Annotated in this window: 52 protein-coding genes (2 of these 52 cut by a window edge); 18 read left to right on the top strand and 34 right to left on the bottom strand. The window is 67.7% G+C overall.

All coding sequences use genetic code 11. The features are described 5' to 3' along the window. The 5 genes from ACWF4Z_RS23290 to ACWF4Z_RS23270 form a co-directional block, all read right to left on the bottom strand. A protein-coding gene (locus tag ACWF4Z_RS23290) for a hypothetical protein (RefSeq protein ID WP_452245223.1) crosses the window boundary here: on the bottom strand, nt 1–364 show its start. Its footprint begins 413 nt before the window's first position; 364 of the gene's 777 nt are visible here — the first part of the coding sequence; it begins with the start codon at nt 362–364; the stop codon falls past the left edge of the window. Continuing rightward, the gene (locus tag ACWF4Z_RS23285) at nt 361–873 is read right to left on the bottom strand and encodes a SigE family RNA polymerase sigma factor (RefSeq protein ID WP_452245222.1); all 513 of its coding nucleotides are present in this window, start codon (nt 871–873) and stop codon (nt 361–363) included. The genes ACWF4Z_RS23290 and ACWF4Z_RS23285 overlap by 4 nt, the downstream gene beginning before the upstream one ends. 335 nt (nt 874–1,208) lie before the next feature. Beyond that, the gene (locus tag ACWF4Z_RS23280) at nt 1,209–2,396 is read right to left on the bottom strand and encodes a mannosyltransferase family protein (RefSeq protein WP_452245221.1); all 1,188 of its coding nucleotides are present in this window, start codon (nt 2,394–2,396) and stop codon (nt 1,209–1,211) included. A gap of 109 nt (nt 2,397–2,505) precedes the next feature. After that, nucleotides 2,506–4,773, bottom strand: coding sequence for a transglycosylase domain-containing protein (locus ACWF4Z_RS23275; protein ID WP_452245220.1), 2,268 nt, complete (start codon nt 4,771–4,773; stop codon nt 2,506–2,508). Between the two features lie 172 nt (nt 4,774–4,945). Then, on the bottom strand, nt 4,946–6,448 hold the full coding sequence (locus ACWF4Z_RS23270; protein ID WP_452245219.1) for a short-chain fatty acid transporter: 1,503 nt from the start codon (nt 6,446–6,448) through the stop codon (nt 4,946–4,948). A gap of 248 nt (nt 6,449–6,696) precedes the next feature. Here ACWF4Z_RS23270 and ACWF4Z_RS23265 point away from each other — a divergent pair, with 248 nt between their 5' ends. From ACWF4Z_RS23265 to ACWF4Z_RS23250, 4 genes are all read left to right on the top strand, one after another. Beyond that, nucleotides 6,697–7,281, top strand: coding sequence for a helix-turn-helix transcriptional regulator (locus ACWF4Z_RS23265; RefSeq protein WP_452245218.1), 585 nt, complete (start codon nt 6,697–6,699; stop codon nt 7,279–7,281). Beyond that, entirely contained in the window at nt 7,278–8,357 is a 1,080-nt protein-coding gene (locus ACWF4Z_RS23260) for an inositol-3-phosphate synthase (protein ID WP_452245217.1), read from the top strand. The genes ACWF4Z_RS23265 and ACWF4Z_RS23260 overlap by 4 nt, the downstream gene beginning before the upstream one ends. Nucleotides 8,358–8,431: 74 nt before the next feature. Further along, on the top strand, nt 8,432–8,980 hold the full coding sequence (locus tag ACWF4Z_RS23255; RefSeq protein ID WP_452245216.1) for a GNAT family N-acetyltransferase: 549 nt from the start codon (nt 8,432–8,434) through the stop codon (nt 8,978–8,980). After that, a complete protein-coding gene (locus ACWF4Z_RS23250; RefSeq protein WP_452245215.1) occupies nt 8,977–9,807 on the top strand; it encodes a DUF72 domain-containing protein in 831 nt (276 codons plus the stop codon). The genes ACWF4Z_RS23255 and ACWF4Z_RS23250 overlap by 4 nt, the downstream gene beginning before the upstream one ends. A gap of 473 nt (nt 9,808–10,280) precedes the next feature. On the opposite strand, the gene ACWF4Z_RS23245 is transcribed toward ACWF4Z_RS23250, so the two are convergent. From ACWF4Z_RS23245 to ACWF4Z_RS23235, 3 genes are all read right to left on the bottom strand, one after another. Beyond that, entirely contained in the window at nt 10,281–10,586 is a 306-nt protein-coding gene (locus tag ACWF4Z_RS23245; protein ID WP_452245214.1) for a putative quinol monooxygenase, read from the bottom strand. A 91-nt stretch (nt 10,587–10,677) separates the two neighbouring features. After that, complete coding sequence (locus tag ACWF4Z_RS23240; RefSeq protein WP_452245213.1) at nt 10,678–11,745, bottom strand: hypothetical protein; 1,068 nt, start codon at nt 11,743–11,745, stop codon at nt 10,678–10,680. Continuing rightward, nucleotides 11,742–11,972 carry a hypothetical protein gene (locus tag ACWF4Z_RS23235; RefSeq protein ID WP_452245212.1) on the bottom strand — a complete coding sequence of 77 codons (231 nt, stop codon included), beginning with the start codon at nt 11,970–11,972 and terminating at the stop codon, nt 11,742–11,744. Before ACWF4Z_RS23235 ends, ACWF4Z_RS23240 begins: the two co-directional genes overlap by 4 nt. A 137-nt stretch (nt 11,973–12,109) precedes the next feature. Between ACWF4Z_RS23235 and ACWF4Z_RS23230 the strand changes: the two genes are divergently transcribed. Next, complete coding sequence (locus ACWF4Z_RS23230) at nt 12,110–13,324, top strand: M20 metallopeptidase family protein (RefSeq protein WP_452245211.1); 1,215 nt, start codon at nt 12,110–12,112, stop codon at nt 13,322–13,324. Nucleotides 13,325–13,362: 38 nt separating this feature from the next. On the opposite strand, the gene ACWF4Z_RS23225 is transcribed toward ACWF4Z_RS23230, so the two are convergent. Next, nucleotides 13,363–14,793 carry a pre-peptidase C-terminal domain-containing protein gene (locus tag ACWF4Z_RS23225; RefSeq protein WP_452245210.1) on the bottom strand — a complete coding sequence of 477 codons (1,431 nt, stop codon included), beginning with the start codon at nt 14,791–14,793 and terminating at the stop codon, nt 13,363–13,365. 114 nt (nt 14,794–14,907) lie between these two features. After that, the gene (locus ACWF4Z_RS23220) at nt 14,908–16,344 is read right to left on the bottom strand and encodes a M12 family metallo-peptidase (protein WP_452245209.1); all 1,437 of its coding nucleotides are present in this window, start codon (nt 16,342–16,344) and stop codon (nt 14,908–14,910) included. A gap of 155 nt (nt 16,345–16,499) precedes the next feature. On the opposite strand from ACWF4Z_RS23220, the gene ACWF4Z_RS23215 reads away from it, so the two are divergent. Beyond that, nucleotides 16,500–16,934 (top strand): YciI family protein, encoded by a 435-nt coding sequence (locus ACWF4Z_RS23215; protein ID WP_452245358.1) that lies wholly within the window; start codon nt 16,500–16,502, stop codon nt 16,932–16,934. On the opposite strand, the gene ACWF4Z_RS23210 is transcribed toward ACWF4Z_RS23215, so the two are convergent. Genes ACWF4Z_RS23210 through ACWF4Z_RS23200 form a run of 3 tightly spaced genes read right to left on the bottom strand, consistent with a single transcriptional unit; the run spans nt 16,916 to nt 19,265 of the window. After that, the gene (locus tag ACWF4Z_RS23210) at nt 16,916–18,010 is read right to left on the bottom strand and encodes a zinc-dependent alcohol dehydrogenase family protein (protein ID WP_452245208.1); all 1,095 of its coding nucleotides are present in this window, start codon (nt 18,008–18,010) and stop codon (nt 16,916–16,918) included. The two genes, ACWF4Z_RS23215 and ACWF4Z_RS23210, sit on opposite strands and share 19 nt — an antisense overlap. Beyond that, nucleotides 18,007–18,423 carry an acyl-CoA thioesterase gene (locus tag ACWF4Z_RS23205; RefSeq protein ID WP_452245207.1) on the bottom strand — a complete coding sequence of 139 codons (417 nt, stop codon included), beginning with the start codon at nt 18,421–18,423 and terminating at the stop codon, nt 18,007–18,009. The genes ACWF4Z_RS23210 and ACWF4Z_RS23205 overlap by 4 nt, the downstream gene beginning before the upstream one ends. Continuing rightward, nucleotides 18,420–19,265: an SAM-dependent methyltransferase gene (locus tag ACWF4Z_RS23200; RefSeq protein WP_452245206.1), complete on the bottom strand. Its 846-nt coding sequence runs from the start codon at nt 19,263–19,265 to the stop codon at nt 18,420–18,422. The genes ACWF4Z_RS23205 and ACWF4Z_RS23200 overlap by 4 nt, the downstream gene beginning before the upstream one ends. Nucleotides 19,266–19,496: 231 nt before the next feature. Between ACWF4Z_RS23200 and ACWF4Z_RS23195 the strand changes: the two genes are divergently transcribed. Further along, complete coding sequence (locus ACWF4Z_RS23195) at nt 19,497–20,855, top strand: MFS transporter (protein WP_452245205.1); 1,359 nt, start codon at nt 19,497–19,499, stop codon at nt 20,853–20,855. Here ACWF4Z_RS23195 and ACWF4Z_RS23190 read toward each other — a convergent pair. The 4 genes from ACWF4Z_RS23190 to ACWF4Z_RS23175 are packed head-to-tail and all read right to left on the bottom strand — an operon-like array spanning nt 20,757 to nt 25,121. Beyond that, the gene (locus tag ACWF4Z_RS23190; RefSeq protein WP_452245204.1) at nt 20,757–22,085 is read right to left on the bottom strand and encodes an ABC transporter permease; all 1,329 of its coding nucleotides are present in this window, start codon (nt 22,083–22,085) and stop codon (nt 20,757–20,759) included. The two genes, ACWF4Z_RS23195 and ACWF4Z_RS23190, sit on opposite strands and share 99 nt — an antisense overlap. Then, a complete protein-coding gene (locus ACWF4Z_RS23185; protein ID WP_452245203.1) occupies nt 22,079–22,771 on the bottom strand; it encodes an ABC transporter ATP-binding protein in 693 nt (230 codons plus the stop codon). The genes ACWF4Z_RS23190 and ACWF4Z_RS23185 overlap by 7 nt, the downstream gene beginning before the upstream one ends. Next, nucleotides 22,768–24,063 (bottom strand): peptidoglycan-binding protein, encoded by a 1,296-nt coding sequence (locus tag ACWF4Z_RS23180; RefSeq protein WP_452245202.1) that lies wholly within the window; start codon nt 24,061–24,063, stop codon nt 22,768–22,770. The genes ACWF4Z_RS23185 and ACWF4Z_RS23180 overlap by 4 nt, the downstream gene beginning before the upstream one ends. After that, complete coding sequence (locus ACWF4Z_RS23175) at nt 24,060–25,121, bottom strand: hypothetical protein (protein ID WP_452245201.1); 1,062 nt, start codon at nt 25,119–25,121, stop codon at nt 24,060–24,062. Before ACWF4Z_RS23175 ends, ACWF4Z_RS23180 begins: the two co-directional genes overlap by 4 nt. A 112-nt stretch (nt 25,122–25,233) precedes the next feature. Between ACWF4Z_RS23175 and ACWF4Z_RS23170 the strand changes: the two genes are divergently transcribed. From ACWF4Z_RS23170 to ACWF4Z_RS23150, 5 genes are read left to right on the top strand one after another with little or no spacing between them, the layout of a single operon-like run. Then, complete coding sequence (locus tag ACWF4Z_RS23170) at nt 25,234–25,932, top strand: response regulator transcription factor (RefSeq protein WP_452245200.1); 699 nt, start codon at nt 25,234–25,236, stop codon at nt 25,930–25,932. Beyond that, nucleotides 25,922–27,796: a sensor histidine kinase gene (locus tag ACWF4Z_RS23165; protein WP_452245199.1), complete on the top strand. Its 1,875-nt coding sequence runs from the start codon at nt 25,922–25,924 to the stop codon at nt 27,794–27,796. Before ACWF4Z_RS23170 ends, ACWF4Z_RS23165 begins: the two co-directional genes overlap by 11 nt. Continuing rightward, entirely contained in the window at nt 27,793–28,545 is a 753-nt protein-coding gene (locus ACWF4Z_RS23160) for a hypothetical protein (RefSeq protein WP_452245198.1), read from the top strand. The genes ACWF4Z_RS23165 and ACWF4Z_RS23160 overlap by 4 nt, the downstream gene beginning before the upstream one ends. A gap of 19 nt (nt 28,546–28,564) precedes the next feature. Continuing rightward, on the top strand, nt 28,565–28,987 hold the full coding sequence (locus ACWF4Z_RS23155) for an MmcQ/YjbR family DNA-binding protein (RefSeq protein WP_452245197.1): 423 nt from the start codon (nt 28,565–28,567) through the stop codon (nt 28,985–28,987). A gap of 27 nt (nt 28,988–29,014) precedes the next feature. Continuing rightward, the gene (locus ACWF4Z_RS23150) at nt 29,015–29,614 is read left to right on the top strand and encodes a hypothetical protein (RefSeq protein ID WP_452245196.1); all 600 of its coding nucleotides are present in this window, start codon (nt 29,015–29,017) and stop codon (nt 29,612–29,614) included. Between the two features lie 40 nt (nt 29,615–29,654). Here ACWF4Z_RS23150 and ACWF4Z_RS23145 read toward each other — a convergent pair whose 3' ends face one another. From ACWF4Z_RS23145 to ACWF4Z_RS23135, 3 genes are read right to left on the bottom strand one after another with little or no spacing between them, the layout of a single operon-like run. After that, nucleotides 29,655–31,619 carry a PEP/pyruvate-binding domain-containing protein gene (locus tag ACWF4Z_RS23145; RefSeq protein ID WP_452245195.1) on the bottom strand — a complete coding sequence of 655 codons (1,965 nt, stop codon included), beginning with the start codon at nt 31,617–31,619 and terminating at the stop codon, nt 29,655–29,657. Nucleotides 31,620–31,663: 44 nt separating this feature from the next. Then, on the bottom strand, nt 31,664–32,239 hold the full coding sequence (locus tag ACWF4Z_RS23140) for an AAA family ATPase (protein WP_452245194.1): 576 nt from the start codon (nt 32,237–32,239) through the stop codon (nt 31,664–31,666). Between the two features lie 24 nt (nt 32,240–32,263). Then, nucleotides 32,264–33,391, bottom strand: coding sequence for a hypothetical protein (locus ACWF4Z_RS23135; protein ID WP_452245193.1), 1,128 nt, complete (start codon nt 33,389–33,391; stop codon nt 32,264–32,266). A 488-nt stretch (nt 33,392–33,879) separates the two neighbouring features. Here ACWF4Z_RS23135 and ACWF4Z_RS23130 point away from each other — a divergent pair, with 488 nt between their 5' ends. Together ACWF4Z_RS23130 and ACWF4Z_RS23125 are read left to right on the top strand one after the other, a co-directional pair. Then, a complete protein-coding gene (locus tag ACWF4Z_RS23130) occupies nt 33,880–35,217 on the top strand; it encodes a helix-turn-helix domain-containing protein (RefSeq protein ID WP_452245192.1) in 1,338 nt (445 codons plus the stop codon). A 212-nt stretch (nt 35,218–35,429) separates the two neighbouring features. After that, nucleotides 35,430–35,918: a hypothetical protein gene (locus tag ACWF4Z_RS23125; RefSeq protein ID WP_452245191.1), complete on the top strand. Its 489-nt coding sequence runs from the start codon at nt 35,430–35,432 to the stop codon at nt 35,916–35,918. A 14-nt stretch (nt 35,919–35,932) separates the two neighbouring features. On the opposite strand, the gene ACWF4Z_RS23120 is transcribed toward ACWF4Z_RS23125, so the two are convergent. The 7 genes from ACWF4Z_RS23120 to ACWF4Z_RS23090 form a co-directional block, all read right to left on the bottom strand. Continuing rightward, nucleotides 35,933–36,364 carry a hypothetical protein gene (locus ACWF4Z_RS23120; protein WP_452245190.1) on the bottom strand — a complete coding sequence of 144 codons (432 nt, stop codon included), beginning with the start codon at nt 36,362–36,364 and terminating at the stop codon, nt 35,933–35,935. Nucleotides 36,365–36,372: 8 nt separating this feature from the next. Beyond that, nucleotides 36,373–36,783, bottom strand: a complete 411-nt coding sequence (locus ACWF4Z_RS23115; protein WP_452245189.1) for a hypothetical protein — start codon at nt 36,781–36,783, stop codon at nt 36,373–36,375. 123 nt (nt 36,784–36,906) lie between these two features. Next, nucleotides 36,907–37,851 carry an LLM class F420-dependent oxidoreductase gene (locus ACWF4Z_RS23110; protein WP_452245188.1) on the bottom strand — a complete coding sequence of 315 codons (945 nt, stop codon included), beginning with the start codon at nt 37,849–37,851 and terminating at the stop codon, nt 36,907–36,909. 11 nt (nt 37,852–37,862) lie between these two features. Further along, a complete protein-coding gene (locus ACWF4Z_RS23105) occupies nt 37,863–38,525 on the bottom strand; it encodes a histidine phosphatase family protein (protein ID WP_452245187.1) in 663 nt (220 codons plus the stop codon). 2 nt (nt 38,526–38,527) lie between these two features. Next, nucleotides 38,528–39,577, bottom strand: a complete 1,050-nt coding sequence (locus tag ACWF4Z_RS23100) for a phosphotransferase family protein (RefSeq protein ID WP_452245186.1) — start codon at nt 39,575–39,577, stop codon at nt 38,528–38,530. Continuing rightward, the gene (locus ACWF4Z_RS23095) at nt 39,574–40,377 is read right to left on the bottom strand and encodes an SDR family oxidoreductase (protein WP_452245185.1); all 804 of its coding nucleotides are present in this window, start codon (nt 40,375–40,377) and stop codon (nt 39,574–39,576) included. Before ACWF4Z_RS23095 ends, ACWF4Z_RS23100 begins: the two co-directional genes overlap by 4 nt. After that, nucleotides 40,374–41,621: an acyl-CoA dehydrogenase family protein gene (locus ACWF4Z_RS23090; RefSeq protein WP_452245184.1), complete on the bottom strand. Its 1,248-nt coding sequence runs from the start codon at nt 41,619–41,621 to the stop codon at nt 40,374–40,376. Before ACWF4Z_RS23090 ends, ACWF4Z_RS23095 begins: the two co-directional genes overlap by 4 nt. A 57-nt stretch (nt 41,622–41,678) precedes the next feature. Between ACWF4Z_RS23090 and ACWF4Z_RS23085 the strand changes: the two genes are divergently transcribed. Then, nucleotides 41,679–42,266, top strand: a complete 588-nt coding sequence (locus ACWF4Z_RS23085) for a TetR/AcrR family transcriptional regulator (protein WP_452245183.1) — start codon at nt 41,679–41,681, stop codon at nt 42,264–42,266. A gap of 479 nt (nt 42,267–42,745) precedes the next feature. Here the strand turns inward: ACWF4Z_RS23085 and ACWF4Z_RS23080 are convergent, their stop codons facing one another. The 3 genes from ACWF4Z_RS23080 to ACWF4Z_RS23070 all read right to left on the bottom strand — a co-directional run bounded on the left by ACWF4Z_RS23080 (nt 42,746) and on the right by ACWF4Z_RS23070 (nt 46,039). Next, on the bottom strand, nt 42,746–43,573 hold the full coding sequence (locus ACWF4Z_RS23080) for an SCO6745 family protein (protein ID WP_452245182.1): 828 nt from the start codon (nt 43,571–43,573) through the stop codon (nt 42,746–42,748). A gap of 91 nt (nt 43,574–43,664) precedes the next feature. Next, nucleotides 43,665–45,128, bottom strand: a complete 1,464-nt coding sequence (locus tag ACWF4Z_RS23075; RefSeq protein WP_452245181.1) for a M81 family metallopeptidase — start codon at nt 45,126–45,128, stop codon at nt 43,665–43,667. Nucleotides 45,129–45,172: 44 nt separating this feature from the next. Then, nucleotides 45,173–46,039, bottom strand: coding sequence for a LysR family transcriptional regulator (locus ACWF4Z_RS23070; RefSeq protein WP_452245180.1), 867 nt, complete (start codon nt 46,037–46,039; stop codon nt 45,173–45,175). A 175-nt stretch (nt 46,040–46,214) separates the two neighbouring features. Between ACWF4Z_RS23070 and ACWF4Z_RS23065 the strand changes: the two genes are divergently transcribed. Continuing rightward, the gene (locus tag ACWF4Z_RS23065) at nt 46,215–46,634 is read left to right on the top strand and encodes an SRPBCC domain-containing protein (RefSeq protein ID WP_452245179.1); all 420 of its coding nucleotides are present in this window, start codon (nt 46,215–46,217) and stop codon (nt 46,632–46,634) included. Between the two features lie 84 nt (nt 46,635–46,718). On the opposite strand, the gene ACWF4Z_RS23060 is transcribed toward ACWF4Z_RS23065, so the two are convergent. Continuing rightward, nucleotides 46,719–47,729, bottom strand: coding sequence for a LacI family DNA-binding transcriptional regulator (locus tag ACWF4Z_RS23060; RefSeq protein WP_452245178.1), 1,011 nt, complete (start codon nt 47,727–47,729; stop codon nt 46,719–46,721). 110 nt (nt 47,730–47,839) lie between these two features. Between ACWF4Z_RS23060 and ACWF4Z_RS23055 the strand changes: the two genes are divergently transcribed. Beyond that, nucleotides 47,840–49,747 (top strand): discoidin domain-containing protein, encoded by a 1,908-nt coding sequence (locus ACWF4Z_RS23055; RefSeq protein ID WP_452245177.1) that lies wholly within the window; start codon nt 47,840–47,842, stop codon nt 49,745–49,747. Here the strand turns inward: ACWF4Z_RS23055 and ACWF4Z_RS23050 are convergent. The 3 genes from ACWF4Z_RS23050 to ACWF4Z_RS23040 all read right to left on the bottom strand — a co-directional run bounded on the left by ACWF4Z_RS23050 (nt 49,738) and on the right by ACWF4Z_RS23040 (nt 54,634). Then, the gene (locus ACWF4Z_RS23050; protein WP_452245176.1) at nt 49,738–51,000 is read right to left on the bottom strand and encodes an amidase; all 1,263 of its coding nucleotides are present in this window, start codon (nt 50,998–51,000) and stop codon (nt 49,738–49,740) included. The genes ACWF4Z_RS23055 and ACWF4Z_RS23050 overlap by 10 nt on opposite strands. A gap of 1,515 nt (nt 51,001–52,515) precedes the next feature. Further along, nucleotides 52,516–53,139: a hypothetical protein gene (locus tag ACWF4Z_RS23045; protein ID WP_452245175.1), complete on the bottom strand. Its 624-nt coding sequence runs from the start codon at nt 53,137–53,139 to the stop codon at nt 52,516–52,518. A 76-nt stretch (nt 53,140–53,215) separates the two neighbouring features. Next, entirely contained in the window at nt 53,216–54,634 is a 1,419-nt protein-coding gene (locus tag ACWF4Z_RS23040) for a CCA tRNA nucleotidyltransferase (RefSeq protein ID WP_452245357.1), read from the bottom strand. Between the two features lie 63 nt (nt 54,635–54,697). Between ACWF4Z_RS23040 and ACWF4Z_RS23035 the strand changes: the two genes are divergently transcribed. Then, on the top strand, nt 54,698–56,834 hold the 5' portion of the coding sequence (locus ACWF4Z_RS23035; protein ID WP_452245174.1) for a hypothetical protein. It continues 137 nt past the right edge of the window; the window shows 2,137 of its 2,274 coding nt (coding positions 1–2,137); the start codon lies at nt 54,698–54,700; its stop codon lies off the right edge, out of view.

Below are 56,834 nucleotides of genomic sequence, written 5' to 3'. Positions count from 1 at the left end.
TGTTCGCGACCAGAGCGACCGGCGTGACCGGGATGGGCGGTGCCGGGCGGCGGTCGCCCGGAAGGCCACCCGGGATGAACTTCGGGGCCGGTCGGGTCGACGCTGTGGTCGGGGCGGGCGCTGTCGGGGTCGGCGTGGTTCGGGCGGCTGGGGCCGGCGTGCCGTCGTTCGTCGTACCCGAGGGGAGCAGGGACCAGCCGACGCCGACGACCACGGCAGTGGCGACAGCTGCGGTGGCGACTCCGGTGGCGCGACGGCGTCGGACGGCACGGTGGCCGCGGTCGAGGTCTGCGGAGAGGTCGGCGTCGGTGACGGCCGGCTCCGGGCCGGCGGCCTGGTCGAGCAGTTCTTTCATGTCGGTCATGAGAGGGTCTCCAGGGTTTCCAGCGGGTCGTGGAGGAGATCGCGCATCGTCGCGAGAGCGCGCGAGGTCTGCGACTTGACGGTCCCGGTCGAGCAGCCCATCAGCTCGGCGGTCGTCTGTACGTCGAAATCGCGGAAGTACCGCAGGACCACGACCGCGTGCTGCCGGCGGGGAAGCTTCGCGAGTGCCTCGAGCACGCTGAGCCGGTCGGCCGGATCCGGGCCGCGCTCGGGGATCGCGTCGTACATGTGCTCGGTGGTCGCCTCCCGGCGGCGCCACATCCGGCGGCGTTCGTCGAGGAACGCGTTGACGAGGATCCGGTCGGCGTACGGCGCCGCGCCGTCCTCCCGCCGTACCTTCGCCCAGTGCACGTACAGCCTGGTCAGCGCGACCTGGACCAGGTCTTCGGCCCAGTGTGCGTCCCCGGCTGTGAACAGCCGGGCCGTTCGCAGCATCCGGCCGCGGTGTGCTGTCACGTAGTCGAGGAACTCGGTGTCCCTGTCGCTCACGTCCAGCCCTCCCTCCGTCGGTGATCTCCACCCTGGACGTACTGGGTGACCACCTGAAGAGGTTGCATTCGGGCCCGAGACTGGCTGCTGCGGTTCGGATGGCTGCGGACATGGCGAGGGCGGCAACTCGAGGTCGCCGCCCGTCACGCACGTTTACCGACGGAGCCTGCCCCTGAAAGGTTCCGCCGGAAGTCTCACCCGCGGAGTCGATGAGGGGTGGCGGTCCCCGCCCGGACTGCCACCCCTTCACCCTTATCGACGCTCGAACCCTGTCGAGGGTTGCCTTCCCCGTGAAGAGTCCACATGCCGGACAGCGCCCGCGGCAGCCGGCTTGCTCAGCCGGTCCAGCGGCCGGTGAAGAAGCCGGCCGCCCAGATCGCGGCCAGGGGGATCGCGACCGCCAGATAGAGGCGTCCGAGCCAGGGTTTTCGGTGGGCCATGACGGCGAGGCCGATCCACAGCGGCCACCACAGCAGAGTCGCCCGGGTGAGCGAGTAGATCCAGAACGACGTACAGAATGCACCGACCGTGGCCGCGACCCAGGCCGCTTCACCCCAGGACCGGCGCCAGAGCAGCCAGGCGAGGAGGAACAGGCCGACGAACAGGGCGACCAGCTCACCCCGGAACATCCACGTCCAGTCGCTGCGATCGGCCGGGAAGTGGCCCTTGGTCGCGGCCTCGACGGTGTGGATCAGCGAGGTCCACGGCCAGGTGAATTCGCGCGCCCAGCCCTTCTCCTGCGCCTCCTGCCAGGCGAACCACGAACCGTAGATCTGCTTCAGGTAGGCCATGAAGCCGAGCACGGGTACCAGCGGCAGGGCCAGCCACGGGATCGACAGCCAGTCCCGCTTCCTGGAGGTGAGGAACTCGACCACGAGCGCGAAGATGAGGAAGATCCCGGACACCCGGACGGTGCACGCGAGCGCGACGAAGATTGCCGCGCGACCCCACCTGCCCTGCCGTGCCGCGAGCCAGCCGGGGAACGCGAACGCGCAGAACAGCGCTTCGGTGTAGCCGGCGGCGAGGAAGACTCCGACGGGAGCGCCGTACCAGATCATCGCCGCGTTCGGGCCGATGCCCTTGAGCTCGGGGAACTCGTACTGCGCGAGCCGCGCCAGGAACACGCCCGCGACCGCGCTGGCGACCGCCGACACAACGATGCCGGCGGCAACGTATCCGATACCGGTCCAGCTGACGACCCGCATCAGCAGCGGGAAGCCGGGGAAGAACGCCGCCAGCGGAGCGCCGGACGGCTCACCGTGGTTGTACCCGAACTCCGCGACCGCCTTCAGGTGCCAGACGTCCCACTGCAGCCAGGCGTGCCAGACGTTCGGGTAGTCAGTGCCGCGGTTGAACAGCAGGGGCGCCGATACCGACACCACGAACAGCCCGATCCGGGTGACCAGCCACCACCCGAGCACCTCCCGGGTCAGGGCGGTCGGCAACCAACGCTGCCACCGAGCCCCGTCCACCCGGGCTCGCCGCGCTCGACCCGACCCGGCCGCAGCCGTCCGTTCAAACACCACAGCACCGCCGCACGCCACAGTCCGCCCGAGTCACGCCCCTATCGTGCCCCATCCGTTCCACGTGGAACGGACCGATCACCTGATCGGTCCGGAGCACGCCGACCGGCTATTGTCCGCCGGCCGCCGGAGTCTTCGGAGTGTTGGTGTCCGTCGGGTTACCGGTCGGGATGGTCGGCCAGCCCGGAGGCTTCGGCGTTTTGGTCTTGGTCGGAGTCGGGGTCGGCTTCGATGGGCTGGACGCCGGCGGAGTCGGCGGCGCGGGGGTGTTCGACGGCGGCGCGCTGATCGAGGGCGGCGTGGTCGACGGGGTGATCGTCGGCGTCTTGCTCGGCGTGATCGTCGGCGTCGGGCTGTCCTTGATGGCGTCCTGGTCCGTCGGCTCCGGGAACTCGGACTTGTCGACGCCGGTGAGGGCGTCGGTCATGTAGGCCAGCCAGGTCTTCAGCGGCCAGGTGCCACCGAAGAAGGCCTTCTCGTCGGTGTAGGCATCCAGGTTGCTTTCACCGGTCTTGCCGGCCCGGTACACGACCGAGGTCGAGAGGTCCGGGGTGTAGCCGGTCCACCACGAGGTCAGGGTCGCGGAGCCTTCCTTGCAGCCGCCGCACGCCTTGTTCTTCGCACGGTCCTCGACCGCGACGCCACCCGCCGTACCGGTCTTGCCTGCCACCGGACGATCCAGATCCTTGGCGCCGGTACCGGTGCCCTTGGTCACCACGTCCTGGAGGACGTAGTTGACCATCTTCGCGACCTCGGGGTCGACCGCCTGGTTCGGCTTCGGCAGGGGCTTGAGGTCCTTGCGCTTCGAACCGTCCTTGGCCGACCAGAGCAGCTTGCCGTCCGGGCCGACCACGGTGGAGATCACGTGCTCCTCGTGGTGCAGGCCGTCGGCCGCGAACGTCGCGTACGCCGAGGCCATGTCGACCGCCGACGCGTACGGCTCCGGGCCGAGCACGGTCGACGGATTGTTCCGGCCTTGCTCGAGCACGGCGGTCTTCGGGATGCCGGCGGCCTCCGCGACGGTGACCAGCTTGTCCGGGCCCTTGTCCATCTGGTTGTCGACGAGGTCGTAGAAGGCGGTGTTGATCGACTGCTCGGTCGCCTCCAGCAGGTCGACGTCACCGTAGTCGGTGTTGAACTCGTTCTTGAGCTTCAGACCCTTGACGGTGATCGGGCTGTCGCCCTGGAGCGTGTCGTAGATCGACTTGCCGTCCGCAAGGGCAGCAGCCAGGGCGAACGGTTTGAACCCCGACCCGGGTCGTGCGCGCAGGGTCGCCCAGTTCAGCTCGCTCTTCAGGTAGTCCGGTCCGCCGTAGACGGCGAGCAGGGCGCCGTCCTTCGGGTCGACCGCGGCCATCCCGACGTGCAACTGGTCGCGCTTGTCCGGCAGTTCGTTCATCGCGGCCTTCAGCATCCGCTTCTGCTGGAAGTTGTTGAACGTGGTGGTGACCTTCAAGCCACCACCGCTGATCTCGTCGTCCTTGAAGCCGATGGAACGCAGCTCGTCGCGGGCCATGTCGAGAAGGAAGCCGTTCGGGCCCTTGAACTTGTTGCTCTTGGCCTTCTTGTCCAGCTTCGGCAGGTGCGCGGCGTACCGCGTCTCCTGGGTCTGCGTGATCGTGCCCATCTGCTGCATCCCGTCGAGGACGTAGCGGTAGCGCTCGATGATCCGCCTCTGCGTCGCGGGGTCGGTCTTGTCGACGTCGAACAGGGTCGGGTTGTTCAGCACGGTCGCGAGCAGGGCGGACTGCGGGACGGTCAGCTTCCTCGGGTCCGGCTGCTTGAAGTACGCGTCGCCGGCGGCCGAGACGCCGTACGCGCCCTCACCGAAGTAGATCGTGTTCAGGTAGCCCTCGAGCGTCTTGCTCTTGTCGCCCTGGCGGCCGAGCTTGGTCGCGATGAACAGTTCCTTGAACTTGCGGTTCACGGTCCGGTCCTGGTTCAGGTACATGATCTTCACGTACTGCTGGGTGATCGTCGAGCCACCCTGCAACTGCTCGCCGCGGGCGATGTTCCAGCCCGCGCGGATCATGCCCTGCGGCGAGATGCCCGGGTTCGTCCAGAAGGTCCGGTCCTCGGCCGCGAGCATCGCGTCCTGCACCCACTTGGGGATCTGCGACAACGGGACCGTGTGCCGGTTCTGCTCGAAGAAGGAGCCGAGCTGGTTCGTCTGGTCGGCGTAGGTGACCGTCGTGGTGTTGGTCGCGAAGGCCTTGTTCGGGTCCGGGATGTCGGTGGTCTGGTAGATGATGAAGAAGGTCGCGACGGCGCCGATGATGCCGAGGAAGAAGAGTGCGGCCAGCCAGCCGAGGATTCGCAGGGCCCAGTGCCGTTTACGGCGCGGGGCCTTCACGGCCTTTCTCCGAGCTTCACTCACAGTGCAATCCTCGACGATCTCGCGGAAGTCATTGCCCCACAGACTACGGCGGGTGTGGTAACAGGCCCGAATCCGCTCCGGATGCTAGCAAGCGATGGCGGTCAGTCACGATTCGGCCGAAGGCAGCCTTACTCAGATCTTTCGCTGGGCCGGAAGTGGGGATGGCAAGCGGTTACCCAGTGACGTGCGGTGCGAGCAAGGTCACGGCGATCAGGGCGGCCGGGAAGCACGCCAGGAACATCGTGAACGTGTAGCCCATGATGTCGCGGGCCTTCAGGCCGAGGATCGCCAGTGTCGGCAGCATCCAGAACGGCTGGAGCAGGTTCGCGCTCGCCTCCCCGAGGTCGTAGACCACGACCATCCAGCCCGCGTCCACGTGCAGGTCGTTGGCGGCCTGCAGCACGTACGGCGCCTCGATCACCCACTTACTGCCGCCACTGGGCACGAAGATCCCGAGGATGCACGAGTAGATCGCCACCAGCGGCGGGAAGAAGAACTGGTTGCTCGCCTGCACGAGCCAGCCGGCCAGCCGCGCCGAGATCCCGGTGTACGCGATCATGCCGAAGATCCCGCCGTACAAGGGGAACTGCAGCAGTACGACGGCCGCCGCGGGCGCGCCGTCTCGCACTGCGCGGGCCATCCGCCACGGACGCCAGTGCAGAAGCAGTGCGAGCAGGAAGAGGATCAGATTGACCGTGTTGAGGTCGAGTGCGCTGAAGAAGCTCTTCCCGCTGAAGTAGCGAACCAGGTAGACCGCACCGAGCAGGACGACCAGCAAACTGAACAGCGGCGAGTGTTCGAGCCAGTCTCCCGGTCTGCGCTTCGCACTGTCCTCCTCCCGCTGCCCGTTGTACGCCGAACCACGTCCGATCAAGGGGCGGAGCTCGATGCCGAGGTGTTCGGCCGTTCGCGAGCTGCCTTCGCCTGGTGCGATGAACCACGCCATCGTGACGCCGACGGCGTACACGATCAGCGTCGCCACGACTGCCTGCCAGGTGAAGATCGTGTCGCTCAGCGGGATCAGACCGCTGGCGTGACCGCCGGCCTTGATCACCTCCTGCACCGGCGCCGGACTGCTGCTCGCACTCGCCACTTGCAACGCTGCCGAGCCGGACAGGCCTTGCGCCCACACAGTCCCGAGTCCGAGGAAGGCCATGGCGCCTAGTGCGCGGTAGTCCGCCTTCGGAACGTTTCGGGCCACCTCCCGCGCCAGAATCGCCGCGAAGATCAGACTGAACGCCCAGTTCAGGTACGACGCCAGCATCGCGACCGCGGCGACGAACGCGACCGCGCTGCGTGGACTCTTCGGAATCCTCGCCAGCCTGGTGATCAACCGGGCGACGGGTCCGCTGGTGGCGACGGCGTACCCACCGATGATGATCATCGCCATCTGCAGCGTGAACGTGATCAGCGACCAGAACCCGATGCCCCAGGCATCGACCATCCCGAAGCCCTTGGTCGCGGCCGGGTCGTCCGGGCGCTTCAGCAGCGGCTCGCCGGTGATCAGCCCGAACGCGAGCACGACGAAGGTGCCGACCAGCACGAATCCGAACGCGTCCGGCAGCCACTTCTCGGTGAAGCCGGTGAACCGCAGCGCGACCCTGGCCAGCGGACCGCCGCCGCCCTCACCTGGTTCGACCTCGTGCTTGGCGTGCTTCCCATGACCGTCGGCCATGACCCTCCGCTCCTGCTTCACGACTCTGGGTATCAACCGATTAACGCAGATCACCGCCTGACGTAACAGGTTCTCCTCGCGCGCCGCGGGCGCGTTTCACCCGGCGGCCGGGTGAGCAAGGTGACAAAGGTCAAGTTTGTTAGGTGTTGTCCACACTCCTCGACTGCCTTATGGTGGCGGCACGATGTATCGAACCGATACATCAGGTCATGACAAACTGGGCAGACCTTCCGAAAGGAGGCGAGGTCATGGGAAACCGCGGTGGGGTCCTGGAGCTCGCCGTACTCGGTCTGCTGCACGAAGCGCCGATGCACGGTTACGAGCTCCGCAAGCGCGTCAACGCCCAGTTCGGCTGGGGACGCGTGCTGTCGTTCGGGTCGCTCTACCCGTGTCTGAAGGCGATGCTCCGCAACGGCCTGATCACCGCCGACTCCGGTACGCCGGAGTCGGGCCGCCGGCCGAAGATCGTGTACACGATCACCGCCGACGGCAAGGACCACTTCGCGCACGCGATGCACGACGGTGGTCCGTCGGCCTGGGAGGACGACACGTTCGGCGTCCGGTTCTCGTTCTTCGGCCGGACCGACCCGGCCACCCGGTTGCGCATCCTCGAGGGCCGCAGGGCCCGGATGGAGGAGCGGCTGGCCAACTTCCGGGCCGCAATGACCCGGACCGCGGAGCGGGTCGACAACTACACCCTCGAGCTGCAACGGCACGGCCTGGAGTCGGCCGAGCGCGAGGTCCGCTGGCTGAACGAGCTGATCGACGGCGAACGGCGCCAACAGCGGCCCCCAGAACAGCACCAACCGCCTATCCAAGGAGATTCCAGATGACCTCGATCCGCGTAGCGATCGTCGGCGTCGGCAACTGCGCCAGCTCGCTCGTCCAAGGCGTGCACTACTACCGTGACGCGAAGCCCGACGAGCGCGTCCCCGGTCTGATGCACGTCCAGTTCGGCGACTACCACGTCCGCGACGTGGAGTTCGTGGCCGCGTTCGACGTCGACGGCAAGAAGGTCGGTCTCGACCTCGCCGACGCGATCGGCGCCAGCGAGAACAACACGATCAAGATCTGCGACGTGCCGCCGAGCGGTGTCACGGTGCAGCGCGGTCACACCCTCGACGGTCTGGGCAAGTACTACCGCGAGACCATCACCGAGTCCGACGCCGCACCCGTCGACGTGGTCGCCACGTTGCGCGAGGCGCAGGTCGACGTCCTGGTCTGCTACCTGCCGGTGGGTTCGGAGCAGGCAGCCAAGTTCTACGCGCAGTGCGCGATCGACGCCGGGGTCGCGTTCGTGAACGCGCTGCCGGTCTTCATCGCCGGCACCAAGGAGTGGGCCGACAAGTTCACCGCGGCCGGCGTGCCGATCGTCGGCGACGACATCAAGTCGCAGCTCGGCGCGACCATCACGCACCGCGTGCTGACCAAGCTGTTCGAGGACCGCGGCGTCACCGTGGACCGCACGTACCAGCTGAACGTCGGCGGCAACATGGACTTCAAGAACATGCTCGAGCGGGACCGCCTGGAGTCCAAGAAGATCAGCAAGACCCAGTCCGTCACCTCGCAGCTGCGCGACGAGATCGACCCGCGCAACGTGCACATCGGCCCGTCCGACTACGTGGCCTGGCTGGACGACCGCAAGTGGGCGTTCATCCGGCTCGAGGGCCGCAACTTCGGCGACGTGCCGTTGTCGCTGGAGTACAAGCTCGAGGTCTGGGACTCGCCGAACTCGGCCGGGATCATCATCGACGCGATCCGCGCCGTCAAGATCGCCAAGGACCGCGGCATCGGCGGCCCGATCCTGTCGGCCTCGTCGTACTTCATGAAGTCGCCGCCGGAGCAGTACGCCGACGACGTCTGCCGCGACCTGGTGGAGAAGTTCATCCGCGGCGAGGTCGAACGCTGACCGCAGGACTGTGCTGATACGTCGCCCCGTTACCCGGTTCCGGGTGGCGGGGCGGCGTGCCATCATGGCGCCGGATGACCGAGATCCGCGACTACCGCGATGCCGACGCCCCGAGTTGGCTCCGCTGCCGTCTGCTCAGCTTCTTCGCCACCGAGTACTACGACGACGTCGTGGTGGACCGCCGGGTCTTCGAGAACCCTGCCCACCGACTGGTAGCCGTCGACAACGGGACTGTGGTCGGCCTGATGGACGTCGAGCTCTTCACGGACCGCGCCACGATCGATGTACTCGCCGTACACCCTGACCACCAACGCAGTGGGTTGGGCACGCAGTTGCTTGCCGCCGTGCTGCCGCGGCTGCAGGTCGGCGTACTCGACGCGTGGACGCGTGGGGATGCGTCTGCGAACGCGTGGTACCAGCGGTCGGGGTTCACCGAGAACTTCCGGTATCTCCATGTCTACAAGTCGTGGCAGGACGACGCGGACGGCTTCGAGACGCCCGAGGGGTTGGGCAAGCCGGTCACCGCGTTCATGCATGCGCCGATCGAGCTCGAGGCTTCTCTGCGCTCGCGCTTTTCCCGGGTGCATGTCTGCCGTCAATACGTGCGGGTTCTATCGACATGATGCTGCACGTCGGTTGTGCGCAGTGGACGCACGCGGCCTGGCCTCAGCCGAGTCGGGAGAAGCTGCGTTGGTACGCCTCGTGGTGCAACGCGGTCGAAAGCAACACCACCTTCTATGCCACGCCGTCGCGCTCGACCGTCGAGACTTGGGCGGCGCAGACACCGACCGACTTCCGCTTCGTGGTGAAGCTGCCGCAACTCATCACCCACGAACGTCGCTTGAACGGCGTCGAGGTCGAGCTTCGTGCGTTCCTGTCAGCGATCGAACCACTGGGTGAACGCAACCATGCACTGTGGATCCAGCTTCCCGCGTCGTTCTCCCCGACTGATCTTGGTGCGCTCGCCGCCTTCCTCCACCACGCGCCGCGCGCCCACCGGTACGCCGTGGAGGTCCGCCACCCCACCTTCTTCGACGACGCCCGAGCGGCGACGCAGCTCGAACAGCTGCTTGGCCGGGTCGGCGCCGAGTGGATCCCGTTCGACACCGGCACGCTCTTCGCGCGCCGCCCGACCAGCTTCGCCGAGCGGGACGCGTGGATGAAGAAGCCGCGGGTGGCCCGTCGCACCCGAGCCCTCACCGCGTTCCCGATCGTCCGCTACATCGGCCGCGACTCGGTAGCCGAAACCATCGCCGGCTGGGACTACCTCGTCCACCAGACGATCACCTGGCTCACCGAAGGCCGCTCCCCCACGATCTTCCTCCACACCCCCGACAACGCTGAGGCGCTGAACCTGGCCCGCCACTTCCACACCACCGTCGCCACCCACCTCCCCGACCTCGCTCCCCTCCCCACCCCCATCGAAGTGGACCCACCCACCCTCTTCTAACCGCGGAGTCGTCCAGCACGTGTTCCGATGGCTGCGGGCCGCTGGCGGAGCGCCCGCACTCACCAACCACCTCTGGAAGCAGCTGAGCCAGCCCTGACAGGCTCAAAACACCCGCCGGACTACACGCAACCGGCGGTTGATGAGTGGTGCCGGTCCGCCTCTGCGTAGCGAGCGACGACGCCACCACCGCCGCGCGCTCAGGCGCTATCGACCGTCTCCGACGACGAGCGGCACCCGGCGCGACGACGCGCGGGAACGGGAACGCGCGGGGACGCGCGGGAACGCCGGAACGGGCGGGGAACGCGGGGACGCGGGAACGGGCGGGGATGGGCGGTTGGGTCGGGCAGGCTCGCATGAACGGCGCCGTGGCGTCGTTCGACTCCGCGGCGACGCACGTCGTCGCGCCGGCCGGTGGTTGGGGCGGGCTGGCTGGCGCGGCTCGGGTGTGGCTGGTTGCTGTGGCGACTCTTGGGCTATTCGTTGGGGAGGAGGGAGGCGACTATGTCTATGCGTTGGACGGCGGGGGAATCGGCGAAGAGGGTGGCTGCGGTGGGGTTGGTGAGGGTGGTGGCGTTGGCTTGCCAGTGGGCTTCTCGGGCGGCTTCGTCGGTGAAGGCGTCGAAGATTGCGAAGCTGGTGGGGCCTAGTCGCAGGCCGAACCAGACTGTTGCCAGGCCTTCTGCGCGGACGTGATCGATCGCGGACTTCAGCATTGCCTCGACCTCGTCGACGCGGTCCGGCTTGGCCTCGACGCGGATCAGGAATCCCTTGGACAGCATGCGTCTCCTACTTCCGTAGTGATCGGTAGGCAAGTAGCTTAAGCCACTTGCCTAGCGATCGCTAGATAATTCGGATGGGCGGCGCGGACTGTTAGGCGCCACGTCGGATGCCGCCTTCGCGGCCGGGAGTGCGGGCGGTTGGTGGAGAGACCGTTCCTGCGGAGGTCGGGAGAAGTTGGGGTGGGGTGACTCCGGACAGTGCGGTCTGGATGGGGGTTGGCTCACGGTTGCCTGGGATCAGGCGGATGGGGGTGATCGGTGGAGGTGGAGGGAGCGCGCACGCAGTGGGGTCTGGGGTGAAGGTGGACTCGGCGGTGTGAATCGCGTGGCTCAGGTGTTGGAGGAGTTGGTTGGCGGCGGATCGGGACTTGGCGGCGGCGTGGTCGGAGGGGTCGGCTTCGTAGGCGGTGAGGTGCTCGAGGCCGCGACGGAGGAGGGCTTCGAGGTGGTTGCGAGTGTCGGCCCCGGCGGACTCCAGCTCGGGGAGCTGGGTGGAGTTGTAGACGATGCTGACCAGGAGCGGGAACTGGCCAGCCGCGGTCTCGCGGTTGAGGACGTCGAGGACCTGGCCGGGGTAGAGCTCGCTGCGCGCCTCGAGGTCCGTGGTGAGTCGGCGGACCGCCGGCACGAAGGCGGAGTAGTACCCACCGGCTTCGACCTTTTCGATGCCTGGGGCAACTTTGTCGATGCCTAGGCGAGCGATGTACTCGTCGAGGTGGTCCTGCGCCCAGGCCTCCGCGACCCCCTCCTCCAGCTGGCGACTGCCAGGCTGGACGAACGCTTGTCGGGCATCCTCCTGGGTCGCACCGGCCGGTCCGAGGAAGTGGGCGTGCTCGTGCAGCAGGGTGGCCAAGGATTCGCGGTAGCTGACGAGCACCGGGATCGACTGCTGCTCTCCGGCGTGCTCGTACAGCTGCTCGAGTGGGTCGAGGATGCACTCGCGATCGAGGTACAGCGTGCCGTCCCAATGGGCGAGCCCGAGGATGCTGCCACTGGTCTCGACGACGTGGCCGGTCCAGGCGGATCGGTCAGCGCCGGACAGGTCGAGTGCCACCTGACCACTCCAGGCCAGGAGCTCATCCAGCGAGGTCGGTGCGGCTCGGGCGTCCGCGGTCGGACCTTGGTGTGCCGCTCGAACGGCGGTCAGCCCCGCGGTCACGAGCGGAACGCGATCGCGAGCCGGACAAGGGAGTCCGCGGTCCGGCGCAGGCGGAGCTGCTGCGCGGGGCTGTCGCTCGCTGCCGCACGTCGACCCAGCTCGGCGATGAGCCAGTCCGCCCTGGCTTGCCGCTCAGCTCGTGTCGACCCAGCTGCAGGTCCACCGCTCGGTGCGGCGTGATCCGCCGACGTGCTGGGCGACGGCGTACCCGAATTCGAGTGCTCCATGGTGTGTCCTCCCGAGGTTTGATCTCGGCGGAGAACATATGGAGATTGACCCCGATCCCGACGACGAACTTTCTACCTGTGGATAACTGCCACGGGTACGGTGACGGGACTCGGATCATGCGCTGGAGGGAGTCGTGGTGGGGACGGTCGCGGATGGATTGGTGGCGGAGGCGGCTGGGGTTGCGGCCGGGCTGGTGGGCTTGCGGCGGGAGTTGCACCGGATTCCCGAGGTCGGGTTGAAGGTGCCTCAGACGCAGGCGATGGTGCTGGATGCCTTGGCCGGGTTGCCGCTGGACCTCAGCCTCGGGCACGACGTGACCTCGGTGGTGGGTGTGCTGCGCGGTGGTCAGCCGGGTCCGACAGTGTTGCTGCGGGGTGACATGGATGCGCTGCCGGTGGTCGAGGAGACCGGACTCGAGTACGCGGCGGACAACGGCAACATGCATGCCTGCGGCCACGACCTGCACACCGCCGGGTTGGTGGGTGCCGCGCAGCTGCTGAGCGCGCATCGCGATGAGTTGCACGGGAATGTGCTGTTCATGTTCCAGCCAGGCGAGGAAGGGCTGGGCGGCGCCGGGTACATGCTGCGTGAGGGTTTGCTGCAGGCAACCGGTGACAAACCGATCGCGGCGTACGCGGTGCATGTCTGGTCACAGGAGGCGAAGGGCCTCTTCCAGATGCGACCGGGGACGATGATGGCTGGGTCGAATCAGCTGCACATCACTGTGCACGGCAAGGGTGGGCACGGTTCGTCGCCGGAGAAGACGATCGATCCGGTCCCAGTCGTGGCGGAGCTGGTCCTGGCGTTGCAGACCTATGCGACTCGGCGCGTCAACGTATTCGACCCCGTGGTGATCACGGTGACGCAACTCGAGGCCGGTGTCGCGATCAACGTCATCCCGAACACGGCTCGGCTCGGAGCGACGGTCCGGACGCTCTCGGATGCGATGCTCCAGCAACTTTCCCAAGAGCTGCCCGCACTGGCCGAGCGAATCGCGGCGGCGCACGGCTGCACAGCAGACGCAGAGCTCGTGCCGCAGTATCCGGTCACGGTCAACGATGCCGGGCGTACGGCGGAAGCCTCCGGCGTGCTGGGTGAGCTGTTCGGAGCGGATCGGGCGCAACCGATGGCGAACCCGTTGATGGGTTCAGAGGATTTCTCGATGGTGCTGACCGAGGTGCCCGGGACGTTCATCATGCTCGGTGCGCGCCCGGACGACGTGGACCCGGACAACGCACCGTCGAACCACTCGAGCATCGTCCGCTTCGACGACGCCGTGCTCGGCGACCAGGCCGCCGCCCTCGCGCGACTCGCTACCCACCACCTGATGCCTGCGGTGGGGAAGGCCTGAGGCTGGCCGGCCCGCCAGAGGTCGGCCAGCCTCAGGGGTCAGGAGGGCGTGATGCCGAGGGTGTAAGCGCCGCGGCTGCCGTAGGTGGAGTACCCGGTGTTGAGCGGGTCGCCATAGACTACGTTGTCGATCCGCAGGTAGTACGTACCCGGCTGGAGTGTGCTGGTAACACTTGCGCCAAGGCCGGTCGGCGTACCGGCGTCGCTCTGCCCCGAGGCGGGATCGGCCGAGGCAACGACGGCTCCTGAGCTGTTCAGGAGATCCAGCTTGATGTCGAGGTCCCCACCGATCGGTGCGGCGCTCGCGTTCGCGGTGTAGTTGCCTGCGGCACTGACGTCGACGCGGTACACATCGGTGTCGGTCTCGGCGGCAATGATCCCGGACACCGGCGTACCAACAGTTAGCGCAGCAGCGGCACCGGTGGTGTCGCCGGCCTCGTCGGCGCGCAGCGCCAAGCCGTGCGTACCGACGACCGCGTAGTCGTCTTCCTTGTTGTTCGCGTCGGCGTACTCGCCCTTGCTCCATTGGCTGATGCCACGGTAGTAGCCGACGCCCATGATCGGAGCCCAGGAGCCGTGGCCCTGGTAGTACCCGACCGTCGACGTGCCGTCGTGCGAAAGACCGACGTTGTGGCCGGCCTCGTGCGACGCGGCCTCGGCCAGGTTCTTCGCACCGGTGCCGACGCCCTTCGTGAAGACCAGCGCCGGCTGGTAGTAGTCGTGCTGGCTGGTGCTGTCGTACACACCGACGTACGCGACCCCGCCGCAACCGCATCCCGATTGGTACCAGGTGTCCGGGTCGATCAGCACTCGGGTCCCGTACTGCTGGTCCGACGCACCCGACCGGTCGATCGCGGACTGCGCGGGCTCCTGCGTGGTCACGTCCACATCGAACGTCGCGTAGTCCTCCGCAACTCGCGCCCACACATCGTGTACGACGTCCTGCTCGGCCGTGCCGAACACCGCAGGATTCCCGTCCGTGTCGTACGCCGACACGTTCACCGGGTCGATGCTCTTCGCCGCGTTCCACGCCGTACCGGTGATGGTGTGACCGTCGAAGTCCAGGTAGAGCACGCGGTTCGAGCCCGGCTTGCTGTGCAGCTCGAACGCCGGACCGGTGGCGGCGGCGACCGCGGTCTTGGCCCAGCGGGGTGACGCCTCCGCGGACTTCTGCGCCGGGGTCAGCGTGGGCTCGCGGAAGAACAACCGGCTGTCGGCGTCGAGCCAGCTGGTCTTGTCCGTGGCGAGGATCCGCTGGAGCTGGTCGGCCGGAATGCCGTTGTGCGCGGCAACCTCCGTCAGCCGTGACTGGACCTTCGCGAGCGCGGCACTGCCGGCCACCGGTTGGGCCAGCAATTGATCGACGGGGGTTTGTTGGGCGTCGGCCTGGGTGCCGAGTGCGACAGCCAGGCCTCCGAACACGACAACACCGGCGCACGCGAGCGCACCGGTGCGGTGGAGTCGGTTCATACGATCCTCCAGGGTTGGGCGGTATCCCCCCGCGGTACGCACGCGGTACTCCCCCCGCGTGACCCGGAGCCGTCGATCTCGGTGGGAACGACGGCCCCGGGTAGCTCAGATGGTTCAGCCGGCGCTGACGCGGACCGTGTAGGCGCCGCGGCTGCCGTACGTCGAGTAGCCGGTGTTGAGCGGGTTGCCGTACCCGGTGTTGTCGACGCGCAGGTAGTAGCGGCCGGCGGTGACCTGGCGGCTGATGCTCGCGCTCAGTCCGGTCGGTGTGGCCGAGTTGGACTGCCCGGCGGCCGGGTCGGCAGTCGCCACGACGGTGCCGTCCGAGCTCAGCAACTGGAGCTTGATGTCCAGGTCGGCCCCGGAGGCGGCTGCCGCAGCGGCAAACGTGAACGTGCCGGCCGCGAGGTCGATCCCGAAGACGTCGACGTCGGAGTCGTTGGCGTAGATGCCCTGCACGGTGGTGCCGAGGGTCAGCGCGGTGGCGTCGGTCGTGCTGTTGCCGTGGTCATCGGCCCGCAGCGCCAGACCGTTCTGTCCGATGACCGCGAAGTCGTCTTCCTTGTTGTTCGCGCCGGTGTACTCGCCCTTGCTCCACTGGCTGATCGCCTTGGAGTAGCCGACACCCATGATCGGCGCCCACGCGCCATGACCCGCGTAATACCCGACCGACGCCGTCCCGTCGTGCGAAAGACCGACATTGTGACCGGCCTCGTGCGCCGCAGCCTCGGCGATGTTCTTCGCGCCGGTGCCAACGCCCTTCGTAAAGACGAGAGCCGGCTGGTAGTACGAATGCTGGCTGGTGTTGTCGTACACACCGACGTACGCGACCCCGCCGCAGCCGCAGCCCGACTGGTACCAAGTGGTCGGGTCGATCAGCACGCGAGTCCCGTACTGCTGGTCCGACGCACCAGACCGGTCGATCGCCGCCGCAGTCGGCTGCTGGGTGGTCACATCGACGTCGAACGGCGCATAGTCCTCGGACACTCGCGCCCAAACGTCCCGTACGACGTCCTGCTCGGCGGTACTGAAGACCGCCGGATTCCCGTCCGTGTCGTACGCGGTCACGTTGACGCTGGCCGGCTTTCCGCCGGTGTTCCACGCCGTACCCGTGATCGTGTGACCGTCGAAGTCCAGGTAGATCACTCGGTTCGAGCCCGGCTTGCTGTGCAGTTCGAACGCCGGTCCCGTGGCTGCGGCGACCGCAGTCGTGGCCCAGCGCGGCGACGGCGTGGCCGCGGCCGACCGGGAGGCGGTTCCTGCGACCGGCTCGCGGTAGAAGAGCTTGCCGTCGCGGTCCAGCCAACTGGTCTTGTCGGTGGCCAGGATCCGCTCGAGCTGAGCGGCCGGCACACCGTTGCTGGCGGCCAACTCGGTGAGGCGCGACTTGACCTTACCGAGCGCTGCGACGCCCGGCGTCACCTCGTCCAGCAGCGGAGCCGGAGTGGGTTGCCGAGCGTCGGCCTGGTTGCCGGCCACGACGGCCAGGGCACCGAAGGCCAAAGCTCCGGCGCCGACGAGCGCACCGATACGGCGGGGGCGGGTGTGCATAACAGGGGTCCTCCTCAAGGACTCCGCGTGCCTCACTTGACATACTCACGAGCGGTGTGCGTAGACGCACTGTGCGTAGCCTGCCCGATGACCGCCGTCCTGTATAGATTCGTCTCAACATTTAACGTCGAGTTGGGGAGGCCGCGGTGCGGTTCATGATGATGTTCCAGGCCAGCGACGCATCCGAGGCGTGGGAAGAGCCGTCCGAGGAGAGTCTGACCGAGATGGGTCTGGTGATGGCGGAGATGGCCGAGAAGGGCGTCCTGCTCGCCGGGGAGGGGCTATTGCCCAGCTCGAAGGGCTTCCGGATGCAGCTGAACGCCGGTCAGCGCCGGATCGTCGACGGCCCGTTCGCCGAGACCAAGGAGCTGATCGCCGGGTTCTGCCTGATCGAGGTGGCCTCGCGCGAGGAAGCGGTCGAGTGGGGTTGGCGCTGCCTGGCCGCGGACCACGGCAATGCCTCCGGCCTCGAGATCCGGCAGGTCGCGACCGCGGACGACTTCGGCGACGAGTTCACCCCGGAGGCGCGGGCGCGCGAGGACCAAGCCTTCGCGAAGGCCGCGGAGAACCTTCAGAAGAGCAACACCTGACGGATCGACGTCCCGGCGGCCAATGCGTCGAAGGCCGAGTTGAGGTCGTCGAGCCCGACCGTCCCGCTCAGCAGCCGGTCGACCGGGAGGCGGCCGGCTTGATAGAGCGCGACGGACCGCGGGATGTCGCGTGAGGGCACCGACGAGCCCAGATACGACCCTTTGACCGTGCGTTCCTCGGCGACCAGGCTGACCGCCGGCACGCTGAACGACTGCGACGGATCCGGCAGTCCGACGGTGACGGTGGTCCCGCCCCGGCGGGTGGCGGCGTACGCCTGCTCGAGAACCTTCGCGCTGCCCACGGTCTCGAAAGCGTAGTCGGCACCTCCGGACGTCACCTCCCGCACCTCATCGACAGCAGAAGCGTGGATCGCAACAGTGGCGCCGAGCGACAGAGCCAGCGAAAGCTTCTCCGGTACGACGTCGACCGCGACAATCGGATGCGCTCCGACCAGCACCGCGCCGAGCAACGCCGAGAGACCGACGCCACCGAGCCCGAAGATCACCGCACTCCGGCCGGCCCGTACCTGAGCTGTATTCACCACCGCACCGACCCCGGTCATCACCGCGCATCCGAACAACGCGGCGATCTCGGGCGGCAGCGCGGGATCGATCTTGACGGCCGACCGCGCGGAGATCACGGCATGATCCGCAAACCCGGACACCCCGAGATGGTGATGGACGTCCTTGAGGCGGGTGCCTTCGAGGAGAGTGCCGGCGGTGTTCGCGGCGGCGCCAGGCTCGCACAGCGCGGGGCGTCCGTCGGCGCAAGGGCCGCAGGTGCCACAGGCAGGGACGAAGGCGCAGACGACCACGTCACCCACCGCGAACCCGGGCGCCTCCGACTGCACTACCTCACCGGTCGCCTCGTGACCGAGCAGCATCGGCAGCACCCGCGGCCGCGACCCGTCGATCACAGACAGATCGGAGTGACACAGCCCTGCCGCACGAATCCGGACCAGCAGCTCACCCGGACCAGGCGGCGCCAACTCCACCTCTTCGATCCGCAGTGGCCGAGATTCGGCGTACGGGCGCGGCCGTCCCAGCTCCCGCAGTACGGCGCCACGCACGATCATCCCGTGATCCCTTCAAGCGCCGCGCGGAGGCGGTCCGGTACGGGCACCGGCCGACGATCCTCCCGCGCGACGAACACGTGCACGAACCGCCCGGTCGCGGCCGGCTCGTCAGAGCCCTCGCGAAACAGGCCGATCTCGTACCGCACGCTCGAGTTGCCCAGCTGCGCGACCCGCAACCCCGCGTCGACGACGCCAGGGAACTCCAAGGCCTGCTTGAAGGTGCACTGCGAATCCACACACAACCCGATCACGTCGCCGCGGTGGATGTCGAGCCCACCCGACCGGATCAGGAACTCGTTGATGACGGTGTCGAAAAAGCTGTAGTACTCGACGTTGTTGACATGGCCGTAGACATCGTTGTCCTTCCACCTCAGCGTGATCGCGAGGTGGAAGGGATACTGCTCGCGGTTCACGGCTTGCGGCCGACACCGACCCAGAGGCTGCACATGACGTCGGTGAACTCGCCCTTCTCGACCAGCTGCTGGGTCTCGGCGTCGGGGTGCCAGCGGAACGGCGAGACCACGCCCGGCTCGACCAGCTCGGTGCCGTCGAAGAAGCGGGTGACCTCTTCCTGGCTCCGGACCTGCGCGTCGCCGCCGTCGGCCTTGTACACCTGGATCGCGCGCTCCCACAGGTCCGGCGCGAAGTCCGGCGTGCAGTGCGAGAAGATCAGCAGCGAACCCGACGCGAGCGGCTCGAGCAGCTCACGGACCAACTCGTACGGCTTCAGCGCGTCGGGCAGGTAATGGAAGACGCCGACCAGGCTGAGCGCGACCGGCTTGCTCAGGTCGAGCACCTCGCGCACCTCGTCGGACTCGATGATCGACTTCGGGTCGGTGACATCGGCCTCGAGGTAGGCGGTCTTCCCCTCCGGGCTGCTGACCAGCAGGGCCCGCGAGTGGGTCAGCACGATCGGGTCGTTGTCGGCGTACACGACGTGCGCCGACGGGACGGTCTCCTGCACGACCTCATGCAGGTTCGGACTGGTCGGGATGCCGGTGCCGACGTCGAGGAACTGGGTGATGCCCTGGTCCGCGGCGTACCTGGCCGCGCGGTGCATCCACATCCGGTTCGACCGGGCGGCGGTGCGGAAGCCGGGGAAGGCCTCGAGCAGGTGCTCGCCGGCCTGCCGGTCGATGGCGAAGTTGTCCTTGCCGCCGAGGAAGAAGTCGTACACGCGGGCGGGATGTGGCCGGTCCAGATTCAGGTGGTCGTACATCCGTGACTCGACGTTGCCATCCAGCGATTCAGTCATGAAAATCCCATCCGCGGCGTGCTGCGTAACGAGCATCCATCGTAGCCGGTACGCGACAGTCGGTAACACCGGCAGCAAAACTCTAGCGCGCGAAAAGGCCGCAGCCACGCCCTCGGACCGCACTCCCGCCAGGCTTAACAGAACTCGAATCCACCCGGTCGAAATCGGTTGTCACCGGTGCGCCCGAACAGGTCCGGCGGTCTCGACATGTCCGGCGGTTACAGTGCAGGCGTGCGGTTCATCCGGGATCTGTGGACGCTGCTCAAGCGCCGGGATTTCCGGCGGTTGTTCGCGGTGCGCCTGACGTCGCAATTCGGCGACGGCGTCTTCCAGGTCGCCCTGGCGTCCTTTGTGCTTTTCTCCCCCGAACGAGCGCCTGACGCGGCAGCCATCGCCGGTTTGTTCGCAGTCGCGCTGCTGCCGTATTCGATCCTCGGGCCGTTCACCGGCGTACTGCTGGACCGCTGGTCGCGCCGCCAGATCCTCTTCGCCGCGAACCTGACCCGCGCCGTGCTGGTGATCGGCGTCGCCGCCATCGTCGCGGCCGACAACGCAGGTGTGCTGTTCTATACAGCCGTCCTGCTCACCCTCGGGGTGAACCGCTTCCTGCTCTCCGGCCTGTCCGCAGGGCTCCCGCACGTGGTCGAGCGCGACGAGCTGGTGATGGCCAACGCCGTCACCCCGACCTGCGGTACGGCGCTCTTCCTCATCGGCGGCGGAGTGGGCGCAGGAGTCAAGCTCGTGGTCGGGTCCAACATCGCCGTCCTCGGTCTGACGGTCGTGATCTACACGAGCGCGGCGTTCCTCGCCCTGCGACTGCGCCGCGACCAGCTCGGTCCCGACCTGAACGGCGACGAACCCGGCCTCCTCGAAGCGGTCGGGACGATCGCGACCGGCCTGATCGACGGCGGCCGGCACTTGAAGGAGCGCAGGCAGGCGGCGTACGGGCTGGCCGCGATCGGCTCGCTGCGGTTCTTCTTCGGGCTGATGACCGTTGCGATGATCCTGCTCTACCGCAACTACTTCTACGGCCCCGGCCAACTCAACGAGGCGTTCGGCGCCCTGGCCATCGCGACCGGCGCGGTCGGTGCCGGTCTGTTCCTCGCCGCGCTCGTGACGCCGTGGGGCACCCGCGTGATGACCCTGCGGCAGTGGATCACCTGGTTGTTTCTCGCTGCCGCCGTCGTGAGCGCATTCCCGATCGGGCTCTACACGCAGCCCGCGATGATCGTCGGCGGGTTCCTCACCGGCTTCTGCGCACAAGGCGTGAAGATCAGCGTCGACACGCTTGTCCAGACCCGGGTCGACGATGTGTACCGCGGCCGGGTCTTCGCGCTGTACGACATGATCTTCAATGTCGGGCAGGTCTCCGCGGCCGCGCTCGGCGCGTGGATCCTGCCCGACAACGGGAAGTCGTACCCGGTCCTGGCCTTCATCGTCGTCGGCTTCGCCGTGAGCTCGCTCGCGTACGCACGGCTCAGCCGCGACAAGTCAGGTGCCCCGGAGCGCGGTGATGGGCTGGATCGCGGAGGCCTTCCACGCCGGGTACGTGCCGGCGACCAGGCCGATGAACGCGCCCAGCAGGGGTGACCCGAACGCGAGCCGGTTGTCCAGGATCGGAGTCCAGTCCCGGACCCACGACACTCCCACGGTGAGCAGTACGCCGACCGCCGTACCGAGTAGTCCACCGAGGAACCCGACGATCACGCTCTCCACCAGGAACTGCATCGCGATATGTCTTCGCGCCGCGCCCAGGGCTCTGCGCAACCCGATCTCCGAGACGCGTTCGAGCACCGACAGCAGAGTGACGTTCGCGATGCCCAGACCGCCGATCAGCAACGCGACCGCACCCAGCAGCAGGAACAGCGCGTTCAGGTCGGACTCGACGCCCTTGCGGACGGCGCCCTGCTTCGGCGGCGCGTCGACCTGCAGAGTGCTCGGGTTGTTCGGGTCGATCGCGATCGGCGCCTGCTGGGCGATCAGCTGAGCCGCGCCGACCTGGGTCCGGATCTCGATCGCGTCCGGCGATTTCAGGCCGTACGCCGTCTTCGCCGTACCGTTCGGCATGATCACGGCGTCGTTGAGCTCGGCGCGTCCGGTCACCGAGTCGAGGATGCCGATCACGGTGTACGGCTGGTCGCCGATGAACACCGCGGGCTGCGAGTCGACCCGGTTGATACCGAGCCGCTCGGCGGCATGCTTGCCCAGGACAACGACCCTGTCACCGCGCTGGTCGTGCCCGGCATCGAAGAACCGGCCGGTCGAGAGCACCGCGCGGACCGCGTCGAACAGACCGGGCGAGCCGGCCATCACCCGCAACGCCTTGCCCTCGTCGCCGTTCAAACCGGTCACGTTCTGGACGAGGTCGTCACCGACGTCCAGCGTGCTGACCGTGCCGGCCGCGTCCACGCCGTTCAGCCGGCCGATTCGGTCCGGTGCGTCCCACGGCAGCTGTGTCGCTGCCTCGCCGTCCTGGCCGGCCTTGTCCCCTGGCTGTACGACGACGCGCGTCGCGGCAGCCAGATCGAATCGCTGGGTGATCTGACCTGACGCGGTCTGGCCGAGGCCGACCGTCCCCACCAGGGCAGCGATTCCGAGCACCGTCCCGAGCGTGGTGAGGATCAGCCGGGTCGGCCGCGCAGCCACCCCGGCCAAGGCCTCGTCGAGCAGGTCGCGGATCGCCGGCCGGGAGCGGAGCCGTCGCCGGGAACGAGCTGGCTTGGCGAACGGCCCCGCTCCCGGCGCGGTGCCCGGCGGATAGGGCGGATTGGTGGACGGCCCGCCGGCGGGATCCGGGGGGCCTGCATCGGGGGTTACCACTGGAGGGTTCCGTCGACGATGCGCACCTGGCGCTGGGCCCGGCGGCTGACGTGGTCGTCGTGCGTGATGACGGCCAGCGTCATCCCGTCGGCGTGCAACTCGTCGAACACTTCGAGGATCGCCTCCGCGTTCGCGGTGTCGAGGTTTCCGGTCGGCTCATCGGCGAGCAGGAGACTCGGTTCGGCGACCAAGGCCCGCGCGATCGCGACGCGCTGCCGCTCACCGCCGGACAGCGTGCTCGGTCCGAACTCCATCCGGTGCGCCAGCCCGACCCGTTCGAGCGCGATCCGTGCGCGCGCGATCCGCTCACGCCGGGGCACTCCGACGTACACCATCGACAGTGCGACGTTCTCCAGCACAGTCCGGTGGTCGAGCAGGTGGAACGACTGGAACACGAACCCGATCCGCTCACCACGCAGTACAGCGCGGCGGCGCTCGCGCAGGCTCATCGTGTCGACACCGTCGAGTCGATAGACGCCACCGGTCGGGTTGTCCAGCAGACCGAGCAGGTGCAGCAGAGTCGACTTCCCGGACCCGGACGGTCCGACGATCGACAAGTACTCGCCAGGCCCGATGGTCAGATCGACCTCTCGAATCGCCTGCACCTCAGGCGGTCCCGGAAAGAACCGGCGTACGCCGATCATCTCGACCACGGGACCTGGTAGCGCCACAGCCATCGCGCTCACTTGCCCACCACCACTTGGTCGCCCTCGGACAGCTTGGAATCGCCGGTCGGCGAGACCTGGACGAACCCGTCGGCGGAGAGGCCGACCTTGACCGGGATGAGCTCGACCTTGCCGTCGCGCAGGACCTCGACCCGCGATCCGCCGTCCGACCCGGACGACAGCGCGGCGATCGGAACCGTGAGTACTTTTCCGGCTGTGCTCTTGACCGGGATCGTCACGCGGACGTTCGCGTCCCGGAGCAGCGCGAGTTGTTTGGCCGTGAGCGAGTTCGGCGCGACGACCACGTCGTACTGGCTGCCGTTCTTCGTGACCCGGCGGACCTTCGCGGCGACCGCCGTACCGTCACCGAGATCCAGGCTCGCGGCCATGCCGGCCTTGAGGCGTTGTGCGGTCTCGGCGTCGACCTTGACCGTGACCACGAGGGCCGCGCCGCTGGCGGACATGACCGTGCCGTTGACGGTGCCGCCGCGTTCGACCTTCACGTCGTCGACCCGGCGCGGCAGTGTCTTCACGTAGACGACCTCCGACACCGGCAACGGCGTACCGGCCTTGAACTCGGCCTCGTTCTTGGCCTGCACCGCGTCGGCGAGATTCGCCTCGGCGTCGTCGACCGCGCCTTGCTGCACCGAGAGATCCTTGGCCTTCGCAGCCTTGGCCGCCTTCAGTTGAGCCTGCGCCTGCCGGAGCTGGTTCTTGGCCGCGTCGACCTGCTTCTTCGCGCCGTCCACCGCCTGAGTGAGCTGCTGATCCGCCTCGGGAGCGTCGTACCCGGCCTTCTCGTAGAGCCGCTCCACGGCGTTGGACGTGTCGGTGTCGTACTCGTCGTCGACCGTGCCGGGGTCGAGACCGAGCCGGTCCAGCGTCTGCTCGAGCTGGAGTACGTCGGGACCCTTGCTACCCGGCGAGAGCGCTCGGTACATCGGCAGTACGCCGGCCAACGCGATCACCGGACGCCCGGTGATCTCCAGCAGGGCCTTACCTTCGGTGATGGTCGAACCGACCGCGGGCACCTTCCCGGTCACGATCGCCGGGGTGGTCATCCCGCTGGTCTCGACCCGGATGTTCACCGCTCCGTCGAACGAGGCGTCGCCGCGTCCGACCACCTTGCTGGACAGCGCCTGCTTCTTCACCGGTACCGTGATCTGTGAAGCCTTCGGTGCCGCGGTCTTGGCGGCCGCGTCCTCGGGTGAGGCGATCCGGCTGCCCGCGACCACGCCCACCCCGAGCGAGACCGCGGCCACCGCGGACACCCCGACAAGGACCCGGCGCCGGGACTTGGGCGTAGTGGTCACTTGTTCGCCACTTCGTCGCGGTACGACTCGAGCTCGGCCTTGTGCTGGTTGACGAACTCCTGCTCCAGCTCGTACTGCGCCTTCTTGTACTGCGCGTCGTACTTCGAGGCCTTGCACTTCTGATCGTCGACGGCCAGGGCGATCTCGAACTTGCGCAGTTCGGCCAGCTTGGCCGAGTCCACCTTGTCGAACGACGGGGGCCCGCCCAGCGTGGCGCCGGGCTTCTTACCCGAGGGCGGCGGCGTGTTGCCGGTCAGGGCGTCCAGCTTCTTGGTGACCTGCTCCTGCGGATCGCTCACCTTCTTGAAGCCGGGGTGACCGGCGTCGGCCAGGCAGTCCGACCAGGCGCCGGTCGCGTCCACCACGCGCTGGTCGGCCTCGATCGACTTCGACAGCGCCTCGATGTCCTTGAACAGGCTGTCGAACTTCTTGAAGGTGTTGGTCCGGTCTTCGCCCTTGCCGAAGACCTCCTCGGACGCCTTGCCGCGGCAGCCCAGATCCACCTTGTCGTCGGTGGACTTCGCACCGTCGGCCGGGATCGCGACCACGCCGCCAGGGCCGGCGTTCGGGCCGTTCAAGGCCTTGTCATAGGCCTTCTGCGCCGCCGGTGAGAGCGCGTCGCGGATCTTCTTGTTCGGGTCGTTGTCGTCGCTGCCCGGCCCGGCCTTGGACCAGTCGATGGTGCTGATGCCGTAGCCGTACTGCTCGGCGAACTTGTCCGGCGGCAGGTTGAACGCGTCGTCGAACTTGCTCTTGGGCTGCGACTCGGGCGGGACCGCGACGTACTCGAACCCGGCGGTCTTCATACAGGCGGCGGTGGCGTCCTCGACCTTGCGCTGCTTGGCCAGCTCCTCCTCGGACAGCGCCCCGCCACCACCGATCCGGGTCGCCCGGACCATTCCGCCGCCGGAACTGACGAAGCCGTCGCCCATGTACTCCGCGAGCGGACTCTTGTCGCTCTTCTGGTCGCCGGCCACCGGGGCGTTGTCCTGGCCGTTCCCGCATCCGGCCAGCGCCAGGATCGCGACCAGCGCGACTGCTTTTCGAGAGGTCTTCATGGCGGTCGAGCCTGGCGGCGCAGCCGTGAAGAACCTGTGAAGGACCGATTTGCACCCAATGCTCTCAGCCGATCTTCATCGGATTCTCATGAAGCTCAGGGACATTGAGGGCATGCCAGCGCGGATTCTCGTTGCCGAGGACGATCTGAAGCAGGCGGAGCTGATTCGGCGGTATCTCGAACGCGAAGGGCATCTGACCGTCGTCGTGCACGACGGGCGGGCCGCGATCGACGAGGCGCGCCGGCGCAGTCCCGACCTGCTGGTGCTCGACGTGATGATGCCGAAGGTGGACGGCTTGGACGTCTGCCGGGTGCTGCGCGCCGATGGTGAGGTGCCGATCATCATGCTGACCGCGCGCTCCACCGAGGACGACCTGCTGCTCGGGCTCGACCTGGGCGCGGACGACTACCTGACCAAGCCGTACAACCCGCGCGAGCTCGTGGCCCGGGTTCGGACCGTGTTGCGGCGTACGCGGATCCGCGCCGAGGGCGAGGTGTACCGGGTCGGCGAGCTGGAGATCGACCCGGGCCGGCACGAGATCCGGCTGGCCGGGCGACTGGTCGAGGTGACGCCGGCGGAGTTCAAGATCCTGGCCTGCCTGGCCGCCTCACCCGGGCGGGCCTTCTCCCGGCAGCAACTGCTCGAGCACGCGTTCGGCTTCGACCACTACGTGTTCGACCGGACCATCGACGTGCACGTGATGAACCTGCGCAAGAAGATCGAGCCGGCAGCGGGCTCCCCGGCGTACCTGAAAACCGTGTACGGCGTCGGCTACAAGCTCGCGGACAAGGTTGTGTCGAATGCGTCGTAGTGTGCTGATCCGGTTTCTTGGGCTGTCGCTGGCCGTTGCGCTTGGGGCGGTGATCGCGACAGCAGTGATCGCTACGTACAGCACGTCGGAGCAATTGCAGGGGGCGATCGCCGAGAACACCAGCCAGCTCGAGGTCGACGGGCGGATCTACAGCCAGCTGTCGACGTACGCGTCCGATCACCCGACCTGGTCCGGGGTGGACAAGCTGGTGCACGACCTGGCCGCCAAGACCGGCCGGCGGATCGCAGTCACCCAGCCGGACGGCACGGTGATCGCCGACTCGGCCCGGAAGCTCGGCGCCGCGCCGGATCTCCCATCGGTGCCGGCAGCAACTATCGACGCGCGGAACTCAGGTGACGCGAGGGTCGCCGGCAGCATCACCTTCGCAGCCACCCGCGACACCGCCTCCTTGCCGACGGGCGTGGCGGCCGCAGCCGTATCGACCCCACTGCCCATGGTGTATCCGGACTGGGGTCTGACCGATGCCGAACGGGCACAGCGCTCGGTTCTGGCCCAGCAGGCCGTCAACTGCTACCAGGCACAAGGCAAGAACGCCATCCTGACCGTCGCCGGCGGCGGCAACGTCCCGCAGGTGTTGCTCGAGTCGGGCACGTCGGACGCCGGGGTCAGTATGGTGCGGAAGTCAGTGATCCCGGCGAACGACGAGTGCGTGCCACCGGGCCTGAACGCGCCGAGCGCGAAGGCGAAGGTCGTGAACGACGACGAGATCCGTCGCGCGACCGCCTGCCTCGATGCGGCCGGAATCGCCTACACGGTCAGCGAGTTCGAGGAGGGTCTCAAGTCGGTCGAGCCGAAGGACAAGGCGGCGTACACCGAAGCGTTCGCCAGCTGCACCATGGAGGCCAGGTCGCAGGCGCTCACGCCGTACGTCGCGTCTCCGGCGAAGCTGTATCTGGGGGCGAAGAGCACGTTCAACGTGTTCTCCGGCGAGGGCATGCTGCGGACCGCGGCGACCGCGCTCGGCGTCCTGCTGATCGCTGCCCTGGTGATGATCGTGACCGGGCGTCGGTTGGTTCGGCCGATCGTGGCCCTGACCGGTGCGACGCAGCGGATGCGGAACGGCGATCACGCCGCTCGGGTGCCGGTGACGGGTAGGGACGAGGTGGCGCGGCTCGGGCATGCGTTCAACGACATGGCCGAGGCGATCCAGCGGCACGACTTCCAGCGCAAGGCGATGGTGAGTGACGTCGCGCATGAGTTGCGGACTCCGTTGGCCAACATCAAGGGGTATCTGGTCGCGTCCGAGGATGGCGTCGTACCGCTCGACCGGGAGTTGGTGACCTCGCTGTTGGAGGAGACCGATCTGCTCGAACACCTCGTGGCCGATCTGCAGGATCTCGCGCTCGCGGACGCCGGCATGCTCCGGATCCACCCGGCGCCGCGTGATCTGTCGGAGCTGGCACAGCAGGTGGTTCTCGCGCATCGGGCGGCTGCCGAGACAGCTGGGGTCGCATTGACGGCCGATGCCGCTGGGCCTGCGGTCGCGTCTGTGGACAGTGCTCGGATTCGTCAGGCGTTGGGCAACCTGGTGTCGAACGCGGTCCGCTTCACTGCACCCGGTGGGAACGTGGTGGTCGGCGTACGACGAGAGGACGACGGCTACAACCTGACCGTGACGGACAACGGCTCGGGGATCGCGGACGAGCATCTGCCTCATCTGTTCGACCGGTTCTATCGCGCCGAGCAGTCCCGCAGCCGGACGACCGGTGGCAGCGGGCTGGGACTTGCGATCACGAAGCACCTGGCCGAGGCCCACCACGGCCGCATCACCGTGACAAGCCGTCTCGGCTCGGGTTCAACCTTCACGATCTGGATCCCTGGAGCTGCCACACTGTCGCCGTGACTCAGCCTCCCAACTACCCACCGAACAACGGCTGGCAGCCACCACCCGGCGGACCGGTGCCACCTGGTCCTGGGTACGGGCCGCCTCCACCGGGATACGGCGGCCCGGGGTACCCCGGGCCGGGCGGACCGGGTGGGCCGGCGTACGGCGGACCAGGCGGACCTGGATACGGGCCGGGCGGACCTGGGTACGGACCGGGTGGGCCGGGGTACGGCGGACCAGGTGGGCCGCGGCGTGGGCGGGGGTTGCTGATCGCGGGGATCGCGGTGGCCGGCCTACTCGTGGTGGCCGCGATCGTCGCGGCCTTGGTCCTCCCCGGGGTCCTGACAAAGGACGAACCGACCAGCAGCGGGCCGGGATCCGGAGCTTCGAACCAACCGACAGCGCCGGCTCCGTCGACGCCGACGCAGCCCGCTCAGCGCCTCACCGAATCCAGCGCACTCGCGGCGAAGTTCCTCACGTACCTGAACGCCAACGACCAGAAGCACGCGGCCTCACTGGGTTGTGAGGACACGAAGAAGCTCCTCCCGACCGTGATCCTGCTCGCCATCGACCCACCGACCAAGCTGACCGTCAGCGGGCCGGCGGAGCCGATGTCGAAGACATACAGCGCGCCCTATTATCAAATGCTCGTCGGAGTCCCCTTCACCGGAACCACCAAGCACAACCCGGCGACCGGAACCGTCACGATCATGGACGTGCCGCCTCAACCGCTCTGTGTCCGCCTGATGAAGCTCGATCTCGGCTGACGTCCCTAGAGTGGGATCCGTGGCCTCGAGGAGAGCACGCGTCGCGGACGTGCATGAGATTGCGCGGGGCATGCCGCATGTGACGGTGTGGGAGCGGGACGACGGGACCGACCGACCTGTCTACCAGGTCGGCGGCAAGTCCTTCGTGTTCTTTCGTACGGCGCGACCGGACGCGGCGGACTCCGTGAGCGGCGAGCGGTACGACGACGTGATCATGTTCTGGGTCGAGTCCGAGGACGAGAAGCTGTCGCTGCTCGCGGACGAGTCGAAGCCGTTCTTCTCCACACCGCACTTCGACGGTCACCCGTCGGTGCTGGTCCGCGGCAGCCGGATCGGTGAGCTGACCAAGCAGGAGCTCACCGAGGTCATCCAGGACGCGTGGCTCTCCCGAGCCTCCAACCGCCGCGCCAAGCTGTGGCTCGACGAGCATCGGCTTACCTGAGCACTCAACCGCTGCCACACTATGCGGGTGAGCTATCTTCCGCCCGGTGGCACGGCCGCGCCCAACTACAACCAGCCACCCCGCAGAAACCGCGCCGGTCTGGTCATCGTCGTCCTGCTGCTCGTGCTGATCGGCGTACTGGGCGTCGGTGGCGTCGTCGGCTACCGATTGATCTCGGACCAGGTGGACTCGGCCGGCAAGCCCGACCCGACTCCGACGAAACCGCCGACGATCAAGCCGCCCGGCACGAAACCGACCGTCGCCAAGCCGACCACCAAGCGGACTGTCAGCAAGCCGCCGGTGACCAAGCCCCCCGCGCGAAAGCCGACGACGCCGGTCGAGTTCGCCGCGAGCTTCGTTGCCCAACTCAACGCCAACAACCCAGCGGTCGCAGCCTCCATGGCCTGCGAGGGCTCGGAGAAGACCATCCCCCTCCTCATGCAAAGCCAGCTGGTCCCACCCACCAACCTGACCTCCGGCTCCACCACAACCGGCACCGACGAAGTCTTCGTCATCAGCCTCTCCGGCACCACCGCAACAAGATCTGTCGCCGGCGTCATCGTCCTCAACAAGCTCGGCAAATCCCCACTCTGCGTCCGGGTCTTCCAGCTCTCCTCAATCCCCTAGGTCGGCCAAGTCCGCTCACGGCGGGTCGGATCGGGTGTCGTCAGGTCCGCGCGTGAGCTTTGAGGTGGAGTCGGCCGTTGTCGACGACCGCGAGATGCCCATCGCCAGCGTCGGCGGGGAGGTCGGCGACGACCGCCGGTACGTGGTCTTCGCGGAGGAGGATCGCAAGGTGGCACAGGTCGGATCCGCCGGCGAAGACGAACCCGGCGACGTGCCCGATGAGTCGGGACAAGATCACGTAGGGGCGGTCTGCGTAGACGATCGGAGGTGTTGACAGTTGGGTGATGCGTTCGAGCAGGCTGGTGATGTAGTGGCTTTCGGGTACGTCGGCATCGCCGTTGATCGACACGATGGGTGCGATCGACAGGCGCGTCAGAGCCTCGTCATCGGACAGCATTAGCAGCGGGCCTCGCGCTGTCCCAGTGCTGAGGGTGCTGCCGGTCGAACTGCTGGCCCGATTGGTGTCCGTGGTCGAGTAGTCGATGAAGTGCGGCCCTTGCTCTTCGTGGACCCATTCGAGATAGATGCCTGGGTACATCTCGGTAAGGATGTGGGTGAACGCAGCAAGCTGCCGCAGCTGGTCGAGGTTCCAGGGTGCCGGTGGCTCGAGCGCGGCCCAGGATTGCGCGTCGTCCACGGCAGGCAGGAGGAGCGAGCTGGGGCTGGTGAGGCCGCGGTTGATGGCCAGCAAGCCCTCGGCGGAGTGCTCCATCGTGGTTGACCCGTCGGCGTTCGCGCGGGTGACGGCGCCGGAGGTCCCGCGGGCGAATGGTCGCAGCAGGATCGTGTGTCGCGCGTATGGGTCGCCCTTCAGGTTCAGCACTGTGCTCAGGAACCGTTCCAGGTCAGTGGCAGACAGGATGTTCTGGCGTGCGGACGGGCCGAGGTCGACGATGACCTCCCCGGTCAGCTTGTCCCACCACTGCGGTCGTAAGCCCGGGTCGTTGAGGCCGGTTCCGTTGAGGGTGATCAGCCAGCCGTCGTCGACGGTGACGCCGTGCCGGGAGGCGAGACCGAAGGCCGGGCTGCGCTTGGTCGTGACGCTGAGGTAGACCTCGGCGCAGTCGCCGAGCGCGATGCCGGTGGGGAGCTGCTCGCTGAAGTAGAGCGACGTCGCGGCGAAGACCGGCCCGGCTGGTGTCACCACGGCCAGGGCGGCGGTGACCGGCCGGACCTGGAGTAGCCGCAGCCCACCCGGGTGCCAGGCCCATTCGATGTCGACCTCATGACCGAGGTGATTTCGCAGTTCACCTGCCAGATAGGCGATCTGGTCGTACGGCGGCGGTGGGGCGGACTGGCCGGTGATGTCGTAGCGGTGAGCTGCGGTCAGCCCGGAGACGAGGTGTTCACCGGTGCCGACGGTCGCGCAGACCAGGGTTCGGTCCTCCTGGGTGAATGCGACGCCTGCCAGGTCAGCATCCACCATCTGCTGGACGATGACCGCAATCCTCGGGGACGGGTCGGTATCGCCGGCTCGGAGCCGGGCCAGGATGGCCCGTGGGCTGTAGAACGATGCCCAGCAGGCCGTGACCGCTTCGGCGACGTCGGCGAGTGTCGTCAGGTGCAGGTACGACTCGTACAGGCCGGCGTGGCTGCGGGCGGTACCGTCTTCGACGAGGCTGGAGGACCTGACAGCCCAGGGACCGTTGTTGCCGGCGTCGGCGCACCAGTTGGCCAGTGCTTTCCACAGTGCCGATGGCAGCGTGAGCGATTCAAGGATCGCGGCGAGCCGGGTGTCGAGGTTGATCAGTTCGTTGCCGGCGGTGGCGGCCACCTCGTGAAACAGGTCGGCCAATGCCGCGGTGCGGGAGGGCCCGAGGGCGCCGGTGAAGGCTCTGATGGGGATGCTGACGGCGTCCGGTACGGCGGCGTGGCCGTCGAGTCGGTCGGCCACGGCGGCGAGGTTGGCGAACTTCGCTCCGGTCACGGCCCGATCGCGGCCGGCCGGAGAGCCGAGCTCGATGAGGAGAGGGATCTGCTTGCCTACTGGATTCGTGGTGTTCACGGGTGGTCCTCGCTGTCCAGCTCGGGGGCTGGACGCGCGCACCGCTAGTCGAGCGGTTGGGCCAGCCACTTGGTGAGAAGGGTGTCGACCTGGTCGTGCAGGTCGCGCGGCGCGAGCGTTGTGGTGTCGACGCTGTAGTCCGCGCAGATCGTGTCGTAGCCCCAGGTGGCGTTGGAGTCAGGGACGATGGTGTGGTCTCCGCGGGCGTGGAGCCGCTGAGAACGCACCTCGTCGGTGCAGGTGACGTGAACGAAGACGAACCTGTCGGCGAACAGCCTGTGGTAGTCGACAGCCGCGTCGCGGAGGTCATCGTTGATCACGACCGAGGTTGTGGCTTGCGCGACTCGGGTGAGGAAGTCGTCGGCCAGGTAGTCGGGGTTGATGCGACGCAGCCAGATCGCTACGGTGCGCAGCACGTCGTTGTCGTGCTCCCAAGGGCCGATCGGCTTGCCAGCGGTGGCGTAGATGTGGCCCTGGATCCGGTAGAGCGGCTCGGCGAGCTTGATGACCTGCACGGTGTGCCCGCGCTCCTCCAGCCCGGCCTTGAGGCTTGCGGCGACGGTGGACTTGCCGGAGCCGGCCAGCCCGTAGAGGGCCAATTTGCGGGGCGGCACACCCACTGCGGATCCCCTTCTGAGAGGTGGTCATGTCGGCTGCAGTCCGGCGGCAGGACGCAGCCAGGATAGCTTCGACCAGTGATCCTCCAGGCTGGCCACACCGTGGCTGGCCAGGAACTCGCGGGTGAAGGCGACCAGTTGTTCGTATTCGTCGCGCAGTTGGCCGAGGTCGACCGGGCGGAGCGTGCGGGTGCGGACGTACTCGACCTCGACCTGGTGCAAGGGGTCGACCAGCCCGGCACGCTCGGTGCACCTGTCGAGCATGATCGAGAAGACATGGCCGGAGGCCAGTGACTCCAACAAGACGTTGTACCGGACCCTGCGATAAACCTTTCCCCAGGCCGGGCGCAGCCCCCAGCGGTCGGCGATCACGGCGGGTAGATCTGGATTCAGCCCGAGCGTCAGGCCTTCGATCAGATCCTCGTGGCGCATCTCGGCATCGGCGGAGAATCGCTTTCGGCGGATGATCCAGGTGCCGTTGACGGCCGGGATGAAGGCGATATAGCCGCGCTCGGACCGGGGCGTGGTGATCTCGAACAGGTGGTTGTCGAAATCCCATTGCTCGAAGCCGCCGTTGTTGCCGTGCTCGCAGATCCAGTCCTGCAGTCCACCATTGCGAACGGCATCCAGGATCAGGGTGGTCAGACCCCATAGATCAGGCTGGCCCTGCAGGGTGAATTTGTACTCCAGTTCCTGGCCCGGTAGTGCGTTGACGAACCAGCGTTGATGGTTGACCGCCTTCGGCCCGCAGGCGTGGTGACGTTCAGCCAACACGCCGGTCCAGGCGACCAGGTTCGCGGCGGACGGGTCGCCGGTCAGCTTGGGCCCGGGCAGCGCGACGAACAAGACATCGTCGCCGGTGAAGGACTGCTGTGTGTACGGCGTCCACCGGCCCTCGTCGAGCCGGAGCAAGAACAGCGGCGCCAGGCCACCACATTGCTCACGCATCGATGGATCAAGCGTTACGACTGCAGTGTTCGCCGCGGCCGTAAGCGCTTCCGGAGCGACATCGATCGCCGCCGTGACAGGCTCGAGGCCCCGCGGTTCATGACGGAGGCCGGCCGGCCCGGCCAGCAGAACGGATCGTTCCGCCTGGTTAGCGGCGGTGCTGGCTGGGCCGGGCAGGATCGTTGAGTTCATGGTGTGGGTCGTCATCGGTTCCGTTCCATAGCGTCGTCGAGCGTGGCGTCCGGATCGAGGTTGGTGTCGGTGAACGGACGCAGACGCAGGGGTCAGTACGCCCGCCCACCGAGCTCGGACGGGATCCTCAGCTCCCGATGCAGGCGCCTCGCCGCGCCAGGGGCACCGGTGAGCTGAGGACGCCGGATTGGGCGGGCCTGCGTCGGCGGTTGACGAATCCGCGTGCGCGTCCAGGCGCGGTGAGGAGGTCCGCCGGGACGTGGTGAGAGGCGCAGACCCGCAGGTTCAGGGAGTCGCATGCCAAGCCGATGTGGTCTGAGACGGTCTGAGGCGACATGGTGTCGGACTTCCTTGTCGTGCGGAGTCAGGTACGGGTCGTGCCTCTAGAACACCGGTTGTGTAGGCCCTGGACGAAGACCTGACCACTCAGGGTGCAAGCGGCTTGCACAACCTGCAAACATGGGTCACGCTCGAACTCCCGCCGCTCTGGATCGAGGTGACCTTTGAGCACTCCCTCCGCCTGGACCACGATGTCGGCCGTCGCGCAGGCAGCCGGCAGCGGCGACTTCGGCACCGTTTTACGGACCGCCCGCGTGGCCGCCGGACTGACCCTGAAAGACGCAGCGCGCCTGGCAGGCGTCTCCGCCTCAACGCTCAGCCGGATGGAGACCAAATCCAGCCGGGTGTGGGACGTTCGCGACCTTCGCCGCCTCGCGGAGGTGTTCGGGATCCCCGAGCACCTGTTCGGACTGTCGAGCCCGATCTCTGGCGTGAGCACCGCTAGCCTAGGCTCAGGTGTCGATGAGGATGGTGATCCGATGCGCCGACGCGAGCTGCTCGCGACGACCGCCGCGGTCGTGACTGGGGCGGTCGTACTGCCTCTGGGGCAGACAGCCGCCGCCCACGGCATGGCCGACACCATCGAGGACGTGCTGTTCGGGCGAGTCAAGGCAGCACCCATTCCTGCTCACCAACTGGCGGCGCAGATCGCGGCGGCACGTGCCGACTTCCGCGCCACTCGCTACAGCCAGCTGGCCCGCCGCCTGCCCAGGATGCTCGCACAGGCAGTCGCCGGCCGTGACGCCGCCTCAACCAGCGATGTTGGGCCGGCGTCCACTCGGCTGGCGCAGGCCTACTGCTTGGCTACCGAACTGCTGGTCAAACTGCATGACGACGGGATGGCCTGGGCCACCGCCGACCGCGCAGTCCAAGCCGCCCGCGCCGGCCACGACCCACTGACGTTGGCCGAGACCCGACGTTGGGCGGCCACCGTCATGCGGCGAACCCACCACCGCGACGGCGCCCAGCGGCTCATGCTCGACGCGGCAAGCCAACTGCAGGCCGATACCGGCCTGACGGACTCCAGCACCGCCGCCACGTACGGGCAGTTACTTGCCGCTGCTTCCTACACGGCCGCGCTGCGTGACGACCGCGACAGTGCCTGGACGCTGCTCGGCGAGGCCGAAGCCGCCGCGCGCCGTACGCGCCTCACCAACAATAACCGCTTCAACATGCTCGACCTCGGCGTTTACAAAATCAGCGTCTCGCGCGTTCTGGGTGACTTCGGCACAGCTGTCGACTACGCCCGACTGATCGACCCCGCCGGCATTACAGCCCCCGAACGCCGTGCCCGCTACTGGGAAGACACCGCCCTCGCCCTCCAAGGCCGCGGCAACAGGCAAGCCGCCTTCCAAGCCCTCGTCACCGCCGAACGAGACACCCCGCAAGAAGTTCGGTTCCGTCCCTGGGCCCAGCAGCTGACCCGCGACCTGCTGTCCGGCGACCGCAACAACAGCCTGCCCGGTATACGGGACTTCGCCAGCCGCATCGGCACGCACTGACCTCGAGGCTGGATCACTCGCATCTGGCGGTCTCGTCCTGCCGATCCAGGCTCAGGCTTGCAGCTGCTTCGCGTCGAGCCGACCCCGGTACCCACATCCCGGCTAACATCGCTGCAGCAGCAAGGAATTCTCGTCTGCGTCGTCGGCATTCACCTGCAAACCAGCCACCTCGAGCGCAATCCGATAGCTCGCAAGTACGCAACACTGTGCGGGTGAGCTGTCTTCCGCCCGATGGTTCGGCTGCGCCCAACTACAACCAGCCGCCCCGCAGGAACCGAGCCGGACTGATCATCGTCGTCCTGCTGCTCGTCCTGATCGCCGTCCTCGGTGCCGGTGGCGTCGTCGCCTACCGCCTGATCGCCGACCAGGTGTCGTCGCCGGACAAGTCACCTGCCGCAGCCCCAACTCCGGACCCGGCCACCGTCGCCAAGCAGTTCGTCGCGCAACTCAACGCAAACAACCCAACGGCCGCAATCGCCCTGGCCTGCGAGGATTCGAAGAACATCATGCCCGGCATGATCGAAAACTACATAGGCCCGCCGACCAAGCTCGCCATCACCGGCGGCCCGTCGCCCGTGGTCGACATCTTCGAGGTCCCCTTCGCCGGTACCACCAAGGGCACCCGCGTCACCGGCAACGTGGCCCTCAACGATTACAACGGCCCCTTCTGCGTCAGCGAACTCATCATCAAATTTCAGTGACCAAACGCCGCAGTTCAGTGGCCGGTCGTGTAGAACTTCGCGAGTCGTTGGACCGCGGCTGCCTTGGTCATTGCTCGTACGTCGGCTTCCGGGATGTGCGCCTCGGTGATCAAGGCTCTGACAACACCGGCCGGGATCGACTCGGCGGGCGGTTGGACTTGTTGTCGTTGCGGTACGACCTTCTCGTCGACGCAGGCCCAGAACTCTTCGGCCGTGACGTCGAGTTGGTCGCGGAGGATGTGCGACCAGATCGACGGGCCGTAGTTACTGCGGTCGACCGGGTGGCTGATTCTCGTGTACAGGATGCGGCCGTCCGGCAGCGCGAACTCGTAGTTGACGTGGTGCGTCCCGCTCCGGCCTGTCGCGCGTTTGCGTTCGGTCCAGCCCTCGGTGACACAGAAGTTCTGGTGGTCGGTCCGGGTGGCCGGACGGCGTCGTTCGATCATGGAGTTCGTCAGGCCAGCAGCCAGTCGCGGAGCTGGTCGTCCGACGCAAGCGCGACGATCTGCACCAGACCCCAGTTTTCGGCGTGGTTCGGTGCCAAGCGCAGATGGTCGGACCACTCTTCCGCGTAGTCGCGGAGCGCGTCGACCATCTCCACCGCGGCCTGGTCGAGGGTGGCTCCGTCCGCGGCGACGGGGAGTCCCGGGATGAAGATCGACCAACCGTCGTTCTCGGCGACGACCTGGGCGCCGGACGGACGCACGCTGGTGAGGAAATGGACGAGTCGGTCGGCGTCCACGGCGGCGACCCGGCGCGTGTCCCGAATGACGGTGGCCGGCCGGCCGTCGTCTGCGGCATCCAGGAGGTCTTTGAAGTGGTCACGCGCCTCGCGCGCGTTGCGGTACTCGACTTGAGCGTCCACAGCCCTCCCTCTCGCACTGATGTGTACACAGCGTACACCGCGTACACCGACCTAAGGGGCGAGGGAGCGGGCGGTTTCGAGGAGGTCTGGGCCCAACCCTTCCCCTCCCGTCCTTCCCTTGAGTCAAGGAGCGAGGGAGCGGGCGGTTTCGAGGAGGTCGGTTCCTGTGGGGAGGGTGGCGATGATGGGGGTGTCGAGGCCGTTGGTGAGGTAGCGGTTGATGTGGGTGCGGCATTGGGCGGGGGTGCCGTGGACTATGAGGTCGTCGATGACTTCTACGGGGACGGCGGCCATGGCGGCGTTGCGGTCGCCGGCGGACCAGGCTTCGCGCATCTCCTTCATGGCGGCGCCGCGGCCGAGCCAGTCGTGGAAGGCGGCGTACCCGGGGACGGTCAGGTAGGTGGCGATCAGGAAGCGGCCGATGTTGCGGGCCATCTCGGCGTCCTCGGTGACGCAGACGAAGATGCGCGCGGCCAGCTCCTTGTCGGGGCCGAGCTCGGCGCGGACCTGGCGTACGTCGTCGGCCGACAACCAGTTCGTGATCGCGCCGTCGGCCTCGCGCGCGGCCAGCTTGAGCATCTGCGGCCGCAGCGCGGCGAGCATGATCGCCGGCGGTACGTCGGGCGCCTTCTCCAACCGGAACCGCTGGATCGTGAAACTGTCGAACTCCCCGTCCACCCGCTCCCCGGCGAACGCCTGCCGCAGGAATCGCAGTACGTCGCGCGTCCGCGCCAGCGGCGGGTCGTACGCGATCCCGTTCCACCCGGTCACGATCGTCTCCGACGACGCCCCGATCCCGAGCACGAACCGCCCCGGCGCCAGGTCCGCGAGCGCCGCCGCACTCATCGCGAGCGCGGCCGGTCCACGCGTGTGCACGGGTACGACGGCAGTCCCCAACCGCAACCGCTCGTCCCACTCGGACGCGAGCACCAACGGCGTGAACGCATCCGCGCCGGCCACCTCGGCCGACCACAGGTCCGTATAGCCAAGGTCCGCCAGCTCAGCGACCAGCGATCGGTGATCCCGCAGCGGAACCCCGGTGAGTGGAACGGTCAGACCCCAACGCATCAGATCATCCTCTATCGGTAGGACAGCAGCTCGGTGCCGTCGAGATGCCCGTGTTCGTTGTAGCTCACCATGGTCAGCCCGCTGCGACCGGATACGACTTTCGTGATCGCGGTGTTGATCGTCACCGGGTTGAGCCGCGGCCACAGTCCGTCGCCGCCGGACAGCAACCGGCTCACCACCACCGCGATCGGACCGCCGGACGTGAACACCACAGCAGTCTCGCCCTTCCCCAGTCGATCGGCGGTACGACGTACTGCTGCCTCGGACCGTTCGCAGAAGGCCTCGAACGACTCCGTGTAGCCGTCACCACCCTCGATCCACCGCTGCGTGGCCGCAGTGAACATCTCCTGGAACGCCCGCTTCGGATGTCCGCTCCGACTCAGATCCGCCAGCATCAGCGCACGCTGCTTGTACGCCGGCTTGTGCGCAACCATCAGCTCGTCGTGATCGAACTCGTCGAACCCCTTGTCCACCTCAGGTGTGAACCCGGCCAGCTCCGCCGTCCGCGCATGCCGCCGCATCGAACCGGCCACAACCACCGATGGCTTCACGCCTCTCGCCGCGAGCGTCTCCCCAAGCCGCACGGCCTGCTGCTCGCCCTGCGCCGAGAGCTTGTCGTAGTCACGCGCACCGAACGACGCCTGCGCGTGCCGGATCAGATAGATGACTGCCACGCTCAGGCCTGCCGGATGATCCGGCGGCAGCGCCGCTCGAGCAGGTTGACCGGGAGCCAGAAGTTCTTGAACCGCGGGTTGCGCGTCTGCTTGTGGTGATAGCGGTAGTAGATCTGCTGCGCGATCACCGCCAGCCGGAACAGCCCGAACACCTCGTAGAAGGCCCAGTTGTCCGCCTTCAGCCCGGACCGTTCGGTGTAGTAGGCAACGATCTCGTCCCGCGTCACCATCCCCGGCGCATCCGACGGCTGCAGCCGGAACCGCCGGAACGCCCAGTCGTCATCGGCCTGCACCCAGTACGCGAGCGCACTGCCCAGATCCATCAACGGATCCCCGAGCGTCGCCAGCTCCCAGTCGAGTACGCCGGCCACCCGCAGCGGATCGTCCGGCGCCAGTACGACGTTGTCGAGCCGGAAGTCGTTGTGGATAACGCACGTACGAACGTCGCCCGGTCGGTTCTCCTGGAGCCACGCCATCACGCGTTCGTAGCTGGGCACGTTCCATGTCTTCGCCTTGCGGTAGCGGCCGGACCAGCCGCTGACCTGGCGTTCGACGTACCCCTCACCGCGACCGAGGTCGGTCAGCCCAGCTTTCTCGACATCGACCTGGTGGAGGTCGACGAGGGTGTCGATCAGTGTGAAGCCGAGCTGCCGGGTCTGTTCCGGTGTGAGGTCGACCCCGAGCGAGTGGTGACCCGGGATCGTGCCGACGACCCGCTCCATCACGTAGAACTCCGAACCGATCACGGTCTCGTCGTTGCAGTGGGCAACCATCGTCGGGACGTAGCCGAACACCGGCTTCAACCCGGCCTGGATCCGGAACTCACGTCCCATGTCGTGGGCACCCTTGGCCTTGGTCCCGGCCGGCGGTCGGCGCAGGATCAGGTCGTGGTCGCCGTACCGCAAGAGATAGGTCAGGTTCGACGCGCCGCTGGCGAACTGCTTGACCTCGGGCAGACCGGACGGCAGGTCGGTCTGTTGCCGCAGCCACCCATCGACGGCCGGGACATCGAACGCATCCTCGTCCCGGACCGCCCGCGCGGCATCGCTCATCCCCGCGGGGCCCGGCTGTCGGCAGCCGATTCGGCCTTCGCCCGGGCCCGCGCCGCGACCTTCCGCATCTGCCGGTTGTAGAGCGGACGCGCGAACCGCTTGGTCCGCCACGCCAGCAGCGCCGGCCGATCCGGGATGATCAGGAACTGCTTCTTCTGGATCCCTGTCATCACAGCGGCCGCGATGTCGTCGGCGGTCCGCGGCGACTTCTCGATCAAGTGTCGGGCCGTCGCGCCCATCGCCTTGTCCTCGCTCTGGATCGAGTCGGCCAGGTTGGTCCGGAAGAACGATGGACAGACCACCGACACGGTCACGCCGTACGGATGCAACTCGTGCGAGAGGGTCTCCGAGAGCGCGACGACTCCGGCCTTGACCGTGTTGTACGAGCTCATCATCGGTGGGTGGACGAGCCCGGCCGCGGACGCGGTGTTCACGATGTGACCGGACCGCTGCCGCTTGAACAGCGGCGTGAACGCACGGCAACCACGGACGACACCCATCAGGTTGATGTCGATGACGCGGTCCCACTCCTCGAGCGACTCGACCTCGATCCGCCCGCCGGTGGCGATCCCGGCGTTGTTCACGAGGATGTCGAGACCGCCCCAGTTCTGCTCGCACCAGTCGACCGCCGCAGCCCAGTCGTCCGCGCTCCGGACATTCAGCTGCCGGTACGTCGCTCCGTCCTTCGGGCCGTCCGTGGCGACATCGGTAGCAAGCACTTGGTGGCCATCGGCAACGAAGCGTGCGACCAGCGCGGCCCCGAGACCACTAGCGCCACCGGTGACGAGGACGCGGCTCACTTGGCCTCCTGTGCTGCGGTCTGGGTCAGGAACGACGCCAGCTCGATCCTGGCGATCACTCCACGATGCACCTCGTCCGGCCCATCGGCCAACCGCAGCGCGCGAGCGCTCGTCCAGGCCGCCGCCAACGGGAAGTCGTCGGAGAGCCCGCCACCGCCGTGGAGCTGGATCGCCATGTCGATCACGTCCTGCGCCATCCGCGGCACCGCGACCTTGATCTGGCTCACCTCACTCAAGGCACCCGCGAGCCCTTCGGTGTCGAGCAGGTACGCCGTCTGCAGCACGAGCAGCCGGGCTTGGTTGATTGCGATCCGCGCGTCGGCGATCCGCTCCCGGTTGCCACCGAGATTGACCAGCGGCTTGCCGAACGCGGTCCGGCTCGTCCCCCGCTGAAGCGCCAACTCGAGCGCCTTCTCGGCCAGCCCGATCAACCGCATGCAGTGATGCACGCGGCCCGGGCCCAGTCGGCCCTGTGCGATCTCGAAGGCCTTGCCCGGTCCGACCAGGATGTTCGAGGCCGGCACGCGGACGTTGGTGAACGACACTTCACCGTGTCCGTGGGGCGCGTCGTACTGGCTCATCGTCGGCAGCATGCGTTCGACGGTCACGCCTGGGGTGTCGCGGGGGACGAGGACCATCGTGTGCCGCGCGTACCGGTGCGCGTCCGGATCGGTGAGGCCCATGAAGATGAGGAGTTTGCAGTCCGGGTGACCGATGCCGGTGCTCCACCACTTGCGGCCGTTGATGACGACCTCGTCGCCGTCGATCACCGCGGTCGCGGCCATGTTGGTCGCATCCGAGGACGCGACGCCCGGCTCGGTCATGCAGAACGCGGACCGGATCGTGCCGTCCAGCAACGGCTCCAGCCACTGCTTCTTCTGCTCGGCATCGCCGTACCGGAGCAGGACCTCCATGTTCCCGGTGTCGGGCGCATTGCAGTTGAAGACGTACGGCGCGATGAACGACCGCCCGGTGAGCTCGGCGATCGGGGCGTAGTCGAGGTTGGACAGGCCCTCGCCGTACTGCTCGTTCCCTGGCTCGGCGGGTGGGAGGAACAGATTCCACAGGCCTTCCTTGCGGGCCTTCGCCTGCAGCTCGGCGAACCCGGGCTGCGGCTGCCACGGGTCCGCGGCGGCTCGGGTCGCGGCGAGCAGCTCGCCCTCCACCGGTTCGATCTCGGACCGGATGAACTCCGCTACCCGGGCGATCAGGTCACTCGCGCGGGCGGAAGGTTCGAATCCCATCAAGACTCCTTCGGGTCGCCTTGACCGTAGCTCAGCCACTAAGCAATGCTCAATAGCGTGAGTGAGCGATGGACCTCCGACGACCGCCGGAAGCAGTTGATCCGGATCGGCCTGATGATGCTGCGCACGCAGCCGATCCACGAGCTGTCCATCGACGCCGTCGCCGGCCAGGCCGGGATCTCCCGCGGCCTGCTGTTCCATTACTTCCCGAGTAAACGGGACTACTACCTGGCCGTGATCTCCGCGGCCGGTCGCCGCCTGCTGCGCGTGACCAAGCCGGACGAATCACTACCGCCCGAGCAGCAGCTGCGCGAGATGCTGGTCCAGTTCGTGGCGTTCATCACGCGGCGGCGGACGGCGTACATCTCCTTCGTCCGCGGCGCCGCCGGCGGTGACGACTACGCCGTCGAGGTGTACGACGAAACCCGCGCCGGCCTGACGAAACGCATCCTCACCTACCTCGGTACGCCGGAAGTCGCCGAGACCCCCACGTCCCGCGAGTACCTCCGGATCCACGCCTGGCTCGCCTACACCGAAGACCTCGCCATCGAATGGTCTGGCCTCCCCGAAGCCGACCGCTCCGACTCCGACACCGACCTGGTCGACCACGCCATAGAAGCCCTCCACACCCTCCGAAAGCTGTAGAGGGTTATTCAGAAAATCTGAAGACCCAGAACAAGAGCAAAGAAGATATAAAGAAAAGACAAAGGAAAGAAAGGATAGAGGGGGCTGGGTGCCTGGCTGAGGTCGGCGGCCCGCTACCGTCAGCGCCTGGACGGTCGCCGCTCTCGTCGTCGCATCGCAGCTAACGCTCAGCCGGCTCGCCGACGGTCCGGACGCGCTATCTGAGCGTTCACAGCGTCCGCACCTGGTTCTCCAGGCCATCACAATCTCCGACCAGCGACGGGCTCACGCCTGACCTCCACACGAACCACAGATTGTGATGGCCTGGAGATCGCTCACTCAGCAACTGATCCTTGTCAGCCCTGATCCCGCAGCCGCCGCGCGTCGCTGCACTCCCGACACACGCGGACCGCCAGGCCATCACAATCGTCGTCCAGCAGGCGACTCACGCCGAACATCCACCGGAACCGTAGATTGTGATGGCCTGGAGAACCCGCTCACTAGATGAAGGGGTTTTCGTCGTGGGTGGCTTTGGCGATGGGGGCCAGGTCTGTGGTGAGCTGATCCAGCTCGGCGTCGGTCAGGATCGTGTAGGCGGGGGCGGCGAGGATGTCGGTCTGGGTTTCGATGTCGCGTTTGATCTGCTTGCCCAGGTCGGTGAGCCAGCCGGATTCGTCGACGATGCCGCGGGTGCGCATGCCGTCGACGACCGCGGCCAGCTGGGCGGCCGGCAGGTGTGAGACCCGGCCGAACTCCTCGGCCGGCTGGCCGGCCGAGAGGGCGTGGAGTACGTGCGCCTCGGTCCCGCCGATGCCCGCGGCAACCAACGCGACGTTGTGACCGTCACCGCGGTGCTCGCGCAACAGGGTCGCCGCGTGCCAGAGCTTCGCCATGGGCTCGGTGGGTACCGGCACCGTCCGGAGTCCGGCGTACAAGGCGCGGCCTTCGATCGGAGCGCTGAACGCGGCCTTGGTGGCGACGTCCGCGGCCCGCTCGATGGCGGCAAGGTCGGCGTCGCCGCCGAGGATTCGCCGCAGCGCCGCGGTGCACCCCCGCTCCCGGGCCGCCAGCGCCGCCTCGCGGCTGGCCGTCTTCCAGACCCGGGGAATGTGCCGCGCGACCTCCCCGGGCGCGAAGTTGTAGAAGACCGCGTGCACCACCTCGGCCGGCGCGTCGCCCAGTGGCGCCGCGCGGCCGGCGAAGTATCCGTCCCAGTAACCCCGGTGCCCGAGCGCCATCTGCTCTTCGGTCGGCTCGTCGGCGAAGTAGGCGAGCTCGTGGATCGGCGTCACGAGCTGGTACATGCGGCGCGCGATGGACTCCATCATTCCTCCAACCTCAGGCCGCCCCTGGTGAGCCGCCGTTCACACCTTCCACGAACGCCCGGTGTCCGATCCGACAGCTCCCGCGCCGATTTCGTCAGGAAGATTTCGGCAGCAGCTCCGGCGAGAGGTCGGGATCGGCCATGTCCGGGTCGAAGGGATAGAGCGGGCGGAGTACGCCGTGGTGGCCCAGGCGGAGGAGGTCCTGGTCCACGCCGCCGGGGGTGAGCGCCAGGAGCCAGTCTTTGGCGAGGTTGTACAGCTCAGGCTCCAGATAGCCGATCTTCACGATGACCAGGTCGGTGGCCGCCGGGTCGAGGCCGAGCAGCGTGAAGTCGGCGATGTGGTGGTACGGCTTGCGGCGCGTGGTGAGGATCGAGTGCAGACCGCCGGCCTTGATCACCGCGACGGTGCCGCCGACCGGGTCGTCCGAGATCGAGAACACCGTGCCGGACAGCTCGACCGGACCCGACGGACCGGGGTCGACCTTGCCCCCGGCGGAGACCTCGACCGGGTTGCCGACGCCGGCCGCGACGCACGCGGCGACCGCGTCGGGGTCCGTGATGCTGGCATGGATCGCGGTCGCCTTACCGGAGGCCAGTTCTTCGACGGTCAATAGTTGGCCAAGCGTCCAGGACACGTCCCCGGCTCCACCAGCGGTCGGGTTGTCGCCGGAGTCGCTGATCACGAAGGGCCGCGCCGTACTCGCGAGACCTTGGGTCACGCACTCCTGCAAGGTCCCGGTCGGGGCGACGAACGCGAACTGCGAGCGGGCATCCCAATACGCCTTCGCCAGTTCAAGCGCGCGAGCGGTGATCAGCTCCTGGTCGTCACCGGTCACGACCACAGCAGCGCGGCACCGCGGCTCGTCGGCCCACGCGTACCCGACCCACACGGCGGCGTCGAGTACGCCGCTCTCGTCGGCGATCTCGCCGACCCGGTGGTAGATCGACTTGGCCGGCTCGATCCGGGTCGAGGTCTTCTCCCCCGGCAGCAGCACCGGGACCTGGATCCAGGCCTTGCCCGGCTTGCCCAGCCCGGACCGGATCCGCTCGACCAGGTTGCGGGCCGCGCGCTCCCGACTCACCATCCAGTCCTCGTGCGGCGCCATCCGGTAACAGGTGATCAGGTCGACCGCGGTGCCCAGCTCGCGGGAGACGTTCCCGTGCAGGTCCATCGAGGTCGACACCAGTACGTCGGGACCGAGCGCAGCCCGGATCCGGGTCGCGAGATCCGCCTCGGCGTCCCGCCGCCCGACGACACTCATCGCGCCGTGGATGTCGAGGAAGAACCCGTCCAGCTCACCGGCCGTCCCGATCAGCTCGATGATCTCAGCCGACAGAGCGTCGTACACCTCAGGCAGTACGGCGCCACCCGGCAGTGATCCCGCAAGCAGGAGCGGCACCCACTCGACGTCCTGGGCCCACTCATGGTCGAGGAAGTCGTACCGCTGCAGGGCGTCCGCGCCACGCCTGACCTCGAAGTCCGCCATACCGGCGCGATGCGGGGAGAACGTGCTGGACTCGATGCCGATCCCGGCAATCCCGATCCGAAGGCTCATGCTCCCAACGTTTCATAGCGAAGACCCTTACCGAAAGATGTTCCCTAAGCCGCCGCAGCCGCGGTGAGGGCGGCGATCAGTGCGGCGGTGGCCGGCGGATCGGGTGGTTCGCCGTACGTGACGGCATAGATGTGGCGGCGCGACTGTGGGAGCCGGTGGGCAAGGATGCCGGCGGCCCGGTGGGATCGCAGCGCCAGGCCGGGGATCGTGGTGACACCGAGTCCGGCGGCGACCAAGGCCTGCATCACGACCATGTCGTCGGAGGTGAAGCCGATCCGTGGCTCGAAGCCCTCGTCTGCACACATCGCAACCAGGTGACTGCGGCAACGATCGCACCCCGCGATCCAGGTCGCGTCCCGGAAGTCGGCCATCGTCTCGGCGGGCACGGTCGACAACAGGTAGAGCGGGTCGTCGAGAAGATAGTGCAGCCGGATCCCATCCGCCTCCGGCTCGGTCTCGTCGTAGCGGAAGATCACCGCGACGTCGATCTTGCCGGCCCGGAGCAGCTGCATCGCCTCGATCGGGTGAGTGTCGACCAGACTGATCTGCAGCCCCGGATGGGCGCGGGACAGCGAGGCCACGGCGGCCGGGATGAGCGACCCGATCACCGACGAGAACCCGGCCATCCGCACCCGGCCGGCCGTGAGGCCGATGTGCGCGGACAACTCGGCCTCGGCCGCGTCGACCCGGCCGATGATCTCGGCGGCCCGGTCGGCGAGCAGTCGTCCGGCCAGCGTGAGGCGGATCCCGCGGCCGGCTCGCTGCATCAGTTGCGCACCGGTCTCGGTTTCCAGCCGGGCCAGATGGTGACTGACCGACGGCTGCGAGTAGTGCAGTTCCTTGGCCGCCTCGGTGACCGAGCCGTGCCGCGCGACCGCGTCGATGACGCGCAATCGGGTGATGTCCAGCATCAACCGACAGTAGGCCGGGCCTGGGTGCAACCCATCAATTTTCTCGATGAATCTCCGCGGAAGTTGGCATTGGACGTATACGTCTGCGGGCCGCAGGCTGAACACGAGCGCTCAGCACCCCTCGGTCCCGGCCGGACCTGTCACCCATCCGCATACCCCCGGAAGCGAAGGCAGTATGAGCGACAACCTGACGTGTTCGTACGTGACCTATGTCCAGAGCAGCGCCGACGAGGTCTGGCGAGCATTGACCGATGCCGACCTGACCGCACAGTGGTGGGAACGCAATGTGTCCGACTGGCAGGTCGGCTCGACCTGGACGCATGGTTCGGGCGGGACCGGCACTGTGCTGGAGAGCGATCCGCCGAAGCGCCTCGTCCTGACGTTCCCGACCGAGAAGCCTTCGAAGGTCGGCTTCGAGATCGAGCCGCACGAGGAGATCGTGCGACTCACGATGACTCATGAGGACCTCTCCGATCAGAAGACCTGCGACATCGTCGCCGGCGTCTGGCCGGCGCTCCTGGCCAACCTGAAGACCTTGATCGAGACAGGTCATGTGCTTCCGCAGGCACCTGTGGTGATGCTCGAGCACAAGTAGAGCGGCCGAAGGCACGGCAAGGTTGCAGCCCCGCCGTGCCTTCGGCCTTCAGGGCCGTCCTCAGGGCCGTCTTCAGGGCCGTCTTCAGGGGCGCGCGGTGGTGCCGCGGACGATCAGTTCGGTGGCCAGCTCGACGTGCAAGGCCTCGAGCTCGTGCCGGTCGAGCAGCCGGATCAGCAGGCTGACCGCCATCCGGCCCATCTCCTGCAGGGGTTGCCGGACGGTGGTGAGCGGCGGCGTGGTCGCGCGGCTGAGATCGAGATCGTCGAAGCCCGCGACGGAGAGGTCGGTAGGGACCGACAGACCGCGATCGGCGGCGGCCTGGAGCGCGCCGATCGCGGCTTTGTCGTTGAAGGCGACGAGCGCGGTCGGTCGCGGCGTCACGTCGAGCAAGGAAAGGGCCGCTCGGTACCCGTGGGCCGTCGTCGGCTCGACGTGGCGGACGAGCAACGGGTCGCCCAGGATGCCGACGTCGGCCAGCGCGGCCGAGTGACCACTCAGTCGGGCGTCGGCCGCGAGCCACTCGCGCGGGCCGGCGATCACGCCGATGCGCGTGTGGCCGAGGGCCGTGAGATGAGCGGTGAGCTGACGTGCGCCGGAGTGATGGGCGGCCGAGACGGACGCGATGTCGCGGGGCAACGTCGTCCGCGGATCCACCACCACGAACGGAAACCTGCGGTCACTCAGCCGGACCAGGGATTCGCTCGGCTCCGGCGGCAGGATCAGGATCGCCCCGCCGATATCGCGCTGTGACGGCAATCTCGACAGCACCTGCTCGTGCTGCGCCGCCTCACCCGCGTTGAGGACGAGCTGCCGTCCATGCCGCTCCAACGTCTCCGCGATCGACGACACGATCAGGCCGAAGTAGTCGGTCAGCGTGTACGGGCAGCGCACGTAGACGGCTCCGGCGACGGGTTTCGCCGTACCGCCGCGGGGTCCGGGCGCGCGCAGCCCGAGCTCCTCGATCGAACGCTCGACCAAGCGGCGGGTCTCCGGCGCGACACTGCCGGCCTGGTTGAGCACGCGGGAGACCGTCGCGATCGACACACCGGTCGCGGCCGCGACATCCCGAACGGTTGCTCTACCGCGCGGCATTTGTTACATGCCTTCGTTTCACGCTCAGCACTCTATATCGCCGCTCCCACATCTTGACAGTGGTCTATCGCGAGCGTTTTCTGAGGCCGATTGTTTCAGTAAGGAGTGCAATGAGAACTCAGGCAATCGGCGTCGCCCTCGCATTGACCGTTGCGGCGCTCACCAGTCCCCCTGCCCAAGCAGGCGCAGCCCACCAGCCGTCGTCCCAGGTCCAGGTCTGGGTCACGACCCCCGATCGCGCCGAACTGCTCCACGAGCGCGCGCCGATCACGTTCGGGAGTGCGGCGAGCGACCGTACGACGATCACGGTCGACCCGACGACGTCGTACCAGACGATGGACGGCTTCGGCGCCTCGATCACCGACTCGTCCGCGGACGTGCTCTACCGGCTCAGCCCGGCCGACCGCGAGCAGACGATGCGCAAGCTGTTCGACTCGCGCCAAGGCATCGGCGTGAGCTTCCTCCGGCAGCCGGTCGGGTCGTCCGATTTCACCGCCGCGGCCGAGCACTACACGTACGACGACGTACCGGCCGGTCAGACCGACTTCGGCCTCGAGCACTTCAGCATCGCGCACGACCAGCAGCAGGTCCTGCCGTTGCTGCGGCGGGCCAAGCAGCTCAACCCGGCCCTCAAGGTGATGGCGACGCCGTGGAGTCCGCCGGCCTGGATGAAGACCGGCGACTCGCTGGTCGGCGGCCGGCTCAAGGACGACCCCAAGGTGTACGACGCCTACGCGCGCTATCTGGTGAAGTTCGTGCAGGCGTACGCGAAGGCCGGCGTGCCGATCGACTTCATCTCCGTGCAGAACGAGCCGCAGAACCGCAAGCCGAACGCGTACCCGGGCACCGACGTGCCGGTCCGGCAGGAGGCCGCGGTCATCTCCGCACTCGGCCCGCTGCTGCACAAGGTCAGCCCGCGGACCAAGATCCTCGGCTACGACCACAACTGGACCACGCACCCCGGCGACATCGGCACCACTCCGCCCGGAGAGGACCCGGAGACCGACTACCCCTACAAGCTCCTGCAGACGTCGGCGGCCAAGTGGATCGCGGGTACGGCGATGCACTGTTACTCCGGCGATCCGTCCAAGCAGACCGCTCTGCACAACGCCTTCCCGTCGAAGGGGATCTGGTTCACCGAGTGCTCCGGTTCGCACGGGCCGAACGACACCCCGCCGCAGATCTTCCGCGGGACGCTCACCTGGCACGCGCGCACCCTCATGCTCGGCACCACGCGGAACTGGGCGAAGTCGGTGGTCAACTGGAACATCGCCCTCGACTCCACCGGCGGCCCGCACCTCGGTGGCTGCGACACCTGCACCGGCCTGGTCACGCTGCAGCCGGACGGGACGGTCACGACCGACGCCGAGTACTACACGATCGGTCACCTGTCGAAGTTCGTGAAGCCGGGTGCGGTCCGGATCGGGAGTACGTCGTACGGGACGACCGGGTGGAACGGGCAACTGATGTCCGCGGCCTTCCGGAACCCGGACGGCACGACGGCGCTCGTCGTCCACAACGAGAACGACGACCCGCGGCAGTTCGCGGTCGCCGTCGGAGATCGGACTTTCGAGTACGAACTCCCCGGTGGTTCGATCGCGACGTTCACCTGGGGGCGGGTGGCCGCCGACGTACCGCATCAGCTGACCGTCGCGAGTGCGACGACGAGCGTGAACGGCGCGGACGCCGGCCTGTTGACGGACCAGGACGGGTCGACGGTGTGGCAGAGCAAGGCCGCGCAGGCGCCGGGTCAGTGGGTGCAGACGGACCTGGGCAAGGCGCAGACGTTCCGCGAGGTCGCGCTCGACAGCGGCGGGAACGCCGGTGACTACGCGCGCGGCTACGAAGTTGCTGTCAGCAAGGATGGCGTCACGTGGCAGACCGTTGCCTCGGGCGCGTCCACGGGTCAGCTCACGACGGTCAAGGTCCGACCGACGCACGCGCGGTACGTGCGGGTCACGTCGACCGGGACCGCCGCCAACTGGTGGAGCCTCGCGGACCTGCGGATCTACCGCTGAGCCTCGATCCATCCCGCGACGGCCGCTGCGCGGTCGTTGCTAGCAGCAATGATTTGGAGACCGACGGGCAGGCCGTCAGCCGGAATCGGCAGGCTGACGGCCGGGTGCCTGGTGAGATTGGCGAGCCGGGTGTTCGTCAGCAGCTGTGAACGGACGGCGAGTCCGCCGTCCGTGGTGTCCGCCGCGGTGATCAGCGGGGCGGTGGTGAGGACGGTCGGCGTGAGGACGGCGTCGACCCGTCCGAGCAGGTCGGTGAGCTCGGCGGCGATCAGCGGGGCCTGCGTCTTTGCGCGGTTGTGGCGCTCAGGTGAGACCTGCGCCGCCTCACGGAGACGCTGTTGCACGTCTGGTTGGTACTGCGCAGTCGAGCGGCCGGCGTGGTTCGCCACCGCCTCTGGGCCTTGCAGGTCGGCCGTACTACTGAAGCTGTTGGACCAATCCGGCAGTTGTACGTCGATCAGGACCGCACCGGCCTTCGCGATCCGGCGCAGCGTGTCAGACCAGGCCGCGCCTACAGCTGGCGTGTACTTCAGGTACTCCGGGTTCGTGACGACGCCGATCCGGAGTGGTCTGGCTCCGGGGTCGAGCGGCGTGCCGGTGAGCGCCTCGATCGCGTAGACGGCGTCGGCGACTGTCCGGGTCAGGACGCCGACGTGGTCGAGGCTCTGCGCGAGTGGAAACACCCCGTCGGTCGACAGCGTCCCGTACGACGGTTTGAAGCCGACGACCCCGCAGAGCGCGGCCGGGATCCGGACCGACCCTGCGGTGTCCGTGCCGATCGCCAACGGGACCACACCGGCGGCGACTGCGGCCGCTGCGCCCGAACTGGATCCACCTGTCATGCGCGTGGGGTCGTGTGGATTGCGACAAGGACCGGTGCGGTTCGACGTACCCGTGCATCCGTAGGCGAACTCATGGCTGTGGCTGAGGCCGATCACGATCGCACCGGCGGTACGGAGTCGTCGTACGACGTCCGCGTCCTGGCGGGCCACCACTTCGTTCATCGACAGGGATCCACAGCGGTACGGCAGGCCGTCGACGGCGATGATCTCCTTGACCAGCACCGGCACACCAGCGAGCGGGCCGCGACGGTCGTGCTCGGCTGCCGCCTTCCGGGCACCCTCGACGTCCAGGTGGACGACGGCGTTCAGCGCGGCAGTCTCCTCCGCCCGCTGGAGTGCCTGCTCGACCAGCGCGATCGGCTCGGCCACACAAGCCCGGACATCTGCAGCGATCTGCTCCAACGACCTCACCCAGCCATCAGATCACGTCAACCGTTGAGCTCGCGTGCCCACAGCCAGGTCGCCGAACGATGGCTGACATGCAAGACATGTTTGATAAGCGCATTTCTAATAGATGAGGTTATTCAGAACCTTCAAAGAAGAGAGCAGAGAAACAACATAAATGGGGGTCATTCAGAGGCCCTGTGAAGCTTGGACATCAGGGACGGCGGCGGTCCGGGGTGAGGCGGGTACCAGCCAGGCACACTCAGCAGTCGGGTCGGTGAGGTTGTGTCCAGGCTTGAGCGCCCGTCGGGGTAGCGCACGGTCCGTGGTTGCGGAGTGGCCTGGGTCCGTTCGCGTCGGCTGCGGCCTGCACCATGCGTCTGCCGGCCGGCACCGACCCAGAGCAACATCGGGAGAGCCTGTATCGACGCCCGGCTTAGCCCCGCGCCCGGCGGCCGGCTTAGCCCCGCGCCCGGCTTAGCCCCGCGCCAACACGAACGGATATCCGTGTGGGTTGTGGGGTGGGTTCTCTCCTCTAATACCAGGGGAGAACCCACAACGGCGAGGGATATCCGGCTGTTGTGACGGGTGTGTGGGTCTGATCGGTCGCCGCTGCGCGGTAGCTGTGTTACCGCTGCGCGGTGGCTGTGTTGCCACGTTCGGTGGGTGAGCTGAGCCGATTTCGTGGGTTGGCCCATGAAATCGGGGGATGCGGACCCTGAATACGGGTGTGGAACCCCCGATATCAGTGGCAGACCTACGAATTTGGGTGGGCTACCCAGGAAATCGGGCCGGCGGTGGCCGGGGCGGGGTGGGCTGGTTGGGGTGGGCTGGTTGGGGTGGGCTGGTGGGGACGGGTTGTTGGGTCGTGGCGATTGGTTCGTGCCGGGATGTTCGAGTCGTGGATTATGTCGCGGACGGTGGGCGTGTCGTCGACCACGATCCACGACTCGATGGCCGATCGGCGAGATCTGGAGGTGTGGCCGGATCTGTCCAGGTGGCGGGATTCGTCTCGGTTGGGGAGGATCCGCACCCGGATACGGGACTGGACCGGCCCCAGCCTGCCTGGTGCGGGCTGTTCGGATGCCGTACGCGATGAACCCACGCAGACGACACAAGCACCGGATATCCGTTCGTGTGTGAGCTGCCGCGTCGGATGGTGGGCACGATCCTCGGACCAGACCGTGTTCAGCTGGCCGGCTAGCCGAGCTTGTCAGCTGAGCATTCACAGCGTCTGCACCCGGACCGCCACGCCATCACAATCGTCGTTCGGCAGGCGACTCACGACCTGGCCTCCACCGGAGCCGTGGATTGTGATGGCCTGGAGCCCCGCTCACTCGGTGACTGGTTTTCGGCTGCCGCGATCCCTGGCATGGTGTGAGTCGCTGCACTCTTCACACGCCGACCACCGACTGGCCGCACCCCCGCACCGAGCCCGCCAGGCACCCAGCCACTCTGTCCTTCTGCCCCTGTTCTTTCTTTCCTTGCTCTTCTTCTCTGGGGTTATGAATAACCCTCTAAATGTACTTATCAAACGTCCGCTCAGGTGGTGGGGAGGTCCAGGACGAGGGTGTTGCCTTCGGGGTGGAAGCCCAGTTTGTTGAGGTAGGGGGTGGAGTCGCGCATGCGGGGTGGGGCGAGGACCTGGTGGAAGCCCTTGTCGGTGAAGACATCGCTGCGGCGGTAGACGAATTCGCCGGGGGTGAAGTCGCGGTATTTCGGGAGAACGTAGTCGAGGTCGATCTGCGCTCGGCCTGCGCCGGCGTCATGCGCGAGAACCACGCCGACCGTGCGGTCACCGTGCTGGACCAGGAAGGCGTACGGGCTCCCGGCCGGCGTGAAGCCGGGGTTGAAGCGACTGATGTCCTTCTGGTGCCGGGTGAGGACGTGACCCAGGTACGCGTCGGTGTCGTTGACCTGCAGAACGTCGTACTCGGCCTCGTCATGGCGATGCCGCAGCAGGCGCCAGAGGTGTACGACGTTGATGACGGCCAGGACGGCGTTCATCCCGACCATCGGCCAGACCCCGATCGCGAGGTTGAAGCCGACCAGGATCACGCAGCCGATCAGATTCAGCAGCCGCAACCGCAGGATCCGCGTCTGCAGCAACGAAACCACAACCAGCGCAGACCCACCCCACCCGATAACACTCCACGCAACGTCCACAGCGCGAGACTAGACCAGCCGATCCGCTGGACTACCGCTGTCACGCAGAGGTTGTGATCCAGCCGCCGCCGGAGGTCTAGCGGGTGGACCACCAGTTCAGGAGTTCCTCACGGGCGCGCTCCTCGCCCAGCGGACCTTCGTCGAGGCGGAGGTTCATCAGGAACTTGTAGGCCTCGCCGACCTCGCGGCCCGCCGGGATACCGAGGATCTCCATGATCTGGTTGCCGTCGAGGTCCGGACGGAGGGCGTCGAGCTCCTCCTGTTCGCGGAGGCGGGCGATCCGCTCCTCGAGGTCGTCGTACGCGGCCCGGAGCGCATCGGCCTTGCGACGGTTCCGGGTCGTGCAGTCGGCGCGGGTGAGGACGTGCAGCCGATCGAGCTGATCACCGGCGTCGCGGACATAACGCCGTACGGCGGAGTCGGTCCACTCACCGTCGCCGTACCCGTGGAAGCGCAGATGGAGCTCGATCAGCTTGCTGACCTGCTCGATCTGCTCGTTGCTGAACCGCAGCGCCTTCATCCGCTTCCGGGCGAGCTTCGCCCCGACCACGTCGTGGTGATGGAACGTCACCTTCCGCTCACCCTCGAACTTCCGGGTCTTCGGTTTGCCGATGTCATGGATCAATGCGGCGAACCGAACGACGAAGTCCGGCGTCGGAACAGGCAGACGGGATTCGAGCGCGATGGCCTGGTCGAGGACGGTGAGCGAGTGCTGGTACACATCCTTGTGCCGGTGGTGCTCGTCCTCGGCCTCCAGCAGCGCCGGCAGCTCCGGCAGTACGTGTTTGGCGAGCCCGGTCGACACGAGCAGGTCGAGGCCGACGCGCGGGTGGTCGGCGTCGATGAGCTTGATCAGCTCGTCGCGGACCCGCTCGGCCGACACGATCGTGATCCGGTCGGCCATCGCGGTCATCGCGGCGACGACCGCGGGATCCGGCGTGAACGCGAGCTGCGCGGCGAACCGGGCCGCCCGCATCATCCGCAGCGGATCGTCGGAGAACGAGTCCTCCGGGGTGCCCGGCGTCCGGATCCGCCGGTTCGCGACGTCCTCGATCCCGCCGTACGGGTCGACGAACTCGTGCGCCGGCAGCCGGACCGCCATCGCGTTCATGGCGAAATCGCGCCTGGCCAGGTCGCCCTCGAGGCTGTCGCCGTACGAGACCTCCGGTTTGCGCGAGGTGGGATCGTAGGACTCCGACCTGTACGTCGTGATCTCCAGAACCCAGTCGCCTTTACGACAACCGATGGTGCCGAAAGCCTTGCCGATGTCCCAGACGTGGTCCGCCCAGCCGGCCAGCAACCGCTCGACCACGTCCGGCCGGGCCGACGTCGCGAAGTCGAGATCCTTGCTCCCCCGGCCGAGGAGAATGTCGCGGACAGGACCACCGACCAGGGCGATCTCGTGCCCGGCATCCGCGAACCTGGAACCGAGTTCGTCGACCACGGGGGCGATCCGCAGCAATGACTGAACCGCGCGGCGATGGACCGCGGACAGGGATCCGGCGGAGGCTGACTGGTCGGCAAAGGGTGACACGGGGAACTAGGTTACGGTGACGGCGTGTTCAGACGGGCAGTGAGGCTCACCGCGGTCGTTGGCGCGGGCCTACTGATTGCTGCGTCGGCAGCGACTCTCGGCTCCCCGCCGGCGGATGCGACGCCGACCGACGACCCGGTCGTCCAGGTGTCGATCGACTCGTTCGGCCCGATCGCGCCGAAGGTCGGCGACGCGGTGACGATCAAGGGCACCATCCGCAACACCAGCCAGGTGACCTTCGGGAAGCCGCAGGCGCTCGCGTGTATCGCCCGGAACCGGCTGTCCACGAGCGCACAGATCGCCGCGGTCGCGACCGAGCAGGACGTCCCGATGAACGACCGGGACAGCTGCACGCGGTTGACCACGGCGGACACCGGCACCTACCAGGAGCTCGGCGACTCCCTCGCGCCCGAGGCAACGATCCCCTTCAGCCTCACCATCCCGTGGAAGGAATGGCGCGTCGGCGGTCAGACCGGCGTCTACGTCGTCGGCGTCCAGTTCCGCGGCCAGCCTCCGCAGCAGGACCGGATCACCGCCGGCCGCGCCCGCACGTTGATGCCGGTCCAGGGCACCCAACCGCTGACCCGCAAGGTGAACACCGCGCTGGTGATCCCGCTGCGGCACCGGCCGACTCTGCTCGGTGGCAAGAAGTTCACCAACGAGTCGTTGGCCGAGTCGATGGCCCCGACCGGCGACCTCGGCAAACTGCTGGCCCTCGGCAACACCCGGAAGGTCACCTGGCTGGTCGATCCGGCGATGCTGGACGAGGCCCGCAAGATGGCCGATGGCTACGAGGTCGGCGAAGGCCCGAAGACGACGCCCGGCACGGGTCAGCAAGTCGTTGCCGCGTGGCTGAAGAAGTTCGACGAGAGCCGCACCCACGGCAACCAGGTCGTCCTGCTCCCGTACGGCGATCCCGACATCGCCGGCCTCTGGGACGCGGGCGACCCGCTGAAGGAGCTGGTCTGGGACGCGCGCAAGCGAACCGAGGCGTTCAACCTGGCGCCTGGTTTCACCAACGGGCTGTGGCTCGAGAACGGCGCCGCCGCCAGCCGCTACCTCGCCGCAGCCTCGAGCGGGTACTCCGTACGCCCCGACGACCTCAACCTGGTCAGCAGCGCCTCCTGGCCGGCCGCCGTTCGCCCGTCCCTGACGGGGACCTCGCCGGTGTACGAGATCCAGACGCCGGAAGGCCCGCGGACCTCTGTCCGCACCGTCGTGGCCGATGCCGCGCTGACGTCCGGCGGACCGGACGCCGACACCGACCAGAACCCACTTCAGGTCCGGCAGCGATTCGCGGCCGAGACCGCACTGATTGCCTCGAGCACCAAGGGAACGGCGTCGGTCGTCGTCGCGCCGCCGCGAGGCTGGGACTCCACCGGCCGTGCGACCGCCGCCCTCGCCGCGGACCTGTCGCTGCCGTGGATCACCACCGACACCGTGGCCCAGGTGGCGCCGATCACCGCCAAGGCACCGCTGATCAAGGCGCCGACGGAGCCGCGGACGAACTCGAGCATGATCCCTGGCCAGCTCGACGGCCTGAAGCAGCTCAACGACGCGACGACCACCCTGTCGAACCTGCTGGTCGACCCGGCCGAGGACCTGCCGGAGATCATCCCGCAGGCGATGCTCCGGACCGCGTCGACGAGCTGGAGCGGATTCCCCGAGGAGGCCCAACGCTTCGCCGCGGTCGAACTCGGCTCGGTGAACGTGCAGCTGGGCAAGGTGCACCTGGTCAACAGCGTGGTGAACGGCGAGCGCAAGGAGATCAAGGTCAACCTGGCCGGCAGCAAGGGCACGTTCCCGCTGACGATCGCCAACGACACCGACTGGTCGATCCGGGTCGCGATCGACGTCTCGCCGATCAACCGGACCGACCTGCGGATCCAGGCGCCACAGACCAGGATCGTGGCGGCGAAGACGAAGTACACGCCGCGGATCGTCGCGAGCGCCGAGCAGAACGGCGTGATCCGGGCCAACGCCCAGGTGGTCACCGCCACCGGCCGCTCGGTCGGCAAGTCCGAGGAACTGCTGATCCAGGCGACCCAGTACGGCAGCGTCGGCTGGGTCCTCGTCGGTGCCGCCTGCGCCCTGCTCTTCGGTACGTCGTTCGTCCGCATCTTCCGGCGGATCCGCAACGAACGGCGCAACCCGACCGATC

The organism is Kribbella sp. NPDC055071, assembly GCF_053608045.1.
Note: the sequence above shows the minus strand (reverse complement) of the source record. Positions and strands in the feature narration are given on the sequence as shown.

Bases quoted from the DNA above. Each gene is read 5' to 3' on its own strand.
- ACWF4Z_RS23075 (WP_452245181.1), bottom strand. From the start codon at position 45,128: ATGAGCCTTCGGATCGGGATTGCCGGGATCGGCATCGAGTCCAGCACG.
- ACWF4Z_RS23070 (WP_452245180.1), bottom strand. From the start codon at position 46,039: ATGCTGGACATCACCCGATTGCGCGTCATCGACGCGGTCGCGCGGCAC.
- ACWF4Z_RS23175 (WP_452245201.1), bottom strand. From the start codon at position 25,121: ATGAAGACCTCTCGAAAAGCAGTCGCGCTGGTCGCGATCCTGGCGCTG.
- ACWF4Z_RS23215 (WP_452245358.1), top strand. From the start codon at position 16,500: ATGATGATGTTCCAGGCCAGCGACGCATCCGAGGCGTGGGAAGAGCCG.
- ACWF4Z_RS23220 (WP_452245209.1), bottom strand. From the start codon at position 16,344: ATGCACACCCGCCCCCGCCGTATCGGTGCGCTCGTCGGCGCCGGAGCT.
- ACWF4Z_RS23165 (WP_452245199.1), top strand. From the start codon at position 25,922: ATGCGTCGTAGTGTGCTGATCCGGTTTCTTGGGCTGTCGCTGGCCGTT.
- ACWF4Z_RS23210 (WP_452245208.1), bottom strand. From the start codon at position 18,010: ATGATCGTGCGTGGCGCCGTACTGCGGGAGCTGGGACGGCCGCGCCCG.
- ACWF4Z_RS23200 (WP_452245206.1), bottom strand. From the start codon at position 19,265: ATGACTGAATCGCTGGATGGCAACGTCGAGTCACGGATGTACGACCAC.
- ACWF4Z_RS23225 (WP_452245210.1), bottom strand. From the start codon at position 14,793: ATGAACCGACTCCACCGCACCGGTGCGCTCGCGTGCGCCGGTGTTGTC.
- ACWF4Z_RS23135 (WP_452245193.1), bottom strand. From the start codon at position 33,391: ATGACGACCCACACCATGAACTCAACGATCCTGCCCGGCCCAGCCAGC.
- ACWF4Z_RS23260 (WP_452245217.1), top strand. From the start codon at position 7,278: ATGACCTCGATCCGCGTAGCGATCGTCGGCGTCGGCAACTGCGCCAGC.
- ACWF4Z_RS23250 (WP_452245215.1), top strand. From the start codon at position 8,977: ATGATGCTGCACGTCGGTTGTGCGCAGTGGACGCACGCGGCCTGGCCT.
- ACWF4Z_RS23100 (WP_452245186.1), bottom strand. From the start codon at position 39,577: ATGAGCGATGCCGCGCGGGCGGTCCGGGACGAGGATGCGTTCGATGTC.
- ACWF4Z_RS23255 (WP_452245216.1), top strand. From the start codon at position 8,432: ATGACCGAGATCCGCGACTACCGCGATGCCGACGCCCCGAGTTGGCTC.
- ACWF4Z_RS23110 (WP_452245188.1), bottom strand. From the start codon at position 37,851: ATGCGTTGGGGTCTGACCGTTCCACTCACCGGGGTTCCGCTGCGGGAT.
- ACWF4Z_RS23235 (WP_452245212.1), bottom strand. From the start codon at position 11,972: ATGGAGCACTCGAATTCGGGTACGCCGTCGCCCAGCACGTCGGCGGAT.
- ACWF4Z_RS23170 (WP_452245200.1), top strand. From the start codon at position 25,234: ATGCCAGCGCGGATTCTCGTTGCCGAGGACGATCTGAAGCAGGCGGAG.
- ACWF4Z_RS23065 (WP_452245179.1), top strand. From the start codon at position 46,215: ATGAGCGACAACCTGACGTGTTCGTACGTGACCTATGTCCAGAGCAGC.
- ACWF4Z_RS23120 (WP_452245190.1), bottom strand. From the start codon at position 36,364: ATGATCGAACGACGCCGTCCGGCCACCCGGACCGACCACCAGAACTTC.
- ACWF4Z_RS23090 (WP_452245184.1), bottom strand. From the start codon at position 41,621: ATGGGATTCGAACCTTCCGCCCGCGCGAGTGACCTGATCGCCCGGGTA.
- ACWF4Z_RS23055 (WP_452245177.1), top strand. From the start codon at position 47,840: ATGAGAACTCAGGCAATCGGCGTCGCCCTCGCATTGACCGTTGCGGCG.
- ACWF4Z_RS23265 (WP_452245218.1), top strand. From the start codon at position 6,697: ATGGGAAACCGCGGTGGGGTCCTGGAGCTCGCCGTACTCGGTCTGCTG.
- ACWF4Z_RS23080 (WP_452245182.1), bottom strand. From the start codon at position 43,573: ATGATGGAGTCCATCGCGCGCCGCATGTACCAGCTCGTGACGCCGATC.
- ACWF4Z_RS23060 (WP_452245178.1), bottom strand. From the start codon at position 47,729: ATGCCGCGCGGTAGAGCAACCGTTCGGGATGTCGCGGCCGCGACCGGT.
- ACWF4Z_RS23245 (WP_452245214.1), bottom strand. From the start codon at position 10,586: ATGCTGTCCAAGGGATTCCTGATCCGCGTCGAGGCCAAGCCGGACCGC.
- ACWF4Z_RS23270 (WP_452245219.1), bottom strand. From the start codon at position 6,448: ATGGCCGACGGTCATGGGAAGCACGCCAAGCACGAGGTCGAACCAGGT.